The 57671-nt window shown below is 40.2% G+C and carries 52 protein-coding genes; 37 read left to right on the forward strand and 15 right to left on the reverse strand.

Features of this window, described 5'->3' with window-relative positions; all coding sequences use genetic code 11:
• Positions 1–128: pentapeptide repeat-containing protein (locus tag N483_RS27680; protein ID WP_196764402.1), on the reverse strand; the 128-nt coding region annotated here is incomplete at its 3' end.
• A 974-nt stretch (positions 129–1102) separates the two neighbouring features.
• Here N483_RS27680 and N483_RS26920 point away from each other — a divergent pair.
• On the forward strand, positions 1103–5425 hold the full coding sequence (locus N483_RS26920) for a calcium-binding protein (RefSeq protein WP_367379369.1): 4323 nt from the start codon (positions 1103–1105) through the stop codon (positions 5423–5425).
• A 130-nt stretch (positions 5426–5555) separates the two neighbouring features.
• On the opposite strand, the gene N483_RS09120 is transcribed toward N483_RS26920, so the two are convergent.
• Positions 5556–7697, reverse strand: a complete 2142-nt coding sequence (locus N483_RS09120) for a winged helix-turn-helix domain-containing protein (protein WP_023399968.1) — start codon at positions 7695–7697, stop codon at positions 5556–5558.
• Positions 7698–8195: 498 nt separating this feature from the next.
• Between N483_RS09120 and N483_RS09125 the strand changes: the two genes are divergently transcribed.
• A complete protein-coding gene (locus N483_RS09125; protein WP_023399969.1) occupies positions 8196–8633 on the forward strand; it encodes a hypothetical protein in 438 nt (145 codons plus the stop codon).
• A gap of 70 nt (positions 8634–8703) precedes the next feature.
• Complete coding sequence (locus N483_RS09130) at positions 8704–9411, forward strand: hypothetical protein (RefSeq protein ID WP_023399970.1); 708 nt, start codon at positions 8704–8706, stop codon at positions 9409–9411.
• Positions 9412–9635: 224 nt separating this feature from the next.
• Here the strand turns inward: N483_RS09130 and N483_RS09135 are convergent, their stop codons facing one another.
• Positions 9636–9836 (reverse strand): hypothetical protein, encoded by a 201-nt coding sequence (locus tag N483_RS09135; RefSeq protein ID WP_023399971.1) that lies wholly within the window; start codon positions 9834–9836, stop codon positions 9636–9638.
• A 426-nt stretch (positions 9837–10262) separates the two neighbouring features.
• On the opposite strand from N483_RS09135, the gene N483_RS09140 reads away from it, so the two are divergent.
• The gene (locus N483_RS09140) at positions 10263–11552 is read left to right on the forward strand and encodes a hypothetical protein (protein ID WP_023399972.1); all 1290 of its coding nucleotides are present in this window, start codon (positions 10263–10265) and stop codon (positions 11550–11552) included.
• Between the two features lie 138 nt (positions 11553–11690).
• Here the strand turns inward: N483_RS09140 and N483_RS09145 are convergent, their stop codons facing one another.
• The gene (locus N483_RS09145) at positions 11691–12881 is read right to left on the reverse strand and encodes a lactonase family protein (RefSeq protein WP_023399973.1); all 1191 of its coding nucleotides are present in this window, start codon (positions 12879–12881) and stop codon (positions 11691–11693) included.
• 230 nt (positions 12882–13111) lie between these two features.
• On the opposite strand from N483_RS09145, the gene N483_RS09150 reads away from it, so the two are divergent.
• The 5 genes from N483_RS09150 (at position 13112) to N483_RS09170 (ending at position 16440) form a co-directional block, all read left to right on the forward strand.
• Complete coding sequence (locus N483_RS09150) at positions 13112–13738, forward strand: LysE family translocator (protein WP_023399974.1); 627 nt, start codon at positions 13112–13114, stop codon at positions 13736–13738.
• Positions 13739–13818: 80 nt separating this feature from the next.
• Positions 13819–14403: a DUF4377 domain-containing protein gene (locus tag N483_RS09155; RefSeq protein WP_023399975.1), complete on the forward strand. Its 585-nt coding sequence runs from the start codon at positions 13819–13821 to the stop codon at positions 14401–14403.
• Positions 14404–14428: 25 nt separating this feature from the next.
• Positions 14429–14779, forward strand: a complete 351-nt coding sequence (locus N483_RS09160) for a hypothetical protein (protein WP_023399976.1) — start codon at positions 14429–14431, stop codon at positions 14777–14779.
• Between the two features lie 657 nt (positions 14780–15436).
• Entirely contained in the window at positions 15437–15760 is a 324-nt protein-coding gene (locus tag N483_RS09165; RefSeq protein ID WP_023399977.1) for a hypothetical protein, read from the forward strand.
• A gap of 269 nt (positions 15761–16029) precedes the next feature.
• A complete protein-coding gene (locus N483_RS09170) occupies positions 16030–16440 on the forward strand; it encodes a GNAT family N-acetyltransferase (RefSeq protein WP_023399978.1) in 411 nt (136 codons plus the stop codon).
• A 42-nt stretch (positions 16441–16482) separates the two neighbouring features.
• On the opposite strand, the gene N483_RS09175 is transcribed toward N483_RS09170, so the two are convergent.
• Positions 16483–17379 (reverse strand): LysR family transcriptional regulator, encoded by an 897-nt coding sequence (locus N483_RS09175; protein ID WP_023399979.1) that lies wholly within the window; start codon positions 17377–17379, stop codon positions 16483–16485.
• A 220-nt stretch (positions 17380–17599) separates the two neighbouring features.
• Here N483_RS09175 and hutH point away from each other — a divergent pair, with 220 nt between their 5' ends.
• From hutH to N483_RS09195, 5 genes are all read left to right on the forward strand, one after another.
• Positions 17600–19099 (forward strand): histidine ammonia-lyase, encoded by a 1500-nt coding sequence (hutH, locus tag N483_RS09180; protein WP_023399980.1) that lies wholly within the window; start codon positions 17600–17602, stop codon positions 19097–19099.
• An 11-nt stretch (positions 19100–19110) separates the two neighbouring features.
• A complete protein-coding gene (locus N483_RS09185; protein ID WP_023399981.1) occupies positions 19111–21111 on the forward strand; it encodes a urocanate hydratase in 2001 nt (666 codons plus the stop codon).
• A gap of 452 nt (positions 21112–21563) precedes the next feature.
• Complete coding sequence (locus N483_RS26925) at positions 21564–21737, forward strand: hypothetical protein (protein WP_155250771.1); 174 nt, start codon at positions 21564–21566, stop codon at positions 21735–21737.
• A 289-nt stretch (positions 21738–22026) separates the two neighbouring features.
• Entirely contained in the window at positions 22027–22644 is a 618-nt protein-coding gene (locus tag N483_RS09190) for an HAD family hydrolase (RefSeq protein ID WP_023399983.1), read from the forward strand.
• A gap of 764 nt (positions 22645–23408) precedes the next feature.
• On the forward strand, positions 23409–24866 hold the full coding sequence (locus N483_RS09195) for a PGAP1-like protein (protein WP_023399984.1): 1458 nt from the start codon (positions 23409–23411) through the stop codon (positions 24864–24866).
• A 607-nt stretch (positions 24867–25473) separates the two neighbouring features.
• Here N483_RS09195 and N483_RS09200 read toward each other — a convergent pair.
• Positions 25474–27444: a hypothetical protein gene (locus N483_RS09200; RefSeq protein WP_023399985.1), complete on the reverse strand. Its 1971-nt coding sequence runs from the start codon at positions 27442–27444 to the stop codon at positions 25474–25476.
• 667 nt (positions 27445–28111) lie between these two features.
• Here N483_RS09200 and N483_RS09205 point away from each other — a divergent pair.
• On the forward strand, positions 28112–28708 hold the full coding sequence (locus tag N483_RS09205; RefSeq protein WP_023399986.1) for a deoxycytidylate deaminase: 597 nt from the start codon (positions 28112–28114) through the stop codon (positions 28706–28708).
• Between the two features lie 459 nt (positions 28709–29167).
• The gene (locus tag N483_RS09210) at positions 29168–30274 is read left to right on the forward strand and encodes an ABC transporter substrate-binding protein (protein WP_023399987.1); all 1107 of its coding nucleotides are present in this window, start codon (positions 29168–29170) and stop codon (positions 30272–30274) included.
• A gap of 155 nt (positions 30275–30429) precedes the next feature.
• Here the strand turns inward: N483_RS09210 and N483_RS27685 are convergent, their stop codons facing one another.
• Both N483_RS27685 and N483_RS27250 read right to left on the reverse strand, forming a co-directional pair.
• Positions 30430–30561, reverse strand: a complete 132-nt coding sequence (locus N483_RS27685) for a DUF4291 family protein (RefSeq protein ID WP_196764403.1) — start codon at positions 30559–30561, stop codon at positions 30430–30432.
• Entirely contained in the window at positions 30558–30929 is a 372-nt protein-coding gene (locus N483_RS27250; RefSeq protein ID WP_023399988.1) for a DUF4291 family protein, read from the reverse strand. Before N483_RS27250 ends, N483_RS27685 begins: the two co-directional genes overlap by 4 nt.
• 193 nt (positions 30930–31122) lie before the next feature.
• Between N483_RS27250 and N483_RS09220 the strand changes: the two genes are divergently transcribed.
• From N483_RS09220 to N483_RS09230, 4 genes are all read left to right on the forward strand, one after another.
• Positions 31123–31626: a GrpB family protein gene (locus tag N483_RS09220; RefSeq protein ID WP_023399989.1), complete on the forward strand. Its 504-nt coding sequence runs from the start codon at positions 31123–31125 to the stop codon at positions 31624–31626.
• A gap of 105 nt (positions 31627–31731) precedes the next feature.
• The gene (locus tag N483_RS09225; RefSeq protein WP_023399990.1) at positions 31732–32229 is read left to right on the forward strand and encodes a DUF7000 family protein; all 498 of its coding nucleotides are present in this window, start codon (positions 31732–31734) and stop codon (positions 32227–32229) included.
• A gap of 378 nt (positions 32230–32607) precedes the next feature.
• Positions 32608–32772 (forward strand): hypothetical protein, encoded by a 165-nt coding sequence (locus tag N483_RS26930; protein WP_023399991.1) that lies wholly within the window; start codon positions 32608–32610, stop codon positions 32770–32772.
• A gap of 461 nt (positions 32773–33233) precedes the next feature.
• The gene (locus N483_RS09230; RefSeq protein WP_023399992.1) at positions 33234–34865 is read left to right on the forward strand and encodes a methyl-accepting chemotaxis protein; all 1632 of its coding nucleotides are present in this window, start codon (positions 33234–33236) and stop codon (positions 34863–34865) included.
• Between the two features lie 358 nt (positions 34866–35223).
• Here N483_RS09230 and N483_RS09235 read toward each other — a convergent pair whose 3' ends face one another.
• Positions 35224–35586: a hypothetical protein gene (locus N483_RS09235; protein ID WP_023399993.1), complete on the reverse strand. Its 363-nt coding sequence runs from the start codon at positions 35584–35586 to the stop codon at positions 35224–35226.
• Between the two features lie 258 nt (positions 35587–35844).
• On the opposite strand from N483_RS09235, the gene N483_RS09240 reads away from it, so the two are divergent.
• The 8 genes from N483_RS09240 (at position 35845) to N483_RS09275 (ending at position 40378) form a co-directional block, all read left to right on the forward strand.
• Positions 35845–36219: a MazG nucleotide pyrophosphohydrolase domain-containing protein gene (locus N483_RS09240; RefSeq protein WP_036976544.1), complete on the forward strand. Its 375-nt coding sequence runs from the start codon at positions 35845–35847 to the stop codon at positions 36217–36219.
• Between the two features lie 48 nt (positions 36220–36267).
• Positions 36268–36714: a GNAT family N-acetyltransferase gene (locus tag N483_RS09245; protein ID WP_023399995.1), complete on the forward strand. Its 447-nt coding sequence runs from the start codon at positions 36268–36270 to the stop codon at positions 36712–36714.
• 66 nt (positions 36715–36780) lie between these two features.
• Positions 36781–37125, forward strand: coding sequence for a VOC family protein (locus N483_RS09250; RefSeq protein ID WP_023399996.1), 345 nt, complete (start codon positions 36781–36783; stop codon positions 37123–37125).
• 46 nt (positions 37126–37171) lie between these two features.
• Complete coding sequence (locus N483_RS09255; protein WP_023399997.1) at positions 37172–37525, forward strand: EMAP domain protein; 354 nt, start codon at positions 37172–37174, stop codon at positions 37523–37525.
• A gap of 243 nt (positions 37526–37768) precedes the next feature.
• Positions 37769–38218, forward strand: a complete 450-nt coding sequence (locus N483_RS09260; RefSeq protein WP_023399998.1) for a pyridoxamine 5'-phosphate oxidase family protein — start codon at positions 37769–37771, stop codon at positions 38216–38218.
• A gap of 81 nt (positions 38219–38299) precedes the next feature.
• Positions 38300–39172 (forward strand): PhzF family phenazine biosynthesis protein, encoded by an 873-nt coding sequence (locus N483_RS09265; RefSeq protein WP_023399999.1) that lies wholly within the window; start codon positions 38300–38302, stop codon positions 39170–39172.
• 97 nt (positions 39173–39269) lie between these two features.
• A complete protein-coding gene (locus N483_RS09270) occupies positions 39270–39635 on the forward strand; it encodes a hypothetical protein (RefSeq protein WP_023400000.1) in 366 nt (121 codons plus the stop codon).
• 272 nt (positions 39636–39907) lie between these two features.
• Positions 39908–40378 (forward strand): DUF6265 family protein, encoded by a 471-nt coding sequence (locus N483_RS09275; RefSeq protein WP_023400001.1) that lies wholly within the window; start codon positions 39908–39910, stop codon positions 40376–40378.
• Positions 40379–40454: 76 nt separating this feature from the next.
• Here the strand turns inward: N483_RS09275 and N483_RS09280 are convergent, their stop codons facing one another.
• From N483_RS09280 to N483_RS09295, 3 genes are all read right to left on the reverse strand, one after another.
• Positions 40455–40811 carry a ribosome recycling factor family protein gene (locus tag N483_RS09280; protein ID WP_023400002.1) on the reverse strand — a complete coding sequence of 119 codons (357 nt, stop codon included), beginning with the start codon at positions 40809–40811 and terminating at the stop codon, positions 40455–40457.
• 209 nt (positions 40812–41020) lie between these two features.
• A complete protein-coding gene (locus N483_RS09285) occupies positions 41021–42022 on the reverse strand; it encodes a sensor domain-containing diguanylate cyclase (protein WP_023400003.1) in 1002 nt (333 codons plus the stop codon).
• 775 nt (positions 42023–42797) lie between these two features.
• Positions 42798–45962, reverse strand: a complete 3165-nt coding sequence (locus N483_RS09295; RefSeq protein WP_023400004.1) for a M43 family zinc metalloprotease — start codon at positions 45960–45962, stop codon at positions 42798–42800.
• Between the two features lie 677 nt (positions 45963–46639).
• Here N483_RS09295 and N483_RS09300 point away from each other — a divergent pair.
• The gene (locus N483_RS09300; protein ID WP_023400005.1) at positions 46640–47566 is read left to right on the forward strand and encodes a S41 family peptidase; all 927 of its coding nucleotides are present in this window, start codon (positions 46640–46642) and stop codon (positions 47564–47566) included.
• Between the two features lie 229 nt (positions 47567–47795).
• Here N483_RS09300 and N483_RS09305 read toward each other — a convergent pair whose 3' ends face one another.
• Complete coding sequence (locus tag N483_RS09305; protein ID WP_023400006.1) at positions 47796–48677, reverse strand: alpha/beta hydrolase; 882 nt, start codon at positions 48675–48677, stop codon at positions 47796–47798.
• Positions 48678–49137: 460 nt separating this feature from the next.
• Between N483_RS09305 and N483_RS09310 the strand changes: the two genes are divergently transcribed.
• From N483_RS09310 to N483_RS09335, 7 genes are all read left to right on the forward strand, one after another.
• Complete coding sequence (locus N483_RS09310) at positions 49138–49722, forward strand: hypothetical protein (protein WP_023400007.1); 585 nt, start codon at positions 49138–49140, stop codon at positions 49720–49722.
• Between the two features lie 225 nt (positions 49723–49947).
• Positions 49948–50691 (forward strand): hypothetical protein, encoded by a 744-nt coding sequence (locus tag N483_RS09315; protein WP_023400008.1) that lies wholly within the window; start codon positions 49948–49950, stop codon positions 50689–50691.
• A 168-nt stretch (positions 50692–50859) separates the two neighbouring features.
• Positions 50860–51243 carry a GFA family protein gene (locus tag N483_RS09320; RefSeq protein WP_023400009.1) on the forward strand — a complete coding sequence of 128 codons (384 nt, stop codon included), beginning with the start codon at positions 50860–50862 and terminating at the stop codon, positions 51241–51243.
• Positions 51244–51365: 122 nt separating this feature from the next.
• Positions 51366–51722: a VOC family protein gene (locus N483_RS09325; RefSeq protein ID WP_036976553.1), complete on the forward strand. Its 357-nt coding sequence runs from the start codon at positions 51366–51368 to the stop codon at positions 51720–51722.
• A gap of 94 nt (positions 51723–51816) precedes the next feature.
• On the forward strand, positions 51817–51984 hold the full coding sequence (locus N483_RS26935; protein ID WP_023400011.1) for a DUF6435 family protein: 168 nt from the start codon (positions 51817–51819) through the stop codon (positions 51982–51984).
• A gap of 363 nt (positions 51985–52347) precedes the next feature.
• Positions 52348–53451 carry a serine hydrolase domain-containing protein gene (locus N483_RS09330; protein ID WP_023400012.1) on the forward strand — a complete coding sequence of 368 codons (1104 nt, stop codon included), beginning with the start codon at positions 52348–52350 and terminating at the stop codon, positions 53449–53451.
• 319 nt (positions 53452–53770) lie between these two features.
• The gene (locus tag N483_RS09335) at positions 53771–54202 is read left to right on the forward strand and encodes a hypothetical protein (protein WP_023400013.1); all 432 of its coding nucleotides are present in this window, start codon (positions 53771–53773) and stop codon (positions 54200–54202) included.
• Between the two features lie 45 nt (positions 54203–54247).
• Here the strand turns inward: N483_RS09335 and N483_RS09340 are convergent, their stop codons facing one another.
• A complete protein-coding gene (locus N483_RS09340) occupies positions 54248–55075 on the reverse strand; it encodes a S1 RNA-binding domain-containing protein (RefSeq protein WP_023400014.1) in 828 nt (275 codons plus the stop codon).
• A 3-nt stretch (positions 55076–55078) separates the two neighbouring features.
• Entirely contained in the window at positions 55079–56407 is a 1329-nt protein-coding gene (locus N483_RS09345) for a DEAD/DEAH box helicase (RefSeq protein ID WP_023400015.1), read from the reverse strand.
• Between the two features lie 265 nt (positions 56408–56672).
• Here N483_RS09345 and N483_RS09350 point away from each other — a divergent pair, with 265 nt between their 5' ends.
• Positions 56673–57659, forward strand: coding sequence for a rhodanese-related sulfurtransferase (locus N483_RS09350; RefSeq protein ID WP_023400016.1), 987 nt, complete (start codon positions 56673–56675; stop codon positions 57657–57659).
• Positions 57660–57671: the final 12 nt, after the last annotated feature.

Below are 57671 nucleotides of genomic sequence, written 5' to 3' on the forward strand. Positions count from 1 at the left end.
CTCGGGTGACAATGGCTCAGGAGACAATGGCTCAGGAGACACTGGTTCAGGTGACAATGGCTCAGGTGACAATGGCTCAGGTGACACCGGCTCAGGAGATACTGGCTCAGGTGAGGAGCCAAATCCAACGATTACCACAGAAGTATTTTCTGGTGGCATAGATAAGAATAATGGCGGTGATGGAGACGGTATTGACGACAACTTGATAGCGAGCGACGATGCCGTATTTAATGAATTTACAGGCTTAATGACTTTTACCAGTAATGGGGTAGGAAAGCTGGTGATTGACACGCAAAAAAGCGATGTTTCTTATACTTCCCAAAATGGGTATATCGACTACATTAAGATTACGGATCAAAATAGAAATACAACCGAGTTTACATTCAACACGGTAACAGGAGAAGTAACGCGATTAACAACTGTTTTTGACAATTCATCTAAAGAAGATTTATTGGCTCCTATTTCGATTCAAACCCCAGCACCTAACCCAGCTAGCCCTATTATTCTCGATTTAGATGGTGATGGCGTAGAAACCGTTGGTTTGATGGCAAATATACACTTTGACCATAATGGAGATGGCTTCAAAGAGTTAACTGGTTTTGTGGCGGCGGATGATGGGCTATTGGTCCGTGACCTAAATGGTGACGGCGTTATTAATTCTGGTAAAGAACTATTTGGTGATCAGACTTTATTAGCCAGTGGCTTAAAGGCGAGCAATGGCTTTGAGGCGCTTGCAGAGTTAGATTCAAATGGTGATGGTGTTATTGATGTAAATGATGAATCTTTTGGTGAGCTAAGAATCTTTCAGGATCTTGATCAAGATGGCGAAACCGACGAAGGCGAGCTGTTGTCCCTTACGGAAGCGGGTGTCGAGTCATTGAGCATTTCATATACCAATCAAACATTCATTGATGAGTTTGGTAATGAACATCGCCAAGTAGGTAGTTATACCAATAACGCCGGCATAAAGATTACAATGACAGATGTTTGGTTCAACCAGAACCCAGCCGAATCCGAGTATAGTACTATTGAAACCTCCTATACTATTGCCAGCCTGCCCGACGCCTTAGGCTCAGGAAAAGCTCGCTCCCTTCATCAAGCGATGGCGCAAGATGAGACTGGTGAGTTACAAAGCTTAGTAACCCAATTTGTAACAGCCTCTTCACGAGCTGAACGTGAGCCATTATTAGAGAAAATTATATTTGCTTGGACAGGGCAGACTGGTGAGCAACGACCATATTACCCTTCCCATATTGATGCTAGAAAAATTGGCGCGCTAGAGACCTTTTATGGCTTTGATCTTCCTCGACCAGGAGGGACAGGTCATAATTATGGTTTGGCTTATGAAGAGGTTTTTAGAAATTGGTCAGATACAGTCTTTTATCAGCTTGCAGCCCAAAGCCATTTAAAACCGTTTTTTAAAGAAATAGATTGGAGTAAGAATGCTGTAACGGGTGTATGGGAGGGCGATTTTAACCGAGTGGTTAATAATTTATTCGACTATGTGGAAGCAAATCATGCTACAAACTTGTCAACAGTAAACACTCTATTGGACTTTGTTCAGGCTACTCGTGGAGTAAACCCATACAATAAGGTCAGCATAGAACAACTTCACGATGCAGTTGAGCAATTTATACGAACAGAAGACATATCGGGTTATTCCCCAGAGACCCTTGGTATTGTCTACGACTTGACGTCTGGAAGGGCTATTCCCACTGAAGGAAACGACAAAATACAGGGTAATGAAAATAACAATTACTTGTTTGGTTTAGGTGGTGACGACTGGATTTTTGCCGGGGCCGGCAATGACTTTCTTGGTGGCGGTTTAGGTAATGATGAACTAAATGCTGGCTCTGGGAATGATATTTTAGACGGCGGGTCTGGAAATGATCGCTTAGAAGGTGGCCTAGGTAGTGACACATACATCTGGGGTTATGGTTCTGGAAATGATCAAATTTGGAACTTTGGCTATAGTTTGTCCGAAGATAATAGCGATATAGACAAGCTTGTATTTAAACAAGGAGTTACTGCGAGTGACTTAACTTGGGTACGTGACGGCGATGACTTAAAAATAACGCTTAACTCAAGTGGTGAAACGCTGAGAATCAAATTTCATTTTAATGAAGAGTACATTGATTATAAGTTAAAAGTTGTTGAGTTAGCAGATGGCACAGTGCTAGACCTTGATTCTATAGAGAAAGAAATTCATACAATAACGGGCACTGAAGGGAATGAGTGGCTACATGGAGGAGAGTTCAGTGAGTTTTTATTCGGTTTAGGTGGTGGCGATAATTTATATGCGAAAGAAGGCGACGACGTTCTTGATGGAGGGGCCGGTAGTGATCGCTTATACGGAGGAGAAGGCGACGACTTACTTGATGGCGGAACCGGGAGTGATTACCTGCAAGGAGATGAGGGCAATGATAGCTACTTTTGGGGAATAGGTTCGGGGAATGACACCATTAATGACTATAGCAGTGCTGATCAAAGTAACTCTCGCCATATCGACAAGCTAATTTTTAAAGCTGGTATTACCGCGAATGACTTAATTTGGACACGCGGAATAGACGATCTACTAGTGACAATTAAGTCGACAGGTGAAACCTTGTCGATAAAAAACCACGTGACATATGACGGATATCAGATTGAATCAGTAGAACTGGCGGATGGTACAGTGCTAGATCTAGCATCCATTGAAAAAGGACTAAATACTCCTAAAGGTACAGAAGGTGCAGACTATCTTCATGGCCATCGAAATGATGATGTGTTAAAGGGCTTGGGAGGTGATGACCATCTGATAGGTTACGGTGGTGACGACATACTTGATGGCGGGGCTGGCGATGATGAGTTAGAAGGAAGAGGTGGCAGCGATACCTACCTTTGGGGCGCTGGTTCGGGTAATGATACTATTACAAATTTCAGTATCGATTCACACAGCTCCACTGATGATTTTGATAAGCTCTTGTTTACAGAAGGGATCTCACATAATGATTTAACTTGGTCACGAGATGGTGATGACTTAAAAGTGATGCTGAACTCAAGTGGTGAAACACTCAGAGTTGTGTTTTATTTTGCTCGTGGCGCTTGGGAGTTAGACGCGTTCGTGCTCGCAGATGGCACGATACTAGATCGGGCGGCGATAGAGGAAGCCGCGGTAGAGAATATCAATCTCGTGAAGGGTACTGGGGACGATGACTCTATTTACACTACAGAATCCGACGAAGTTATATTAGGCCTACACGGCAATGACAGGTTATACGGCAGAGCTGGTGACGATATACTCGATGGTGGTGCTGGTAATGATAGGCTAAAAGGACAAATTGGTAATGACAAACTAGATGGTGGCGTGGGTAACGATGACTTATATGGCGGCGCTGGCAATGACATTTATTACTGGGGGCTAGGCTCAGGTAATGACCGAATTTATAACCATGATAAGTGGAGTCCAGGTGACGCGAGTGATATCGACAAATTGGTATTTAAAGCGGGCATTTCAGCGAGCGATTTAGTTTGGTCACAAGATGGAAATGATTTGAGAGTGACGCTGGTCTCAAGTGGGGAAACATTGAGCATCAAAAATCACTTTGACCCCGAATTTAGTGACTCCAAGATAAAAGTGGTTGAGCTTGCAGATGGGACTGTGCTTGACCTTGCGTCGATAGAAGGGTCAGTCACAGACGCATCGAACGTTGTGATGGGCACTGAGGCCGGTGAATCTATTTATACGTCTGATCCTGATGAAGTTTTATTGGGTTTAGATGGCAATGATAGGCTATACGGTAGAGCCGGAGACGACAGACTTCATGGCGGTGCTGGTGATGATAGACTCAAAGGGCAAATAGGCAACGACATACTAGATGGCGGAGCTGGCAACGATGCATTGTATGGTGGTGCGGGCAACGACATTTATTACTGGGGACTTGGTTCAGGTAATGACCTTATATACAACCATGACAAATGGAGCCCTGGCGATGCAAACGATATTGATAAGTTAGTATTTAAAGCGGGGATCTCTGCTAGCGACCTAACTTGGGCACGCGACGGGGTTGATTTAAAAGCGACTCTGATCACCAGTAGGGAAACTCTGAGTATCAAAAACTATTTTGATATCGAATATAGTGACTCTAAGTTAAAAGTCGTTGAATTGTCTGACGGAACCGAGCTCGATTTATCAGCTATAGACGGATCTATACCAGAAGGCATAAATGTTGTTTTAGGTACACAAAGCAACGAATCGCTTTATAGTTCTGAATTAGGTGAGATACAGTTGGGCTTGGATGGCAACGATAGCTTATATGGTAGAGCTGGTGACGACACACTCCAAGGCGGCGCTGGAGATGACATACTGAAAGGGCAAGTTGGTAACGACATACTCGATGGCGGCGCAGGTGACGACATACTCGATGGTGGTGCAGGCAACGATACGTATTATTGGGGCGTGGGGTCAGGTAATGACCAAATTTACAATGTTGATCCTTGGGGAGCGCTTCCATTTGACAAAGGTGATCATGACAGCTGGAGCCAAAGAAACGCAAATGACGTTGACAAGCTGGTATTTAAAAAAGGTGTTTCGGCAGGCGGTTTAGTTTGGTCGCGTGATGGCGATGATTTAAAAGTGACGCTCAGTTCTAGTGGTGAAACGCTCAGTATCAAACATCATTTCGACTACTACACTGACGACAATTTAAAGTTAAAAGTAGCTGAACTGTCTGATGGCAGCGTGCTCGACCTGGCGATAATATCAGATTCAATCGCAGAAGGCGGAAATATAGTTATAGGCACCCAAGGTGATGAGTCACTTTATACTTCTGATCTAGATGAGACGCTATTGGGCTTAGATGGCAATGACAGGTTATATGGTAGGGCCGGTAACGACATACTCCATGGTGGCACAGGAGATGACAGGCTTAAGGGTCAAACAGGCGATGACAAACTCGATGGTGGCGAAGGTGATGATGCCTTGTATGGTGGTTCGGGCAATGATATTTATTACTGGGGCGAAGGTTCTGGCAATGACAGCATTTACAATCATGATAAGTATAACCCTGGTCAAGACGGAGATATCGATAGGTTAGTGTTCAAAGCTGGTATTTCTTTTGAAGACTTAAGCTGGTCGCGTAATGATGATGATTTACAAGTCCAATTGAAATCAACACGAGAAATATTGACTATCAAAAATTACTATCAAAGTGGCTACGACAAAGTTGATAGAGCAGAACTCGCTAATGGAGCAGTAATTAACTTAGATGATGTCATCAACAACCAGCTGCCTCATGCTCAAGATAAATTCAATGCCTTAAATGATAGCTTTGAACTTCTTGTGCAGTCTATTTCAGGCTTTTCAGATAACTCTGATGACAGCGCGAGTGACAAAACACAATATGTAGGGAGCTACTTAGAAAAAATGACTTCTTATGTAGATTAAAACAAGATGGCTGGGATGAATTAATTGTCCCAGCTGTTTTATAGGTCATACCGTAAAATAGAGTTGCCCAATATACGAACCTCTGAATGGCGAATTCAAAGTTTATTTGGGCATCTAAACTCGCTATTTTTTATAAGTTTAATAGTAGTTCGACAACTTCTTTTTTCGACGAAATTCGAGCGGTGGCAAAAAGCCCTCTGGCATTTATCTCAGAAATGTTTGCGATATTGCTAGGTAGTTTGCCTACAACGTTAAATTGTTCGTTGCTGAGATCGTAAGACCAAAGCTCAAGTTCGTTGCTCACTCCATAAATTGTACTGCCATTGACTAAAAAGTGTTTTCTATCGCCACCGTGCCCATCTAGTGCCGGGATGTGCTCAGCCTCCACGGCTCCGGAGCGCCAAAATCTATCCAAATGGTCCGAGTAAATCAGATCTCCACTTTCAGTTCTACTTGCCCAATTAACCCGTCTGTCAGTTAAAATACGAACTTCATCGGTTATTAGGTTGAATTCTGTCAACTTACTAACACCTTGGAAGCTAGCCAGAGTTAGCGCGGTGTTTTTTACGCTGTCCCAGTGCAACAGCTCGAGTATTATGTACTCATCTGAATAGCTGGTTTGACGTGCATCTAGTTGTAATTGGACCAGTTTATTATTCACATTAACTAGAAGGCTAGCGCCATCGACAGACCACTTTATGCCAGATATATAGCTGTCTAAGGGAAATTGACTTAGTTGCTTCACACCTTGCTTATTACTTAGCCAAACCTGATCTTCTCCAGAGCGTGCAGAGACAAACGCGACGGTTTCACCATTTGGTTGTAAAACTGCACTGTCATCTGCAACCGTTGATCGATTAAGCGTTATCGAACTTTGGTCATCATCAATGCTGTTCTGAGTAAGGTCCGCCAATGGAATAGACAGTATATCGCTGTCGTACTGGCCTTTTATAATTAACGCCCGATCGCCGTCAGGGTGAAAGCTTGGCGAGAATGCCGGTTGATCGAGTGGAATACTGACATTGTTTATTTGTCCATCAAAAGACAAGGTAAACATTTGTCGTCCGGTACTAAACACAAGGTGGTTTTCAATTGGAGAGAAGTTTGCGACAAAAAGTCGCTGACGACCGGTGTCTGGTGGAAATACGATTTTATTGCTTGAAATAAGTTCGCCGCTGGGGGTTAGTAGTTCAATATAATGCTGGTTATCTTTATGAATACTAATAACTGCCAAAAGATCGTCTTTGGTAGAGTAATCATAATAGACGATATTGCCATCATTCACTTTATGTATAACTTGGCTTTCATTATCGCTGATCGAATAACTGATCAGTTGCCACTGGGATTCATCTTTTTGTAGCAAAGCAATGTTGTTATTATTTAACCAGTGCGGTCTAGTAATTTCTGAGTTTTTACATTCAAGTAAGAGCTGCATAGGCTGGGGGGCCTTGAGAGCCTTGGCAAAATCAATACTCATGAGCTGAAAGCATTTTTTTTGTGTGATAGGTTCGTCACAGTCGACCGTACGTATAAAAACCAGTTGTTTTCCATCTTTTGAAAAACTATGACGGCCATAGCTGTCTATGTTGTCTGTAAGTTTATATTCCTGCTTAGTCGCGAGATCTTTTGCCCAAATATTGTTGACACATGCTTCTTCAGAGTAACGATGAAAGATAATGTACTTACCATCTGGAGAATAGATGCTGGCAAACTCCCGCCCATCCGATGAGGTTAACGCGCGTAATTCGCCAACAGAAAACATCGGGGTGTCACTAGAGGCTGAAAAGTGCGCCCCAATAAAACCACTTACAAAAATAAAGGAGAACAGCAAAAGGAGTTTTGAGCGCCATTGAGTGAGCTTTTCAGTAATGGTTGGTGCTTTTTGAGTTGTTGGCTGCGGGCCAGAATTTACAGTTGCCGATGCACAAGAGTCCGTGTTTTTAGTTTTTACGTTTGCTTGCCAATTAACTTCACATTCTAAACTGTAACCTTGTTTAGAGTGTGTTTTGATATAAACTTGGCCTTTTCCATCATCACCGAGGGCTTTGCGAAGTTGTGCAATGCTGCGTTGTAAGCTGTTAGGTGAAACAATCGTATCGGGCCAAACTGTTGAAAGCAGTGTTTCTTGGCTAACTACTTCACCTTGATTTTTGGCCAGCAGTGTTAAAACGGCTAATGCTTTTGGTGCGACTACTTGCGGCTGTTTGTTTTGCGTGATTTGGTTTCTGGATAAATCGATAAAGAAATCACCGATCCAATATTGCTTTACCATAGAGCGTCCGTCCCGTTTATCGGGGTAACTAGTTATTATTCTTTTATTAACTGACTTTAGCACACCTTCAGTGAGTAAAAAAACAAACTTGTAACCGGCTGATTATTTTATTTTTTATTTCATAAGAATGATATTTTTAGTACATGATTTGGAAAGTGCAGAGGCCGCATGAGGTTGAGCCTGAATGTGAAGTGAAGGCCTAAACACTAATTTAGTTGTTATATTCAGGTGAGCCTTTCCAAAGAATTGGATTGATGAAAATGCCTAGACTAAGTCAAATCCCCAGCTGCTATGTCAACCAGTAGGATTAATGAACTCGTGAATGGTTCACAGTAAGCCAAACAGTGGTACATATGCAGTGTTGAACGAGTAAAACAGGTTTTTTACTTATATAACAGCTTGTATTTTTGTTTATTTTTCAGGTTTAATAAATAAAGGTTGTTTATCGGCCTGAACTCGTTTAGTAAACCTTATAATAACAATGAAAACGGACTAAATATGTATAAAATAGGCGTGTGCCTCACTTTTCTATTTTCGACTCATTTTACAGCAGCAAATGAAAATAATGGTATGGCAGCTTGCCTATCTTTGTATCAAATTGCGGCGTCTGCGATTGACTATAAAGCAAAGGGAAAAAGTAAGCAGGAAATGTTGGCGCCGTTGCCTGATAAACAAAAAATAGAAAATGATGATCAAACTGTTCCGAGTGCCATTATTGCATTGAACATGTACGATATTATTGATGAAATCTATGACTACGACACGTTACCTATAGCTGTTTACGCACCATACGCATCAGAAAAGTGTCTTCGGCGTGTGGATGGAAAACCAATTAAACCATATCGCAAAGCACACCCTCAATTGCAGCAATGCGCAAAGTTAACTCGCAGCAAAGCTATGTTAGAGTGCGCCTTTGCAGTCGTAAATCAAGTATAGCCGTCATCGCAGTAGAGATAATGTGAAAGACAGTTATTGTATATTGTAAATTTAAGTTGTTGGAATATTTATGAAGTATATTGTTATTCTATTCATCGTACTATTATCTGGTTGTACTAGTGGGCCTAAATATCTGTATAACGATCCTGATTTGTCAGCGGATCAGCGTGTATTGTTGACAAATCAATGCGATGCTGAATGCGAAAATAAAATTAAAAGCGCGCTCGAGCTTGACAATAAATATGTTGCAGCAGAATCAAGGTTATTAGAGGTTAACGGTATAAAAGGCGGCTATAACAGAAATATATCAGTCGGGAAAATGTTTAATTCAACGCTTGATGGTAGTCTTGAAATATACACAGTTCAAGGTTTGCACGAATTACTTGCTCATCATGCACTAAGAACAAGTCATAGTTTTCCTGAGCGATTTAAGGTTAATCTATTAGCTGGTCATACATATCATATTGGCGGTTTTGTCGTTAAGCAAGGCGAAGAAAACACATTATATCGTTGGTTTCCTGTGGTATATGATCTCACAGACAATAAAGTAGTTTATGCGGGCGATTCAGCATTTCAAGTTCATATGAACTTGCTTTGCCGCAGCGGTCATCCTCAATATGGTCCGTTTTGTAAGTGTATGGTTGGAGAGATAAATAGCAAGATGTCGTTTAAGGAAAAAGAAGACTACATCTTAGGCCTAAAAGCAGGTGAAAACCAAATCAACGAAAAGCTTTTAAAACGACTTACAGCAGGTATTGCTCAATGTTTACCTAAGTAAGCTAATTAGTGTATGAAAGTTGTCAGCGTCGGCTTTAATCTACACCTATCAAAGCAATGTATTTGACACTGTGGATGGGGGGTGACCACCATTTATTATGAATTTAAAAGGCTGTATAAAACTTGTTGGTGTTTTAACAGCCTTTAATATTTACGCAATACCGCAAAAACCACAATTTAAAATGCGTTTAAGATGCATCTTTAAGGTGTATATCAGTAAATATGTTATGCGCAGTGAATTGGGTGTGTATCTGGGCACGCACAGCCTGTCTCGTAAGGCATATGAGAAGGGCAGGTACCAAGGTGATATGTGTTAGGTCCACACCCAAACGAACGAATAAAGCCACCGGCAATATTTGGTGTTTGCTGTTGCACTAACTCTTTTTGTTGGCTTAGGTTTTTTAGTTTCTTTTTATTAAGTCTCATCTTTCTTCCTTAATGTTTATTTTATTGATTTTTGTTGTGTTTTAAAGTGATACAAGTACTAACATCGCCAAGTATCATTTAGGGCTTTTTGTCGCCATAAAAATATTGAGTATCCTGTCTCATTAAGAATCTTTACTAATCACAGTGGGTAAATGCCGACGTTGAGATAAAGATACGTTATTTACAGTATGTTAACTTTTGTGTCGTTTTTTATCAAGCCTAAATACTTAGTGAGCTTTTACAGTATTAATAAAAAGGTGAGAGTGCTTAATAATTTATGCGTCTATAAACGATAGTTATAACGGTTTTGATAAACGACATAAATAGAATAGGATAGTCAAATAAGTGGTTAAATTTCAGCAATAAGTATTAAAGATACCGTTATTCTTGCCGATATGTTGTTGTACTTAATATAAGGAGATTAAGATGCAAATTAAGTCAGGGCAAAGTGTTGATTCGTTGGCTATGCGTCAACTTGCGTCAAACGCTAAAGTTTCTAAATCTGAAAGGGAAGAACTTGACGAGGTGCTGCGCAGTAGAGAGGTTGCCACAATTGAGCAAGAGCCAGATCTGATGTCATTCCCATTTCGCGCAAAGCGTTACCAAGTTATTAATTTGTCATCTCCAAACGAACCACCCCAATACCAATATGGCGAATTGACCAACCCTCACGATATTGAAGCATTTCTGACCCATCAGGATAGGTTAAGCAAGGAACAAAGTGATATTCTTAGAACCTATATTCCCTCAAAAGATTTACTGGCTGTAATGGATAAAATGGATGACGAGACACTGACGGCGTTTGTTGATGTGTTATCCGCTTCATTTGGGTTAGACAGTCTTTTTGGTCATAACAAAGAGAAATCACAACAGTTGATTTCATTAATGAGCGACATGTCTGAAGAACAAATTAAGGATACTGTCGATACGTTAGCACATTTGTCAGATAAAGAAATAAACGATAAACCAGACTCACCAATTCTCGCGTTTGGGTATCGTGGACCCGCTGAAATCCAGTTGCATAGCTTTTCGCAGACTGCGGATCATCGTTCTCACTTACAGCAAAGTATTCATTTTAGTAAATTGACTCACCAATACGTTGATCTACTAGCGGAAAATCGTTATTCAGAAGGAGATCTGATGTCTATTAATCAACATTTACAGGAAAGTTCGTTTGAGCAAAGCCGAGGTATAATTGATATGGCGATAAACGTCAAAAATAATGACAGGGTTTCGTTTTTGAACATGCTTGATGAAGTAGACAAAGACAGTGAAAACAACATCTTTGAATACGTAGGCAAGCAGGTAGATGTCAGTCAGTATACCGGTGCATACGAGAGCTCGTACGGAGGATATGTCTTATTTACTGAAAAAATGGCCAGTGAATCACAGCGTACGGAGCTATATAGTAATTTAATTGATTCTTATGAAAATCAAGGTGTTGGTTTGATGGAAGATGTGGTGGGACACTTGAAAGATACACCTCCCCAGATCCAATCAAACATTTGGGAAGCGTTGAACGAGACTATCGAAAACAATCCTGCCCTATTTGATAAGTCTGATTCCATTGAAAGCTGGATGAAGTTGCGACTCGGTTCTTTTCAGCGAGATTTTGAAAATAAACAGGTTGACCAAATCTATGATATCGCAGAAGAATTAGACGTTCCAAGAGATGTAGGGCAGCTTGAGTGGGTAAAATTAAGCACTTTATATTAAAGGGGCTAAAAAGGCTGGCAAAAAATTACTGGTCCGGTTTGGCAACTAATTAACCAATTTACATATATGCATTTATAACAAATGGGTATGATTAAATCGGAAGACATACCGGACAAAGCAATCAGGTTAGCTCAATGACTAGTCGAGGCTCAGAATAAAGATTTCATTATTTTTCCCTGTCGTAACAACCAATTGTTTTTCGTCTTCCGATAGCCTCAATGATGAAACGCCCATAAGCTGGTGGCGATTAAATTCAGTTATATGCTGCCTAAACTTAAGCTTCCCCGTGCTCGGTGTGAAATCAAAAATGAGTATGCCTTTATCCGTTTCACCAGCAACAAAAAGGGCATTCTGATTGTCAGAAAACGCCATACAACATGCGCCTGATAACCCCTGAGTTTGTTCATTTGTAATAACTTGATGAAGGTTAAGGTGCCCTGATGTATCTTTTTTGAATACGTTTATGGCGTTACTTTTAGATGCAGCGACAAACAAATAGTGATTGTCAGGTGTCACGATAAGTTGCTGTGGGTTGAGCATGGATTTAACCCCGTTCTTATCATGCTGTATTGTCTGTGTGACAGCGAATTTTCCTTCTGATGTTTTAGATAGAACAGAAATTTTGCTCTGTTCAAAACCGTTGATATACAACCAATCAGTATTTTTGGATTGGGTTATAGATGTTGGTCGGCCCCAATCGTATTTTGGAAGCAATCTACCCAACGCGCTTAATTGGCCTGTCTCACGTACTTTAAACTCGCTCACAGAGTTACTTTGGTAGCTTGCAACATATAAGTGCTGATTATCTCGATTGAGATGCGTACCCCATGCTCCAACAAGGCCGAACACATCCCGGTCTTTCAAGTCTTGATATGCAGTGAAAGCTTGCTTTATATCTAGGTGATCACTGACTGTTTCAATGTGATTAAATTGGCCTTTATCATCCAGCTTGAATGTTGACAGTGAACCACTGTAAAAAGCCGATACAATAGCAATGTCAGCATCTTTTAAAAAAGAAATACTAGAAGCACCTTCTAGCGATGCTGATTTATCATGTTGTTTAGAAAAGCTCTGTGAATAAGTGAAAGCGTGATGTTTACTCGAATTAAAGATTGAGAGTGAATTACTGTCTCCGCTCACTATTAGTAGAGCATTTTCATCGGTTAACCATGCATCTCTTGGGTTGGCGACTTCAAAGTCTTGATTGTCTGCATGACGTATAACCTGTTTTAATTTTATAGAGGTTGAGTTTGCAGGAAGTTGTGTACTAGCATAAGGCTGACTAGCAAAGCTGGCAAAGCAAAAAGCCGTCAAAAACTGTAAATTCATATAGTTGTATTTTCTAGAGATTGAAACAGAGATGGGTTTAATATGAACATGTACGCGGAAGTAAATCAACTCATTATCGAGAACGGTTAATCCTAGCAATTATTTTAGTAGTCAATCAAGAATACTAAGGGAAAAGAGGCACACCATTAATCGTGCATTTTACCTTTATATAGATGAGTATTCATTTCACGACAGTTTTAAAGGTAAATATAGAGTGAGAGGTGCAATAAATGGAGTTTAGTTCTATATATGTGTTTGTTTTGGCCTGTTTGGCGATTAACTTGATCCCAGGACCAGATGTTATTTATATCGTAACAAATACCATGAGAGGAAAAGTCACAAGTGGCGTAAAGGCTGCATCGGGGCTTGGTGCCGGTTATGTTTGTCATACTATTGCGGCATGTTTGGGGTTGTCTGCTGTTATTTTAAGTTCGGCTCTGTTATTTAACATAGTAAAAATACTGGGTGCACTATATCTTGGCTACCTAGGAGTAAAATGTCTGATTTCAGTGTATAAAGGGACATCACAACTAGACTTAACACATAAAGGAACGCAAGCAAACAATATCTTTATGCAAGGTGTCATCGTCAGTGTTTTAAATCCAAAAGTTGCGTTATTTTTCCTATCTTTTTTACCTCAGTTTATCGACCCCCATAGCGAAAACGCCGCATTGCATCTATTAATTTATGGCTTGATTTTTAGCTCATTAGCAACAATTTGCAATTTAGTGTATGCAATCGCCGGGAGTTGGATGTTTAGCAGTGATAAAGCCAAGCAGTACACACAGGTGCTTGAAGGTCTTTCGGGTTTATTGCTTATCGGGCTTGCAAGCAAAATAGTGCTTGATGATAAGTAGTGGCGTTTACAAATAGAAACAGAATAATGCAAGATAATATGCAATTCTTCTTTATATGTTTCAATATAAGGAAGAATAATATGAAACGCATTTTATTATGTGTTCTATCAATCGGTTTAGCAGGTTGCGGGTCATCTAGTGAAAACACAAATATAGACTCAAGCATAAAAGAGTCGGCTCAAAATAATATCAACAAAGGATATACCGAAACAATAAAGCTATCGCCTTACCGCTCGCCCTGCACAAGTGTTACGCAGCAACTGTGCTTGAGAGTGGAGGGAGATGAAGAACAGGAGTTTGAACTATTTTATGGGGACATTGAAAATTTTGACTATCGTTGGGGCACACGCTACGAACTCATAGTCGAGGTTAAGGACATTGAAAACCCCCCAGCGGATAGTAGCAGTAAGCGATATCAATTAAGCGAAATATCTTCACAACAAGAAGATTCAATCAATACTGTTTACGAATACCAAAATGTTGATTTGCTGGACAGCACCTTTGTATCGAACAATGGATCTTTTGAATTTTTGGGCCAAGTATTTGAATGCGCAAATCAGGTTGATTGTGATAAGTTGGTTGAAATCAATAATACTGCTGGGGCGGTTAATCTGACTTTTGTTTATATTGGAAATGGCCGAATAAAGCTATCGCACTGGAATTAAATACGCTGAATATCAAGGAAAGATAATGAAATATAAGAGCTTTATTCTAAGATTTTACTATTGGTTGTTAGTCGTCTTTTCTTTTCTTCTCTATGCTCCTAGCTTCGTACCTGGTGCGATGTCTGTAATTGCATACTATATGTCTATGCTTGTGCTGCTATTGTCTGTGAATACCATTAAACATGGTGGGTTTTGGTGCTTTAGATTAATAGCAGTGATTGTTGGCTTAGGCATATTTATTGTAAATGACTATTTAAGGTTGTTTTACTCTCTGCCTTCATCTACATGGATTGGAAAAATAGTTATGTATGGTGTGTTTACTTTGATAACTGCAATTGGCATTAGAAAGTGCAATCAATTCGTGAAACAAGATTAAGGGCTAGGTAAATGAAACCGCTAGATGGCTAGTTGTGGCATATCCAAATGTTTGATTTAACGCGTATCTAAGAATTGCAATGTCCGCTTTAAAACGACTAATTCAGATGCTTTTATTTGGGTTGCATTGGTTGTTGTCTCATAAATACTCGATATTATTAACATCGGACGCGTTTACAATCTTAGGGGGAGAGCAGGTGGCTGCAAACCGCCGAAAAGTATCTTATAACTACTGCGGCATAACTCAGCACTTTCTGTTAGTAATACCTCTCTTTAACAGAGACTTTGTTTTTAGAGTATGTTTACTTAATTTTAAAAACATGGTCTCACCAACCGCATTTAACGGCTAATTGCACTTTAGCTGACTATCATTGGTTTTACTATTACCTGACAGTAATTGAACATGCTGATCTTTGAATTAAATGCTCATTTATTTTTGGCTAGGGTGTTAGGGTTAGATCAAAATTGTGTTTTTAAGTGATGTGAGATTAAGCTAGTTAGACATTTATTTTATCAAGTTTTTGTAATTTATTTTCTATGTTACTTTATGTAATAATTCATATATTTTATAACATTCTACTCTATTTTTAATGTGTATGTTGAAATTGTTAAAATCTTTGCTTATTATTTTTTTTGATATTAACTAAAGGAAATAATAATGAAAAAGATAATCGCTTTTGCCCTTTTATGTGCTCCATTTATATCTAGTGCTAATACAGGTGCATTCTTAATAAAACATATCCAAGTAGAGCATGGGCATGTGTACATGTGGGGAGATGGAATGCAAAACCCTAAAAATTGCGATATCTCAGGAGTTGTGAAGCTTGATAAAACAAAAGAGGGCTTTGACCAGATGTACAGTTTAGCTTTGACAGCAATGGCCAGTGGTAAAAAAATAGGATTTTGGGCAAGTCATTGTGGCGCGACACCTTGGGGTGGAAAAAATACAAATACAGCGTATGCGGCTTATATTAAACAATAATTATTGATAATAGGGGCTAGCAATAGCCCTTCATTATTTTTAATACCAATAAATTAAGCTTTTACAGTGCGTTTTCGCTTACCTATTTGCAAAGCCTAGCTTTCCATGAACTTTTATTCTTAGCTACTTATTCTTCTCTTCTACGACTAGCCAACTCAAGAATCAAATTTTATCTTTCTAATATTAGAAGCTAGGAGGGGAAATTAACAAAGCACTGTATAAATAAACAGTTCTGTGTATAATCGTCCCAATATTACCGAGGAAAGATTATGAATTATACAGTTGAAGAACAAACTCCTACACCACAAGAATATTGTGATTTGCGGGTGACAGCAGGGCTTTCTGCTAAGTCTTTGCAGGCCGCTGAAATTGGCTTACCTAATTCATTATACGGCGTATCAATTCGTGAAGAAGGGCTGTTAATAGGAATGGGGCGAGTTGTTGGTGATGGTGCTTGTAACTTTGAAATCGTTGACGTTGCAGTCGACCCAAAGTATCAGGGGCGGGGGCTTGGCCGTGAAGTGATGACGTTTATTGACAGATATTTAGCATCAGTGGCTTTAGAAGGATCATACGTATCGATGATAGCCGATGAACCAGCGTTTTATGAAAAGCTAGGGTATCGTTTGGTTTCACCTAAAAGTCAAGGTATGACCAAAAAGTTTTATCAAAAACAATAAATTTGCGTAAGGGAAACGGGAAGGTTTCCCTCGAGTATTGCTTTAATAGGTATGGCTGCGCTTTAGCTCTTCAATAATGGCATTTGCAAGCGGGGAAGCTGAGTAGTTTTTTGCTGTTATCAATGAGACAGGAATAGTATAAGCGTATTTTTGTGGAGATATTGCTTTAAAGAGCCCTTTATCAACCCAATAGCTCGCGTAATGTTCCGGTAAGTAGCCAATAAAAGCACCGGAAAGGATTAAGTGAGCAATGCCCTCATCATGGTAAGCGATAGCGCTGTTCATGTAGTTAAGTCCATCATTTCTAACTTCTTTATCTCTCATATAGTTACTAGAAACAACCTCTGCACTATTAAGTTGCTTGCTTACCTGAGAAGCCTTGCAGTCAAACAATGGATGACCCTTTGCACAGTACAAGTAGTTTTTTTCGTCATAAAGTGGAATGTACTCTAAGCCGCGTAAGTGGTGGCGACTAACTCCAAGTCCAACTAATGAGCGACCATTTATCACTGAGGTTTCAACCTCTTTTGCTTCACATACATTAATATCAAATTGAATGTTGTCACTTTGTGCTTTAAGAGAAGCGATGGCATTCGCAATACCGCATCGAGGATCACTGGCCATGGTATCAATAACTGCGATAGTGACACGCCCAGAGAGCTCGTTTTTAGAGCTGGCGACGGTAGTTGCAAAAGCTTCACATTGCTGCAAAAGTTCAAGAGATGCTTGATAAGTTACTCTGCCCGGTTCGGTTAACTCAAACCCGCCACGTCCTCGTTTACACAGTTTGATTCCGAGTCGTACTTCAAGATCTGATAGGTGGGAGCTGATGGTTGATCGCCCTATGTTGAGGCGAGACTCTGCGGCAGACAGCCCGCCAGACTCAACAATAGCAACAAAAATTCTCAGTAGACGTAAGTCAACGTCATGAACTTGCACAGGTTTATCTCCAAAAAGCCGCGCATATTTACGCTTAGAAAAGGCCTTAAAACATCATTACGGCTATTGTAGAGGAATGTTCAGCAAAGTGAAAACTTAAAGTTTGATAAAATCGGAATGAAATACGATTATCTACAATTTATAAAACATCAATTGAGGAGTAATATTGCGTCATCAAGCACACAGTTGCTTAGGAAAAGCATATATTTAGGAGAATAAGATGACGTTTAGATATGGTGTAGATCGTCTGAACCTTGATATTGTGAACGGCATAGCCGATGGCAGTATTGAAGCAGAGCTTTGTCAGGAAGCATTAGATAAAATTAACAATAGCCGTCAACGTGTAGACAAGATGGCAGCATCTGACAAAGCCGTTTATGGTATTAATACTGGTTTTGGCCCGCTGTGCGACACCCAAGTTTCCCCTGAAGAGACAAAGTTACTTCAAAAAAATCTTCTTATTACCCACGCAGTAGGTGTAGGTAACCCGATCGCAAAGTCTATTTCTAAGCTGATGCTTATCACCAAAGTTCACGCGTTGAGCCAAGGTTTCTCGGGCATTCGTCTGGAAGTTGTTGAGCGCATGCTTAAGTTTATCGAACTCGATATTATCCCAGTTGTACCGGAGCAGGGTTCTGTTGGTGCGTCAGGTGATTTAGCACCACTTTCACATTTATTTTTACCACTTTTAGGTGAAGGTGAGTTTTGGGTAGGTGATGAGATCCAGCCTGCGGCGAAAGTACTTGCTGACAATAATTTAGAAGCAATGGACCTTGACTCAAAAGAAGGTTTGGCACTTATCAATGGTACACAGTTTATCTTATCTCACGCCATCACTGGTTTGACAAAGATGCGTTACCTCTTGGATCTTGCAGATGTTGCTGGTGCGATGAGCATTGAAGGTATGCAGGGCAGTGAGCAGCCGTTCCGCGAAGAGTTACATGCAATTCGTGCATTTGAAGGTAACATCGCTGTTGCAAAGCGTATGCGCCGTCTATTTAAAGACTCACAGAATATGGCAGACCACGAAGAGTGCGATCGCGTACAAGACCCATACTCACTGAGATGTATCCCACAGGTTCATGGTGCATCTCGCAATGCATTTAACCACTTAAAAGAACTTGCTGAAACTGAAATGAACTCAGTGACAGACAACCCAATTGTGATCAGTGAAGAAGAAGCCATTTCAGGTGGTAGTTTCCATGGTCAGCCTTTGGCAATGGTACTTGATTACGCGTCGATTGCCGCAGCTGAACTTGGTAATATTTCTGACCGCCGTTGTTATTTGCTACTAGAAGGCTTACACGGTCTACCTCGTTTGTTGACTACTTCTGGTGGTTTGAATTCAGGCATGATGATCCCGCAATATACTACAGCGGCTTTGGTTACAGAGAATAAATCACTGTGTTTCCCACCGTCTGCGGATAGTGTACCAACCTCTATGGGCCAAGAAGACCATGTGTCTATGGGTAGTATTTCAGGTCGTAAATTTAATCAAATCTTAGGCAACTTAGAAAAAATCTTCGCGATTGAATTGATGTATGCTGCGCAAGCTGTTGATTTTAGACGTCCAAATACGTGTTCAGATATTATTGAACAAAATCATGCATTGATCCGTACAAAGGTCGCGAAGCTTGAAGAAGACAGACTACTTAAACCAGACATTGATGCTATGGTTGAGTTTGTTAAGTCACAAGCATTTACGGTTACAGTGAACTAAGGAAATCCGAGATGAACTTTCAAGAACAAATTAAGCAGGGTATCCCTAGCGTATTGCCAGAAGCAAAGCCGTATCCTGCTGGAGCAAACCGTGCGCCAAAGCGTAAGGACATATTAAGCCCTGAAGAAAAGCAGCTGGCAGTAAGAAATGCACTGCGTTATTTTCCTAAAGAGTGGCACCAAGAGCTTGCTGCAGAATTTGCACAAGAGCTTAAAGACTTTGGCCGCATCTATATGTACCGTTTTAAGCCTAATTATGAGCTAAAAGCGCGTTCAATTTCAGATTATCCAGCTAAATGCGAGCAAGCTGCTGCAATCATGCTGATGATTGACAACAATCTGGATCCTGCTGTAGCACAGCACCCAGAAGAGCTGATCACTTACGGTGGTAATGGTGCAGTATTCCAAAACTGGGCACAATATCTACTTGCAATGAAGTATTTAAGTGAAATGGAAGAAGACCAAACACTTCACATGTACTCAGGCCACCCAATGGGTTTATTCCCATCATCAAAAGATGCGCCTCGCGTTGTCGTAACCAACGGTATGATGATCCCTAACTATTCTCAGCCAGATGACTGGGAAAAGTTCAACGCACTTGGCGTAACACAATACGGCCAGATGACTGCGGGCTCATTTATGTACATCGGTCCTCAGGGTATCGTACACGGTACTACTATCACGGTCATGAACGCATTCCGTAAAGTACTAGAAAAAGGTGACAGCCCGAAAGGTAAGATCTTCTTAACGGCAGGCCTTGGCGGCATGAGTGGTGCACAACCGAAAGCGGGTAACATTGCTAACTGTATTACAGTGTGCGCAGAGGTAAATCCAAAAGCAGCAATTAAGCGTCATGAACAAGGTTGGGTTGATGAGCTAGTTGATAACATGCCAGATCTTGTCGCTCGTGTTAAAAAAGCGCAAGCGGGTGAAGAGGTAGTTTCAATCGCATTTATTGGTAACATCGTTGATGTGTGGGAATCATTCCTTGCAGAAGATATTTTTGTTCACCTAGGTTCTGACCAAACATCACTTCACAATCCTTGGTCAGGTGGTTACTACCCGGTTGATATTAGCTACGAAGAGTCAAACCGCTTAATTCGTGAAGAACCAGAAGTATTCAAAGAAAAAGTACAAGCTACGCTTAAACGCCACGCTGATGCAGTGAATAAGCACACAGCGAAAGGCACTTACTTCTTCGATTATGGTAATGCGTTCTTACTTGAAGCGTCACGAGCTGGTGGCGATGTGATGGCGGAAAATGGCATTGATTTTAAATACCCGTCATACGTTCAAGACATCTTGGGTCCAATGTGCTTTGACTATGGTTTTGGTCCGTTCCGTTGGGTATGTACATCTGGTAAGCCTGAAGACTTGGATAAAACAGACGCGATTGCCGCGAAAGTGCTTGAAGAGATCATGGCTGAGTCACCTGAAGAAATTCAGCAACAGATGCAAGATAACATCACTTGGATTAATGACGCGAAGCAAAACAAACTGGTTGTGGGTTCTCAGGCGCGCATTTTGTATGCAGATGCAGAAGGCCGTATGAAAATTGCAAAAGCGTTCAACGATGCGATTGAGCGTGGTGAAATTGGCCCTGTTGTACTAGGTCGTGACCACCATGACGTAAGTGGTACAGACTCACCTTTCCGCGAAACATCAAATATTTATGATGGTAGTCGCTTTACAGCAGATATGGCTATTCACAACGTTATTGGCGATAGCTTCCGTGGTGCGACTTGGGTGTCTATCCACAACGGTGGCGGTGTAGGCTGGGGTGAAGTGATTAACGGTGGTTTTGGTATGTTGCTAGATGGATCGAGCGATGCTGAGCGCCGCTTGAAGTCAATGCTATTGTTTGATGTGAACAATGGTATAGCGCGTCGTAGCTGGGCACGTAACGAAGAGGCAAATTTTGCAATCAAACGTGAAATGGCCAGAACGCCAAAACTGAAAGTCACGCTTTCAAACAATGTGGATGACGATATTTTAAATAGCTTGTCATTGTAACCATATCTAATGTAGAGCTTAAGTTGTACTTGAGCTCTACATTGTTCTAACTTAGACCATCTACTTTTTATAGACTTTTCTTGCTTACCTACCATTAAATCAAACTACCTCGTTTGACAGTCTGACAATACTACATATCTCAAGCGGATTTTTTAGCCATACTTTCTCGCAATTACGAATTTTTTAAAAAATATCCTTATGACGTTTATCTAATAATATCGAATGAGTTATGTAACTAAATGGGAATTAAACTACCCATTTGATGATGAAGTGTTAAATACGTTCAAAATTAAAACAAAAAACGATTGGGGTATTTTAAAAATATCAATATTGGTAAATTAAATAACCATAATTAAGATCAAAAAAGGATAATTAATTTTTCATATAGGTGTTGTTTGAATATAAAAACCTGTTATTGTGTGCGTGTTGAATGTAACTAACCAAAGGAAATTATGATGTTACTTAAACTAAGTAAAAAGAAAGTCAAAAACCTAAGCACGTCTCACAAATCGCTTAATCAACAGCAGACTCCTCAGATTGGCGGTGCAAATGGCTTAGATACCCTAGGCTGTTTACCAACAGTCAAATGTCAGGTTTCTTGGCAGTGTTACTCAGATAACTGCTAATGAAAAAAGCAAGCTATGCTTGTGTTTGTAAATATCCTTAACCCTTGTCGTAGGTCTTAATTGACCTACTTTCGATATACGATTGTTCGTCTTTTCACTTTCCCTACATAGCAAACTCGTGCTCTATTGGTAAAAGTGATTACCCCTGCCTTACTTATTAATACAAATGGCGATAGTCTTGATTTTGTTATTTCGCAGTATGAACTTAATTCAACTTTTAATATCAAAATAGCATCGACATACTCGTGTACACTCTGTGAAAGACAAAACGCAAAACAAAGGAATAAAAATGGCACAAAATCGGATAAAAAATGTAGTTTTTGACATAGGTAACGTTGTTGTACGTTGGTCTCCGATAGACATTGTTAGACTGACATTTCCTGATGCAAAAGAGGTTGAAGCCCTTGCAAAATTGGTTTTTCACTCTGATATTTGGTTGGATATCAATAAAGGCATAACCACAGAACAAGAAGCAAAACGAAGATACCAAGAAGAGCTGGGATTCTCTGCGCAAGATACTGAGCGGCTTTTTCACTACACCAAACAATCTCTTATTTTACTTTATCAGTCAGTAGAGCTTATACAGCGAGTGAAACAGGCAGGCTACGGCGTATATACCTTAACCGATAATGTGCATGAAATTGTCGCATACCTCAAACGTACTTATGATTTTTGGAACTTGTTCGACGGCGAAATTGTGTCTGCTGATCTAGGAGTTTTAAAGCCTCAGCCTGAGATTTATCATGCGCTGCTAGAGCAATTCAACCTGGCTGCCAATGAAACGGTCTTTCTTGATGATATGCCCCACAATGTAGCGGGCGCAATGGCGGTGGGCATGGAAGCAATACAGTTTGAGAGTGCAGAGCAGGGCGAAAAAGAGCTTAAACGGCTAGGGCTGATTTTTTAATATCATTAATTACTTTATTGGCCGCCAATTGGCCCTTAAATTGGCGGCAGTCATACACATTGGGTGAATTTAGGCGTTCACTCATTCACTCATTTTACCCACTTGAATGTATGCTTTAATAAACCCCTTAGCCTTTGATTATTTACAGAGCTAAATATTTCGTGTCTGGACACTATATTAATACAAGAACAAGCCGGTGCCGTTTTTTATTTTTGCTAACAGGTTTTTGTTTGTGTAGTGTTTTTATGCGGTTTGCCATTATTGAATAGCGTCGTCACTGACCCAAATATTAATATTGCCACTCTATACCAATACTCGGTTATAGGCAGACCAATTCTTAATTTTCTTTGTCAGGGTGGTTTGAGTTAAGTTACGTTTTTTTATCTAAGTAAGTAAAAGGGCAGAAGATCAATTATTTAGAGAGCAAGCCCCTGCGAAAAAGAAAGTGTCTATTTCTATTTGTTTATCAATTTCTATTTTTATCTTTTTTCTACGAACAATGATTCTTATTGAGTCGTCATTTTAACCAAAAATAGCCCTTTAACTGTTTGATAGTTAAGCTTAATAAATATTTTTTTCACTTTTTATCATAGATGAATGTTCTCAATGTGGGCAGTAGTAATATCGAATGACAAGTTCACGCCATACACTTTTTTATGGCTAAAAATAAAGAACTTGTATTTTTAATTCTTTCAGTTGTTGTAGCTCAATTAATGTGTGCTTCTTCACGAAATGAAATTTAAATATAAATAAAAGGATATGAAATGTTTACTAATATAAAAAAGCTATTGCTCCCACTTTCTGCAACTTTATTTTCGCTTAATGCACATGCGAGTGGACCGTTTGTTATCAACTCTTCGGCGAGTTATATGATTGACGGGCCACTAAGAGGAGCAATTATCACCGGGGCAAGAATTAAGGTAGATCAGCGAACGGGTCGGACTAGTGTTTTAGAAGCAGAGAAAATGTATGAAATCATTAATAATAGTCAGGTGAGGTTGATAAGTGAGCGCGAGGAGCAGGGCAGGAGAACTGGCTACTGTATGCAATATTACCGTCATGACCCATCTCAATTAGAGTTTTGCAAAGGCACACACTCAAATAGATATAACAATTTTAAGTTGTATACTAATACTGAGCTAGGTCAAGATAATATATTTGACAAGCCCGTGTATATTATTGATGGCTTGGATCCGAACTCTACGCGAACGATGAAAACATTTTTTGATATGTTTTTCCCATCAGGTTCTAGCAATTATGGTAAGCCACAATTTCAAAGAGAGTTAAATAACTCCACTAGAGATATTGTTTTTATTAATACGGATTCTAGGTCAGACATCTCTAACAGCAGCGAAGTGTTCAAACGCCTTTTATTAGTTGATAAATTTAGACATGCTGGAATGAAGAAATCTGCGGTAATTGGCTATAGTATGGGAGGTCTCATAGCGAGAAAAGCGCTAGCCGATTTGGAAAGCAAACGTATAGACCACAATGTTTCTTTTTATGGCACATTAGATACACCGCATCGTGGCGCAAACACACCATATCAAGTGGTAGAAATGCTTAGAAGTATGAAAAACAAGCTAAATGATTGTCGATTTATTCCGGACTGTAGTAGAAGTAGAGAGAAGATCGCGGCATCATTAGATAGTTTAGTTGCAGGCACAGCTGGTACTATGTCAGTAATAGGAAATGATGTTTATCGCACTTATGAAGACCTTGCTCGCTATGGCCAGCCATTGAAACATGCTTCAGCTGCATTTTCCAACGGTAATGGTTACGGTCGCAATTACGATGGTAGTTATGGTGAGCCAGGTGAGAATAAAGATATTATGACGGCTCAATTTGACCTTGGTTTTGACAAAAGAACATTCAGAATTAAATCAACTAAAATTGACAATCATGCATATAAAGGATACTACCCATACAACAGTAAGCACTTTGATTACGCACCAGGTAGTTACCTAGCTGGATATGGCGCTCTGAGACAAGAGTTATCGAGTTCAGGTGTAGCAATTCTATCGTATAATAATGTTGATAAACACAGCTTTATTCCTACAGTCAGTGCACTAGACATTAACTCGTCTAGCTTAAATACGTTGCCGTACTACAATTCCTCAAGCTTTAAACATGTGTTTCATGGTGGCGCTAATAATTACCCTCATGACCGCATGGAACATCATACATATGAATTACAAAATATGTTGAATTTATACCATTAATAAGACGATTTAACAGGCAATCATACCTGATTTTTTATAAGCCCTAACAGGTTAGGGCTTTTTGAGCTACGTTAATCTGCTAAGGATAATAAAACCTTCAATTACTACCTTGTTGTCTGAGCGCTTCCTCTAACAGCCATACTTCGTTGACTAACCATGTGTACTAACACGTTGCCCTGATTTTATATCCAGCCTAGCTGTTATTCCTTGTCCCCCCAATTAGAAAAGTTAATCGGTGTTATAAAGCGTCTTTGTTGGGCTTTGGTTTGACTTACAGGAGCTTTATTCTTCCACTATTCACGCAAATCGTGTATTTAACTCAGGGTGCCTAACAAGCTCGGGAAAAGGCGCTGCATCATATGGTTTTTAAATTTTACCTGTCCAGTTTTGGGATTTTTTACGCTCATTGTCAAGTGGACTTATTGTAAATAAGTAACTTTCGTGCCATCCAAATTAGATTGGAGTGGATATAGGATAGGGCATAGGTCTACAAGTTAGTAAGGCTGTCAATGTGTGCCGCTCTTATCTTTGCCTTTACTAAGCGCAAGGCCAAAGAGAAAAACCTAGCCTTACGCATAGTGATTAAACGAGCATTGAAGCCACAATGTTACTGAGTTCGAGCGACTGCCAGCGCAATATTTCCCAATATATTGGGTGTACTGTAACCACCAGGTAATGATTGCGAGTGATCAATAAATATTTCAGGTGCTGATCTTGGGGTGACATTTATATTTTGGGTAGACAGCCAGTATAAGTAAATGTCGAGTAAGGTTTTGTCGAACTGTGCCAATTTTGCCCATTGGCTTTGATAAGCGCCAATATTACGGTAGTAGGGATCTGAGCCTCTGTTTTTACTACAGGCATCAATTGAACAAACATTGGATCTGAACCGTTGATCCAAGTCGGAGATAATTAATTGCGTCACTGTATTAGATAATCGCATCATGTCTTGATGGTCAAAGACGCCAAAGCCTCCAGCTAGGTACGCTTCTACAATAAATGCGACTGTATCACCGGCATGACTTACGTCAATGGTTCCCCCAACAGGCAGGCTGTTTGACGCACAATCTTGAGCGACCCCGCCAGCAGGCGCATAGCAGCGAATATTATAGGCATTGGCTCCGTTGGTTGTGATGTGCTCCAAAGAGTCTTTCAATACTTGCCCGCGATTCTTTATAAAGCTTTGGTATTGATTTTTAAGGGTAGGATCAGAGCTATGTTTATTAAGAAACAGCGCAATTGTACCAACTCGACCAATAAAATGTGTTACTTTCAAATTACTGAATTGGCCATATTTAGCGTACCACTTGCGCCAAATATGCTGCTCAGCAAAAACTTGAAGGCTTTTTGCTCTTGAATGTAAAGAGGAAAGTTGAGGGTCATCCAATATAACGGCGATAGTACGTGCAACTCCTGCACCTGCTCGCCACTCATAGTGATCATGGTCATACATGTTACCATTGTGATAGAACAAAGGTGTGCTGAACCAATCTAGATAGCCATCAGCGTTCTTGTCTTGACCTGTGCTTCTATACTTTTCACTGATCTGTAATGCTAATTCAGCCAATGAACTATCGCCAGATGCAAGATAAAGGTCAAGTAACCCATCGATACCAAGCCATGTATTGTACATATTCTTGACATCGCAAACGTTGTGTACTCGACCATCTATGGTTACTGGTGTATTACAATGAATATTATTCACCCAATTGTGAAGCGCTCTTGCTTTAAATGCGTGTCTTAGGAACGTGACTGTCGGGTTTTCCGACACGCTGTAGTTAGTGACGCTTTGTGTGGTACCGCCTTTTCCTTCACAGAAGACTTTGAGTTCGTAATTGTCCACGAGATTTGTACGCCGCTCAGACGTCCAGCTGTAATTACCACTTTTTTGCGCTCCTTCATAATAGACAATTTCATCACCTTCACTATTATAGGCGTAACATTTACTTGCATGGCTATACGAGAATTTCAATGTTTGGCGCTGGCCCAAATAGGCAGTGTTTGGAGTGTATTTTAAGTTACTGATTATTGGTTTAGAGACTGGGGTAAGGGTATATGATGTTGTTGTTTTTGTATTACCGCCCGGACCAGTGCAAGTAAATTGATAACTGACAGTACCTGGTCTGTTGCTTGTGAAAGTATAACGTCCTGATGTACCAACTTCAGTTCCCCATGGGTTTTTACATGACGTTGCATGTTCGGTAGACCATTTCAGGGTGATTGGTGTCCCAATTTCGGCGGTACGGGGGTGGTAGGCGAAGCTTGCCTTAGGCAAGGGGCGAGGTTTTACAACTCGTCGCGCTTTGAATGCTGCGCGCCCGCCAGATCCCGTACACGTAAATTGGTACTCGGTAGTACCGACTGAGGGGGTGGTAGTATATGAACCACTGGTTCCAATTTCCGTTCCCCATTGGTTTTTACAACTTGTGGCATTAACGACATGCCACCTTAGTGTGCTGGATTCTCCCACAGTAATTGTACTGGGCTGAAAAGAGAATTTCCCTGTTGGTTTTGAGATTGCGTGTGCACCTTGCATCGCTGCAATCGCTAAAACAGAGATCCCAAATATATATTTCATGCTTTACTTTCCTTAAGTGTATGAATTTTTAGCGGCGATATTATATACAACAAATCAGCGAAGATGTAATCGCGAAGACAAACGCGGATGTATCGTAGACCCACAACCAAATTTATAAAAGTGTTTAAAATCTCGGTGGAAAATACAAATGCGAAACAAAATATTGTGAACACCTAAAATTAAAACGAAGAGCCAATTTGACACGGTGCGGTGAACTAGTCGCCTAGCCTGTAGTACATATTAAAAACATCCAACTAAATCGTAACTAATTAAACATTTTCGGTGTCCTTATGTTCCAAATCTCTCCAAAAGGACAAATTTAAGCAAAGCATCTGTTTAAGAAAAGCGAACCGTGCATAACGGTGTGATTTGTTTCTGTTTTGAAACTATTTGTGCCTAAGTACTCTGGAAATTTAGATCACACTGAGCAAGTTTATTTACTCAGCCATAAATCTACGCCATCTTGGTTAAATCAGTTACTAGAAGAACTTAATATATAAGCTTGAGAGTGAATTAATTTGGAAAGGCATAAGTAAAACGTTCATCTATGCCATGTTTAATTCTTCCTATTAAAGTTTTATTGCCTGTATATAACATAGATTTTGCAGAGCCTCTTTCTTTTGTGAACGTTACTGTTTAGTTTTTGTAGAGCTAATTTAGGAAATGTATGTGTTCACCATTGAGAGAGCTAGGTAAGAGAGAGCGAGAGCCAAGTCTCACACTCCGCGCTAATTTTGTGGGAGCCCTTGGCTTAAGCTGGCGATTTATCTTCGAAGAAGCCAAAAATAAATGGAAGTATAACAATCAGATTGTAGGTCAAGGAGAAGGCGATTGCGTTGCTGAAATAGCTATGACGGACGGCAGTGTTGTTACTGGTAGATATGATGAAGATAAAAAAGGTACTCATGCTGAAATTATGGCCCTTTCTAAAATCGACCAATATGATGAAATAGCGTCTATTACTATATCTTCAGTCCCTTGCCCTCGCTGCGCTGTTATTCTTGAAAGGTACAATTTATCTAATAAAGTAATAGCTAGACCCAGTGATTCTACCTTTGGCCCTAGTTGGCATTGGCCTGGTACAGAGACAGAGTTGGCTTTTTTACTCGCGGGTCATGTCAGCGACACTATCATGAAATGGAGTTCACTTAAAACCGATGTATTTGGTAAATTTAAAGGGGATAGTGAATGGACTAAATACCCTCTAAAATCAACCGAGTTTATTTTAGATGAAGTAAACAAATATGATAATCAAATCAAGTAGAAGAAAATTTACACAAAAAATATAGAAGACACATATGGACACTCCATTTATGTCAAGTTAAGCAAATCTATCGGGGCAGTTTTTACTGCCACGTTATCGTTATTTTATTCCGTACTAGCCGCATTTTGATGATTAACCACATGTAATAAAGTGCGTTGGTCTTACATATATCCGAAATTATACAAAAGAATTATAAAAGGCACCCAACCTAATTTGTGCGTAAAATAAGAACAAGAATTCAATATCCAAGTGCACCACATATAAAAACAAGATAGAAATAAGGCTCTTTTCAGCTTCTGCTAGTGAAATGTGCGACCAATGACATTTTAGGCGCCAAGAAATGCCTTATGAACACCTGCCAATTTCCATGCCGATCTTCCCCTAACTGATAGTAACAATCTCTAAGTTGGTGTATTGAATCTGCTAAACTAATAGGGAGCCATTTCAAGAGGTGTTCTAATGGATACAATGAGCTTTGTCCGCTGTTTCAGTTGTGTATTGGTATTCGTTACTTTTTCATCGCAAGCCAGTTACTTTGTCTTTGTTAATCCATCAAATCGAGAAGACCAATTTTGGAATCATGTTACTAATTTAGTTATAGAAACAGCCAAGGACTTAAATGTAAGATTGGATGTTGAATATGCAGGCGCAAATCGAATTCATCAATCCGATCTAATAAAAGAAATTTCAGCTCGGAAGTCCAAACCAGTTGGCGTCATTTTCATGCCTTACGACGGCAGTATTTTGAAAAGTTTTCAAGCGTTAGAATCAGCTAAAATTCCCTTTGTAACGTTGGAGCAAGTATTCAATCGGAGTTTGTTTCCAGACCTTGGGTATCCAATGGAGAAATATACATATTGGTTGGGAGAATATACATATGACAACTATGGGGCAGCCACTAAGTTGACTCAGTACCTTATTGACCGAGCAAACTCTACGTTGAAAACCCCAGAAAATCTTTATGCTGTGGGGTTTGGAGGTGACTTCTACCAGTCGTCAATAAATCGGCTAAACGGCTTTACAACAACCACACAGCTAAATGAAAACGTGACATTAAATCACGTTTTACCTGCGAACTGGCAGCGGGGCAAAGCAACACAATTGTTTAAAGACGTTCACTCCAAATATGGAGAAACTCACATTGTATTTTGTGCATCAGACTTAATGGCTTTGGGCGTAATCGAAGGCGCAAAAGAGTTAGGTTTAACATCCAATAAACAAATTTTTATAGGTGGATTTGACTGGATGCCAGAAGCCTTAAAAGCGATAGAAAATAAGACTCTGACGGCGAGTATGGGAGGGCACTTTATTCAAGCAAGTATGGCGCTGATTGATTTCTATGACCACTTACACGGTGTGGAAATATATTCTAAGGGTGACAAAAGCGCGAGAGTCCCCATGTACATTGTTCATGAGAATAACATTGACATATATTTGCCTCTTTTTGACCCAAAAGCTGCCGGCATAGCTGATTTTTCAAAATTTTCTCGGCACTGGGCGCATACGCATGGGTTAAAACATGTACCGTTCACCGTAGATAACTATGCAATAGCTGTATCTTATTAAGCAATACGCAGAACATGTCGCCATTACCTAATAGCAGGGTATTGACTTAAAATGCCTTGAGAGGAAACATGTTTATTCGCTGTCTCTTGACTCAAAAGATAAGGTAATTCAATCGGTAGTAGTGATGTGGCTGGTGAATGTTGATTGTTATCAACTCAGCTTTTTATCTCGATTGTGAGCTCAGTGACATTTGATATCTGCTTTAGCCAATGGTTAACATATAAATCAACAGCTTCGTTGGTTATTCCTATCTGAATTGCTCTATGCTTTAAGAGGTTTAAGTTCAAGTCCCGTTCAGGGTGCCATTGAATACGAACAGGTGTGGCCTTTTAATTTTTAGCCATGCTTCTTTATGTTTAAACTCTGTAGCTTGGTGGCTTAACAGGCTGCTGTTTAGCGCCCATTCAAAGCCTTCTCTGGAAATATTTAAAGCTAAGATCCTGTTTTGACCGTTATCTTTTTGACCCCAACCAGAGCGACACATCATCCATAAAAAAGACGGCTTAATCCAAGTCATACGCTCCATCTTAAAAGGAGGAGAAACAAAAGTGCCGTTTATTAAAGCAGAGTCTGCAACTGCATTGTTATAGTTTTGATAAACTCGAATAGTATTATCATCATAGAGCGCTCTGATCTGCCTAGTGGGAATTGTCATGCTAATTTTTTCATAAAATTACTGGGCAACACCACAAAACCTTTTAAAGCAAAGCACCTAAGAATACGACTGAAATGGCAGTATCGTTCTATTCGGTTCTACTTTCGGGAACAATCAAAGTATAGTTGTGGCAAAAATAAAACCAGATACCTTGTTCTTTTTTCTGTTGTTAGCTGTAAGGAAAAATAAAACCATGACCAAACTGACAAGTAATATTGCCGAGTATAACCCGAGGTGGAGTGAGATGTATGAATTTGAAAAGACACGTCTAACTGGTATTTTAGCTAATGATATCAAGGAAATTCATCATATAGGGAGCACTTCGATTGTTGGTCTGGCAGCTAAACCTGAGATTGATATCTTAATCGTAATATCTGCGACAAATACAAATAAAGATTTTACCTCTAAGCTCGTTCAACTAGGCTACAGAAGAGGTAATGACTTGTCTAAGGGCCACCAATTTTATAAAAAAGATGTCAACGATGTAAGAACACACAAAATACATATCTGTATTGATGGGCACTCAAAGGTAAAAAAGTTAATTGGCTTTCGTAACTACCTTCGCGCTAACAAAAAGGTGCGTGAAGAGTATCAAGCGCTAAAGTACAAGTTAGAAATGGAGAATCAACACGGTATTTCCGAGTACCTTAGTAAAAAAGGCCCTTTTATTCAGCATGTGATACAAAGTGCACTTTGAGTAAAGTGATTGGGCGTTAGGGGATGTTGCTTTGATTTCAAAGAGTGTCATACATTAAGGTATGTACTTTAAATTAATACAGACGCTATGTACAAGAGGATATCAATGGTGGTTACTAAAAGCTTAAATACCCGGATTTCACTCTATAAGCAAGCTCTTGAAAGTGGTGAATTACAGGAAACGTATCAAAGTTTGGTGAGTATCGTTCAAAACCTACGAACTGAATTTTCAAAAAGATATGACGGCGAGTATGCGGTCGCGGGCGTTTTGCATGGCTACTTAGATTTTACCTATTTTTATATCCAAAACAGCTACCTAAAATCTCATAAATTGAAACTTGCTGTTGTACTCAATCATCAACAAGTCCGATTTGAATTGTGGCTTCTTGGTCAAACAAAAGACGTGCAGAAATGCTATTGGTATAAACTAAAGGGTACTGAATGGGTCGACACACAGTGTATGCCAGAGTATTCGGTATTTGAAGTTCCTTTTTTGGAAGATCCTGATTTTGATAACTTAAATGAACTATCAAAATCAGTGCACAGCGAATTTGAGTCACTATCGATACAGATTTTTAAAGCGTTAAAGTCGCATGAGGAATAAAGAGCTAAACGTCTTAATAGGACATCTAAGAGTGTGCGCTACTTTATTGGGCCGACCTAATTCTACATATTGATTGAGAGCAAGTTGCACTGATAAACAGCGGAAATCCCAAAACTACTTTGTATCAGGTTGAGCTAGGTAGCTAAAAGGTAAGTGGATATCAGTTTACGCAAACAAGGTGATCGTTAGGTGGGGTATGTGGTTTCCAACGTTTAGTTAAGTATGCGTGAGAGCAACCTCATCGAAGTACTTATGGTTGAGCATATATAAAATCCCGATTGTAATTAAAAGATGACTATTAATTTTTCTAAATTGACAGTACCTAATTTATCGGTAGTTTTGAATGTGAGTGAATAAAAAACAATCAAAGGAGATACTGTGAAATTAAAACTAGCACTCAATAAAAAATCAATGAAACAACTCAACCAGAAGCAGTTAAATCAGAAAGTTACGGATAAGGTTGCTGGTGGAACATTCATTTCTCAAGTGGGCTGGTGTGGTTCAGGTATGATCCAATGTTGGACAAATGGACCATGTCTATAGGCATAACTGTTATTGCGAAGTAGCCTTGCTTAAGAGAGCCTATTGATTACTGGGCTCTCAATTTAAATCAAGTATATAAAAATCAACTGACATTCACTAAAACCAGAAAATTTTTCCATAACTTATTGAGTATCGACAACATACCTTTGCACCGGTTTTATCTCATCCATTTCTGCTTAGTGCTGAGTGTTTAATCGTGTATTTATCTTAGCTCGCGCTCTTTAAGCTTCAATTACTGGTTGTGTTAGAAGATCACTTCTTGAGAACTGTTCATCCTTCCCTTTCTTGTAGCTAACTGTTTGCAAAAGAGCCAGATACAAACTACCACTTAATAAGTAGCCTAAAACCTTGGTGGCCAACACAATTGGTGAATGACCATGGCAGTTAAGTCTTATTTTAAAACTGATAGGTAATTCTCATTGCTCATAGTGCAAATAGTAAAACTTGATAAGTGACCTGTTATGAATTTTCAAAGTATTCGCGTTAAATACACGTTTTTGTTTATTGCGATTTCAGTTTTTTTTATCGCAGTGGTATCAATAAACCTGTTTCTGATATCTAAAACAGAGAATAGCCTCACAGAAGTAGGGACGAAGTTTAACCCGGCTATTTCTGCTGTTATCAATGCTGATAGAGACCTTTATCAAGCGTTGTCGGCAGAACAGCATATCTTGTACAGTACGAATTTAAACAGTAGCTACAACAATCTATACGCAGACTACAAAGAAAATGCACAGCAGGCATTGGATCGTATGAACAAATATCGTGAGTTGATGGGAGACTACCCCAGTGCGTTGGCGCCGTTGAGGGGGTTTGATACCCAATATCGCATTTGGCTCGCGGACTCTCAAAAGGTATTTGATTTAATGCAACAAGGTGATAAAAGTGCTGCCATTGTCCAAAGTGAAGGCAAAGCGACGCAGAGTTTTAATGAATTAAGAGAGTATTTTAACTTGGCTGGTGAAGCGGCTGATAACATCAGTGGTGAGGTTAGCAGCCAGTCAATAAGTGAAGTAAATAGTACCTTGACGGTGATTTGGGTTGTAAGCGCAATCATAGTTGCAGCCATCGTTGCAATTGGCGTGATCGCACCAAAAAAAATGGCTAATGCGTTAAATGACCTGACAAACCAATTAAAAGATATGAGTCAGGGAGATGGAGACCTCACAAGACGGATTAACTCCGAACGAGATGATGAACTTGGCGATGTTGCTAAGGAGTTTGATAGGTTTGTTGCAGGCCTATCTGATTTGATACGGACGATAGTCGATGAGTCAATGGCGGTTGTTAAGGGTGTAGAAACGCTTGAGTCTGGATCTAAAAATATTCACGATACTTGCTCTAGTCAGCTGCAAGCCATCGAGGTTATTGTTACAGCGGTGGATGAAATGTCTTACGCAATTAAAGAAGTGGCAAAAAATGCCAACCTTACAGCGGAAGACCTTGCTAGAGTCAACGACTTGACTAATGAAGGGGCGACGGTCACAAACCAAACGGTTGAGCAAATCAATCAACTTTCAGAGGTCATTGCGCATGCTTCTGACACCATCTCAAAGGTTTCTGAAGACTCCACTAATATTACTTCAGTGTTAGATGTGATCCGAGGAATTGCCGAACAGACAAATTTACTGGCGTTGAATGCGGCAATAGAAGCCGCCAGAGCGGGTGAGCAAGGCAGGGGGTTTGCGGTTGTTGCAGATGAAGTAAGGACACTTGCCAGTAAAACGCAGCAGTCCACTGAAAACATACAGGAAATGATTTCAAACTTACAAAAAGGGGTCGAGCAAGCAGTCGCGTCAATAGAAAAGGGCAATGAGTCGACTAGCTCAACAGTTGATTGTTCATCACAAACTCTCGAGTCGCTCGGCAAGATAGCATCGGCCTCACAGCGGGTGTCTGATGTCGCCGTGCAAACAGCGACTGCAACGGAGCAACAAAGCAAAGTCACCGATGATATAAGTGGTAATTTGACCCAAATGTTTCAAGGGACACGCCTCAATTTCGATACCGCGGTAGAAAATGAAGAAGTTGCAGATAAAACAATGGCAAGCGCAAAAAGACTTAGTCAGGCAGTTGGCGGGTTCAAACTATGAATCTATTTACGACTATAGGACTCTCATCCAAGTGTTGATGAATCGCCAACTTAATGTTGAATGCTGCACTAATAAGAGTGAATACAGTACAAAGCATGTCTGTTAATTCGACAATATGTAACTCGAAAATAACGACCAGCGGGTTACTTGCAGCCATAACGAGTAAAAGTACAACAGGCCCTGATAACAATAGGATGGTTACCAAGCTATAGGCAATAAGACGCGTAAAAAAGTATGCTCTGCATAGAAAGTAAGCGATTGTCTTGAAATTGATTATTCATATGTAGGTCAATGACCTGCCGGTTCAATGACTATGCACCTAGGTGTAAAAGGCACATAGTCTAGTTTTTAACTCCGTTTATTTGTCAACGGTCAGCACACCATCGATGTTAGAAACACTGACATTGTCCAAGCCACTGATCACCAACGTTGACTCTTGATATGTTTGATCGCGCTTTTGGCACTCGGCAGACAAAACAACAACAATGTCATCAGATGTTTTTTGATAGCTGCCGCTAGGCACATAGCCGCTAGCGCTACCTGAGTGTGTTTGATTGACTAAAAAACCATCCATGTTTGCTACATCAGCAGAAGATAAGTTCGTCAAATCAAGTGAGGCCGGAATGTACTTGCCATCTCGTTTTTGAGATTTTGTGTACAGCGTTGAGCGAATATTTTTAGACGTTAAAGTAAAGCTACCTTCTGGAATATATTGACTCATTTTAGTTTCCTTTAAGTTGTAAAATAAATTGATATGAGTGAAGTCCATTATGTGACACTTTGGTTTCACCACACTTAAGTTGGCAGATAGATTTGGCTTTTAACATTACAAATTATTACACTGTAACAATATTTGGAACGAGACTGATTTTCTATATTGCTAACAAAATGGAGGCAGGTATGAATATCGGTAATAGTGGGTTAGCCAGTATCGGCATTGATACTGGTTGTTGTAGGAAAAGAGATGATAAGGGGCCCTATGCAAGATTTTGAAAAGGTGCTGGAAGTAGCAAAGCGCAAAAGTGTATTTGATCAAACAAATAGTTGGTATTCTGGCTCGAGCACATACCTGTCATCCTTAAAAGATGAAATAACCGAAGTCACAGAAGAAATACCAAAAAACAGGACCTGCTACCTTGAAGATGAGTTGGGAGATGTCCTTTGGAATTACCTTAATATCTTGTTGTCACTTGAAAAAGAGTCGGGTATTGATGTTAACTCTGTACTCAAACGCGCTTACGTTAAATACGAGCAAAGGGTGTCAGCCATCGAAGCTGGTGGTAGTTGGGCAGAAGTAAAAGAAGCACAAAAGCAAATTTTGGCACGTGAGCAGGCGTTAGTCGAACGTACTTAATTTGTTTTGAACTTTGGTCCCTAAAAATACAGGAAGGTACAGGTAAAAATGGAATATTTGGAAGTTAATAGTCATGCAATTCCGATTGAACTCTTGCTTGAAGCAGATCCATCAAAAGAGAGTATTTTAAACTACCTATCAGGATCTTGGTGTTTTGTGGCAACAACACGCGGCAAAATTCTCGCGGCATGTATCGTCAAAGCGCAAGGTGTAGAACTGGCGGAAATTTACAACATTTCGGTTTATCCAGCCTATCAAGGACAAGGAATTGGGTCTAAATTGCTTCAGTTTACCCTCTCTGAATTATCAAATAGAGGCGTGAAGAGAGTTGAACTTGGCACCGGTACGTTTGGTTATCAGCTCACTTACTATCAGCGTATCGGATTTCGGGTGGCATCGGTATCAAAGGATTATTTTTTAAAACAATATGATATGCCAATTTTCGAAAATGGCATTCAGCACAAGGATATGCTAAGGCTATATATTCAAATTTAAATCGTTGATCATCTATTCACGATAAAAGTGAAGTAGTCATTAATGAATAGGAACAGGGAGTTTGAAATGAAAGTTCATTACCTAGAAATTGTTTCAGTTGATGTAGAGTCTGTCATCAGTGCTTATGAAGACACATACAAGGTGAAGTTTGGTGAAGCAGAAGAGTTACTTGGTGGCGCTCAAACTTGCATATTATCTGATGGTTCTATTGTGGGGGTACGTGGCCCATTGCGAGATACGGAAACGCCGACTGTTCGCCCATATTGGTTGGTGGATGATATTGAGCAAGCTGTGCAAAGTGCACAATCGAATGGCGCAGAAATAGCGCTACCACCATTGGAGATCCCTGGTAAAGGGAAGTTCGCAATTTATATTTTGGGGTCTATTGAGCATGGATTGTGGCAGATATAACCATGGTTTCTTAGTAAGCGAATTGAAATAACATGAGGCTCCAAAAATGAAAACAGCCCCCATAAAAGAACAAATCACATTCGAGGATTTTACCAAAATTGATATTCGTGTTGGTCAAATCATCTCAGTGAGTGACGTAGAAAAATCAGATAAACTTATGAAGCTTATCGTTGATTTTGGCGACCATACACGTTCAATTTTGGCTGGAATAAAACAAGAACGTGAAGATCCAAAAGAAATTGAAGGAAAACAAGCGCTGTTCGTAGTGAATTTGCCAGAAAGAAAAATGGCTGGTGAAGTATCACAAGGTATGCTTTTTGATATCGGTTATGAAGATAAAGTACAGCCATGTCTTGCTTGTCCAGAAAGGCAAATTCCAAATGGTACAAGAGCTGGTTAGCAAGTCTGGGCAGTTCAATAATAGGGTGTAGAACTGGTATAATATGAGGGACAATTGTTACTTGCTACAGTGGGCTTTGTTCTAGAAAGCTGGGTGCTAACTAGTCATAGCTACCTTGTAAATGATACAACCAATTGCCTAAACAGTTTGTCCTTTAATAGAATCAATGAGCGCTATAAGAAAGAAAAGGACTCAGCGCTAACCTAGAGCATTACGAATAAAAGCAAATAACAAGGAACCGCAATGCTTACTGAAAAAATAAAATCGTCAATAAAAGAGAGTGTTTTATGTTGGTTGGCTACTGTCGACGAAGATGGTTGTCCGAGTGTTTCGCCAAAAGAAGTCTTTGTTTGCAATAGGGATACAGAAATACTGATCGCAAACATCGCATCAGCAAATAGTGTGAAGAATATTAAAAACAATGACAAGGTGTGTGTGAGCTTTGTCGATGTCTTTAAGCAAAAGGGTTTTCAGTTGTATGGCAAAGCAACGTATATAGCCAAAAATTCAGATGGTTTTGAGTCCGTATTTAGTCCAATTAAACCACTAACTGGTGACAAGTACCCTGTTGCAGGCGTTATTCGTATTACAGTATTAAAAGCGAAACCCATTGTTGCGCCAAGTTATAAGCTGTTTCCTAACATCACAGAAGAACAACAAATTGAAAGTGCCAAAAAGACCTATGGCGTCTAATTCGCTGGGTATGTGAGCGCGCTCAATTTTTGCAGCCTTGCTGCATTTATTTCAAAAAAGTACAAACTGGAGTCTTAGAGATTGAAGCAAGTCGAAGTTTATTTGGTCGATGCATTCACGGCAAATGGTGCGGGTGGGAATCCTGCAGGTGTAGTGTTAAATGCCGAGTGTTTGTCTGAACAAGACAAGCAATATATCGCAAAAGTTGTTGGTTACTCAGAAACAGCATTTGTTTCTCGAGATGACGAAGTCGATTTTCAATTGTCGTTTTTTACACCGACGGAAGAAGTCGATTTTTGTGGTCATGCTACTTTGTCTGCCTTTACTGTAATGTGTCAAAGGGGTGTGCTCAGTGCAGGCCAGTATACACAAAGAACAAAAGCCGGGTTGTTGGGTGTCATGATTGACGCTGACGGGTACGTTGTAATGGAGCAAAAGCTGCCATCATATCTAGGGCAGGTAAGCTATGAAGACGTGTCTGAATTTATGGGAATAGGAGCGTCTATATTGGCATCTACTCAGTTGCCTGCCGAAATGGTTTCTACTGGCTTGGCCGATATATTGGTGGCTGTACCTCATGGCTATCTTGATAAGATTAAAATAAATGAAATGCGACTCAGTGAGTTTTGTAAAAAACATAAGTTGATTGGCGCGCATGTATTTGAATTGTGTGGACCTAACTCTGAGTACACTGCAAGCTGTCGAAACTTTGCCCCTTTAGTTGGTATACCTGAAGAGTCTGCAACAGGCAGCTCTAATGGTGCGCTTGCATGTTATTTGAGTAAACATCTCAAAAACATTGATACGAGCGAGTTTACATTTGAGCAGGGTCGAGCCATGGGATGTACATCTAGAGTCACAGCGTCTGTGACTCTTTGCAACGAACAGGTCACTCAAGTAAAGGTAGGCGGCCTTGCTCATGAATTTGACGTGAAAAAGGTCATTGTGGCATAGGTGTACCGAATTTTAATGTATTGCTATTTGGTGTAATTTGCGCTGTAGTTAAGCGGTATTTGTGGTAGATAAACAAGTGAGCAGTCAAGGAGCTAATTTGAAACTTCTCAAATTTATTTGTGTGACGTTAGCCACTTTCAGCGGACTGGCTGAAAGTCTAGAGTTTAACTTAGAGCCTTCATTGCCTGCTGTAAAAGAGATCTTGGTTGATCAAACTAGCCGCGAACAATTTACACAGCAAATCAATAAAAGATATAAGGCCAAGGTGTACAGATGCGGCGTGATCTATCCGCCGCTCACGCCAGATGAAGTTTTAAAACAGCAATATGATAACCAGACACTGAGGGATATCGTAACGTTCTCACAGGTTTTTAAAGTGAACACCTATACGCCAATGAGGCAGTTGGCGAAAAAACCGGTAGCGCCCGCTATATTTAATGGTCATTATTTTGTGTCACAATAACTTTGTCCTTAAGTTGCTCAACAATGAATATTGCAGCTAAAAAAACATTAATAAGATGGTTTGCAATATGAACAAGGCCAGGGGCTTCAAGCCATTGTTCTAAGCGCATGCAAAGCGATACGGTAAAAAAAGTATAGTTTAAAGCAGTCTTAATTACGTCGTTAACTTATATTTGCTTTGCATAATGGAGCAAATAACTGGACGTTTCGCTTTGATTTAACAGTCCTTTTTATAGGGACGACAATTTTGTCAGTCAAATGGAGGTGTGTTCAATGTCAAAAGCAATAGGTTTTGTATTCGTGTGTTTAGCCTTTCACTCAACGGTGCAAGCGAAATCTTGTGATTCTGTTAAATCACTGTCATGGCTTGTCGGGAATTGGTATTCCCAAAGCAGTAAACTGAAAATTCGCGAATCTTGGAAACAGATAAGCGGTAAAACCTTTGAAGGCACAGGCTCCACTTATTCTATCGAAAAAGGTAAAACGGTTAGCTCTGAAACATTAAGGTTAGTCGAAATGTCAGGAGAGGTGTTTTATGTTGCCAAAGTTGCTAGTAACGACCTGCCTGTCGCTTTTAAACTAACAAGCTGCTCAGAAAAAACCGCGGTTTTTGAGAACCCGCAACATGACTTCCCTAAAAAGCTAAGTTATCAATTAACAAAAGACAACTACATCACTGTTTTGGTCTCTGGAGAGCAAGGTAAGGGGTTCTCAATTAATTTTGTTGGAGAAAACGATAGCTAACGAGAAATCAATGGGGTCAGAGTCGATGATAGGCTCATATGAGTAACTACAAGCAATGGCGTTGCGTTGGCACAAGTTAATCCCACGCAACTTCGTCAAAAGCTTTTCTGGCCTCTACCAATGTGCAATCAGTTTGCGCTATCAGTTGCTGTAACGTGATGGTGGGGTTGTGTTTTACTATCGAAACTAAACCTTCGAGGCTTGATTTAGGCTTATGGCAGCGCAGTTTTTCAACTATCCATTGCCAGCTTGGTTCATCATATTGTTGAATTTGCTGAATAATTAACTCCAATTGTGACCAGTCTCCTTGTATCCTCCAGTGTCTTGAGCGACCTTTCCGGTTTAGTTGAGCACCGCTGGACTTTATAAGCGCTTTTAGTTTGTCGGCGCGCTCAACACGACGAACAAAACTATTTAATTGGATATCTAACATACGTACATGGCTAGGGAATCGAACGAGCAGTGTATCAAAATTATCTGTCGTTTGCCTTGGTTTAAAGGGCGATGGTGATGAGGAGTTGAATAGCTTGTCGTACACTTTAAAAATTTGCTGTACTAAAACTGGGGCAGTTACAAAAAGTCATTAATTTTGGTATATCGGATTGTGAGCGTATTTGAATGAAAAATTTCTAGATGCGGCTGTTAGTTTATAGTTGTGCGATCCCGCCCATTCTTTTTAGATAAATAAAGGGCCTGATCTGCTCGATTGTAAATAGATTCAAGGTTGTCATCCTTGAGTTGTGCGGTAGTTACACCGCAGCTAATGGTGATATGAAGGCTGTGAATATCGTATTGAACAGTCATGCCCGCTACTTCAAGTCGGATGCGCTCCGCAAGCTTCCCTGCGACATCAACGTTTCCGCTTACCAAAATTACAAACTCGTCTCCCCCAACACGGAAAAAGTGGTCATATGTACGTATAACTTGATTAATAACCTTACTGAATGTGACCAAAACCAAGTCGCCCACATTGTGCCCATATCGATCGTTGAATTGTTTGAAGTTATCGATATCCATCATAATCATAGCAAATGGCTGTTTGTCGCTTTGCCACTTGCTGAGCAGCTCATTGCCTACGATAGTCAGACAGCGCCTGTTACTCGCTTTAGTTAGGGGATCGGTTTCTGCGCGTTTCTTTTGCTCTGTAATTTCCATTTGTGCGTGCAGGTAATTGGCCAACCAATTTGCAATGCATTCGAGTAGAACAGCATGTTGTGTTTGATATGCATTCTCTCTTAAGCTGCCTAAATTTAATGTACCAAAACATGCCCCAGATTTTTGTAGCGGTACATCCATACACGAGTTTAAACCGCCTCCATGTAAAATTTTGCAATCGAAATCTTGGGATTCTTTGAGGTTATTGTTTATTTCTAATGTTTTGCTTTGAAATACCCGTCCAACCATGGTGTTGTTTATTTGCAGGATCGTATTGGCCTCAATGGCTTTGTTTCCGTATAAAGCATACACCTCTAATGTGTCTTCTTGTCCGTTGTGCAAACAAACACTTGCCCGATCTGCGTCGATAATTTGCGGTAACCAATGAGAAATCAAATCCAATGTCTCTGGCAAATCTTTTGATTTAGACAACTCATTGACAAATGTTATTGGCAAGCATATTGACTCATGGTTGATCGAAGAAGACATATTTATCTACAAATGCATAACGGCAACTAAGTTTGATTATAGCTTAATATTGCTTATTCTATAGGTGCTGCACTGGTGGATTTGTAGGTATTTTCAATGCACACAAAGTATGTTTGAATAGAGTTCTCCTACAGGTGTTCACACCGCAATGCTAAAACTTATAAACGGTATGTTTTAAGTTCAAACCTACAACAGTCAGACTCTCATGCTTAGCACAATGTACAAGTTGCTTTTAAAGTTTAAAATGGGTAGAAAACTAGCTTATAATCAGTGGTCTAGGGTGGTAGTTGTGAAGGGTGTTATAAAATGCGTTGCTATTTGGTAGACATGCTTTCTATCATTTTTATCAGTGTGTGTAGTTTTTCTGCCTATTCGTAAGTCTGGCTGCAAATTGAATCAAATGTAAAGTGTCCGGACTTATTGAAATTACAGGGAGAAAGTTATTCAATTTACAATGATTGTTATGGCGTTGATCCCCGAAATCCAATAATAGAAACAGGCAGCATCACACTGGACGAAAGTCACATTATTTTTCACGCTCGCAAAATTAAACAAGCGTCTTTTTTGCAAGGTGGTGCGAGCAGTCAAACGCTCATCGTGTTACTAAAATCAGATACTAAGTTACACCTACGGTATGGGAAATCGATTTTTAAGTTTAAAAAAGTCGACAGTGGAAGAGCGTTGTAACCCTATGAATAATCTCTAGATTGTAGCTTTATTACAGGTTCAATACAGCACCGAGCTTTCGCTGCGGTGCTGAGGGGGATGAATGAATTTAGTTTTGACGTCTACATTCAAGGCTATTAAAGTCAACGATAATGCTTGTATTTGTTGCATCTCCAGAGACTTTTAGATATGACCAGTAGCTATTACCTGCTGGAATCGTAATACACTCAGTATTGGTACCTGAGTTCGACTCAGCATCTTTATCGTTATCACTTGGCCAGCCACCATTTTTGTACAAAATGTGTAAGTTACTTTGGCCATGCGCCGTTGTAATCGCAATATTCTGTGCAGAGTCCACTTCTGGTAGGCTTAACCAAACTGTGCCATTACCTCCAAGACATGCAGCTTTGCCAGCCTCCAACCTGCCACCTGCAATAGGGGCTTGCGTGGAGCATGCGTTAGGAACTGTCTTATTCACCGAGCTGGGCTTAATAGTGACTGTATAGTCTTCAACTTCACCATCACCTATGCTGCCACAAGCTGATGTTGGGGCGCTATTGTACTTCATGGCAATACGCATACGCGTCGTTTTTCCTACCGAGCCAGATGGGATAGACACTGTGCCGTTCACAGCTCCTTTGCCAGAAACATCGCTCATTACTTGCTCAGACTCTTCAAATTGACCATTTTCATTTAAGTCAATCCACGCAGCCCAATGTTCTGTATAGTTGCCACCTGGCGTCAGTGTAAACTGATTATCGCCTTCTTTAAGGTCGATTGTTTGCGCAGTAAAGTCACTGTAACCATTGGCATTAGAAGGGTTGCTAAACGCACCTGATTGTACATTGGCAATCCACTCATACTTTGTATTACCGCTCGCTTCACAATAATTCATTGCCGTGACTGTAACACTAGCCTGAGCAGAGTGAGATAGGCCTTCGTTATCTGTAACGGTTAGAGTTGCAGTATAATCACCGGCTTGGGCGTAGCTATGTTTAGGGTTTGCAGCTGTGCTGGATTGACCATCGCCAAACTCCCATTTATAACTTGCAATACTGCCATCAGGATCTGATGAATTTGCACTGCTAAACTCAATATCTTTCCCAGCAGAGCCAGTGTATGGGCCGTTGGCATTTGCAATAGGTGCGATATTCTCAGCCTTAATGAGTGCTGTGGCTGTATCGCTAGCGGTGTTACCGTCATTGTCGGTTACTGTCAGCTTAACTGTATATGTGTTGGCTTGCTGATATGCATGTGTTGGGTTTGCAGCCGTTGAGGTATTACCATCGCCAAACTCCCACAAGTAGCTGCTAATGCTGCCATTTGAATCGAATGAACCCGCACTACTAAAAGCAATGGTGTTACCGAGCAAGCCATTATATGGACCGTTTGCTTGCGCGATTGGCAGTTCTGAATCTGTAGATCTTTCGTAATAAACGACCAACGATGCGTCGCTATATTCTAGGAATGGATCTATTAAAAGGTTGAGCGTACCGCCACCTGCTGGGAACTCACAGTATTCACTTAACCTTGGCGCGCTGAATGGGCCGCAGTCAAATTTATCTTTGGTTGGCACCGAGTTTATGCTGGCGTATAAGTCTGGATCGCCTTGATACCCGCCTGGCATTACCGCAACTGTACGCACTGCATCAGCCGGTATATCGAATTGATAAGATTTAGGGTCAGCACCTTTTGCTGATTTTAAATCTTTGACTTCAGTTAAAAAAACGCGTTCACAAGTGGCACATAAGGTATCATCTGTACCTGCAATGACGCTGAGTGTCGCGTTGGAATAGGCACTATATGCATCAATTGCAGCATGATAGCTTTCGGTACTTGAAGGCGCTGATAGAGTCACCAGTTCAGGAGATCCTGCGCTTCTAAAAGAAATGAAGTCTGCATCCCAGTTGTCGCCATTTTTGGTTGGTGCTTTACCTTTGGAGACATACATATCTGGATCTTCGTCATACCCGTCGAGATAAAATGCGACTGCTTGGGTACCACTAGGTACGTTAATTTCGAAGTTATCAACTTCGCCCTTTTGTGCAGATAGGTTCGTAAACGACTGCACAACATCACCTTTGGGAGGAACGACTGCGCCTGAAGTGCCATCCCAAGGGTGATCTGCATTACTGGTATATTCGCCTAAGCCAGTCGCAATCAAGTTGGCGTTTGACCAGATAGTCGCACGGGCTGGGCCGTGAAGGGCTGCAGTCATGCGATCTACTTGATCCTTGGTAAACATGGCATAGTTGTCAGAGTAATGCATGAAGTTTTCAGTGTTAGTAGCCTGACCTAAGCAATTTTTAGCGTTGTCTTGCAAAATACTACTACTCATTTGAGGTGTGTCACATGAGCCATCGCCAGTCGCGTTACAGAATGCTTCTGAATGCACGGTACAAGCACCATCAAAAGTATGCGGTAGGTTCAACCAGTGACCAAACTCGTGAGTTAAGACAGAACGAAAGTTCTCATTGGTATTCGCGCCGATATAGTCACCATTGTAGACAACACGAGAGAGGCCTTGCTGTGACATACTAAGCTGCGGGTACCAAGCGACACCTGAGTTATTAGTTTGACCATCATCATATAAGTCGCGCTGAATATATATGTTCATGTATTTGAAGTTGTCCCAAGCATCCGCAGCAATTTGGTCATCTTTACCGCTGCCTTTGCCATAACCTGCTTTATCTGGATAGCGGACAATACCATTAGTAGGCTGGCCATTAGGGTCTTTTTTGGCAAGCACAAATTCGACGCTAAGGTTTCGCCTGATTGCTTGGAATTCCGGTGCTATCGGGCCATCATCTGTAATTAGTCCCAAAAAGTCTTCATTTGACTTGTTTAAGCCATCGATTATTTTCTGTTCAGTTAAACAATAGGTTCCTGTTTCACAGTTATATCTGTCACCGTAAACGTGCACAACAACAGGAATATAGTACCTCCCAGGCACACCGTTACCGTTCTCGGCGGCAAGGTTTTCTTGAGTGGCAAGTGAATTCATAATTTGCGAGGAAAAGCTTGAGCTGATGTTGGCTTGCCGGGCATTTTCTTTTTGAATGGCAGACCAATTTTGGTCATTGTGGTCGGTACCACATATTTGACCTGAGTGTTTATGGTTCGCTTGCACATCCAAACTTGCAATGTTGTTCACGTGTGTATGTGGCTCAGGGCTTTCTCCTGCATACGACGTTGCAGTTGTCATAGCAGAGAGTAGTGCAATTGTTACGCAATTGAGTTTGGGCAACGTTAGCACCGGCTTGGATAAAAACATGTTGTTCTCCTGTAATTTATTTTTATTGTTAACAGTTGATATGTTTCAGGTACTGCTTAAACCTAAGTTAACAAATGGCATTTCTGCCTATACCTCTTGATTGTGAATTATATTGTTCTTTAATATCAATGGTTTATTATTATTAATTTAGTACTAAAACGACACTTAATTTGTAATAAACGTTTTTTAACTTACATCAATGAAAATAAATTGTATACAATATATTTAATATTTTGGTTTGTTTTTTAGTCATTATTTAGGTTTAGTGAGCTGTGAAATTATAAATAATGCAAAAAATACAAGAGGTTATATTGTCATCGTACTTGACGGTAAAAGTTATCTAAATCGTAACCTTTTTACCTGTCTTGAAAACAGGTAAAAAGGGCGACAATTGCTAATAAAGACAAGCTAAATACAAATTTCACTAAATTGAGCGCGCTCAATACCTGATGCGTTACAGGCTTTTTAGTCTGATTGATTGTCAATATTCCGGCAGGCAATGCTTAGCTTTGTTGGTGAAATTACGGATCTGGTCTTGAAATTACCCATATAGCAACAAGATATAAAGCAGCTATCTTTTAGCTTTTTCAGTGCCACCATATGTGTAGTTGTTTGGTCAAAGGCAATGACGCGAAGTTTTGCTATTGCAAATACACCGTAGATGAAGGAAAGAAACAATGAAATCACAGCACTTTATTTGGTTCATTTTTTACTTGATGATGTCGAGCAATTTGTCGGCAAGTCAGGCTCAGAATATGTCTGCAGAGCAAGTATCAACGGCAATAGCAAATATTTCTAATTCATTAATTGACGTTTACGTTGATCCCAATAAAGGGGCGCTTGCCGTAGATTCACTGAAAACAAAAATGAATAGGGGGCGTTTTCGCGGTGGGGCTGATTTTCATTGGTTTAAGAGTGAGGTTTACAACGCATTACGTATGGCAACAGGTGATAATAGCTTTGAGTTAATACACAATAATTTTGCTATTGAGCTTATCTCTGAGCGTTATGATGAAGCGACTGTTGAATCCCAAATATCTGGTGACGGCGTGGGTTACCTTGAACTTAAGGGGAGTTTTGCGTCTGGTGTTCATAGCGAGTTGATAGAAACCCATATTTCCGGCTTATCTAAGGCGAGAGCTTTGATAATTGATCTGCGCGCTGTAGATGAGGGGAGTATTGAATTGAGTCAGACACTGTTGGGGTATTTCATAGGTTTAGACCAAGCAATCGGATTGTTGCAAACAAACAAGGGGGTTGAATCAGTCTATGCTATTCAAACGCCAGAATTTGAACGTTTTGGCGACCATATACCTTTATATATACTGACGTCGTCATTTGTAAGCGGTCCGTGGGAATTATTTAGTTACGCATTGCAAGAATCGGAGCGCGCAGTGGTAATTGGTGAAGAAACCATGGGGCTTGCAAGCATTGAAACATTAGTCCAGATCAGTGAACACATTACCTTGTCATTAACCAGTGGTATGTTAATGGGTGTGAATGAGCGTATATCGTGGCACGAAGAGGGAGTTGTGCCCAATCACTTTTCAAGTAGCAAAAAAGCACTGGATGTCGCATTGAATTTAATTGGTGAAAGACAATAGCGCCAGTTTTATGGTGGTTGGTTTACCTCGATAGATTCAATGAAAGTGGGGCATTTATCCGAAAAGTTTTGGCAAATTGGTAAAGCTCTCAAGAGGCTTAACAGGATGCACACTTTAAGCCAGACACAAAGAGAAAACACAGAACCATAGAAGCCAAGTCGAAACTAGCTTAGCTTCTATGATAGGCGTCAATTTTATTGGCAATTAATTGAATGCCAGTGATTTGTCACTAATTACTTGTCTTAACTGACTTATCACAAGTCGTAGGGTAGCACTTAAAGGCCGCTCTAAGCCCTTTATAAAGCCCTTGGTGTAACACAGACATATGGGTTTCATCTTGGAAAACGTCATAAGTTCCAGTTGTCTTATTGGATGCATATAACAAATGCCCAGCTCTGGCAATGGCTTGAATATGCTCTAGATAGTCACCTGTATCATTCGCTGCATCTTTATCGTTGTGGGCGGCCGCAATATAAATATTAAATGCTTTGCTATTTAATAGCCCTAATGACTGCTCTAATTGATTTACTGTGCCAGCATTGTCCCACCACATAGACGGATCCAGTGCGATATATGATTTAAAGGTGTCTTGGATTTGTGGGTTAAGTACCGAAGTAATAGTGAATAAGCCGCCTAAAGAGTGGCCAGCAAGGACCCGAAAATCATTAGTACGGTAGTTTTGATCGATAAAAGAAACAACCTCTTGTTTAATAAAATCCTGAAAAATAGCACTTTTTCCAGCGGTTAAATCCGTGCTATGGCCGTCGTTTGGTACAGTGGGAGTTAAGTCTCGCGTTCTGTGTTCTGTTGTATCAATTGCCACCAAAATTGCTTGAGGAATATGGCCAACCATGTTCGCAAACCACATGCTTTCCGCGGTAATAAATTGATATACAACCCCATCAGTAATATATACGACGGGATAACGTTTTTGTGCATTTTCAGGGGCGTGATACCCCGTTGGCAGCGCTACCCAAACGTTTTTGCTCTCAGCCAGTATGTTGGGGCTGAATGTATGTGCTATTGGTTCGTGTTTATATGTGAATGGTTCATAGTTGGCGAATGCAGAAAAACAGAATATTGAAAGTAATATACCAATGAGTGCATGCATAAAATTATCCTTTAATTTAATTAACAAATTAGGTGGTATTACGTTTAACTCGTTCCTTTTTTATCACTCTTGAGCCATGATTTCTGTAAAGATGTGTCTAAATATTAAGACAATACACTCACAGAACTTAGGTTGGTTTAGTGATATGACGGAGTTTGAAAGCTGTACGCTTTGCTTGTGGCGCTAAAATTAATCCGACTGTTAAAGCAAGCGTTGAGTAGTTATTCTTGTTTCTGAAAAGGGGGTAGATGAGGGCGAACACTAAAAGTAGGAAAGTTTGGTGCGCACTAACTATTTTGCGTCAGTTTATCGCCCAGAAATGGTTTAACGATTGTTAGGTGGCACTTTATGTCAAGAAATTGATCTTTATGTTGGTTTTTTGTTTGTGTAATTAAATCTAAATATTAACCGCGTGCCTTATAGGGTTACAATCTGATTCAATCAATTAAGGGCGCTACCTATGAACTTAGTTAAACCTATGATATGCCTAATGGCTGCTGTCAGCCTGTCGTCGATGGTAGACTCCCAGTCTACTAAAAACCCGTCTAGCCTATATAATACTGCACAAAATCTAATACCTCATGGCGATTTTGAAACTGAAAATCGGTTTAAATTTCCGTCAAATAGTGAAGGGGTTGCCAACCTAAATGACCAGTCTGCTATCTCAGGGCGTCAAAGTGTGCAAGTAAACTTTACCAACTTCAGTGTATATAGCCCGTTTAATTACTCGTATAAATTTCCGGAAAATACACGACTGGAAAGTTTGAGTTTTAATGGACTTGTTCAAATGGTTTCTGGTTATGAAACGGAGTCACTTATTGCCGAGGCACATGTGACTTATCATAGTAATGGTCATTATCCGTTCACCCATGAACGCGTCGTTATTTCAGGCAATGACAATGATGTTTCTACTTTCAATGTATACGTACCACTTGATGAATCTCGAACAGTAAAACATGTAGATTTGAAGTTTTTATATGTTCAAAATCAGCAAGATTTAACCGTGTCACTCGATAACCTTGCACTTTATGTGGTGCCAGCATAGAAAGAAAATTTAATACCTCATGGTGACTTTGAAACTGAGAATAGGTTTAGATTTCCAAGGACGAGCGAAGGTACATCGCAAATAACAAGAGAAAACCCGATTGTAGGACAACAAAGCCTAGAAGTTAACTTTACCAACTTCAGTGTATATAGCCCGTTTTATTACAGCTATCAATTTGCCGAAAATACGCAGTTAGAAAGTCTGCAGTTTAATGGTTTATTAAAGATGATTGAAGGCTTCGAGACAGAGTCACTTATTGCCGAAGCTCATGTAACTTACCATCGAAATGGCCAATATCCGCTGACTCATCGTCGAGTGACGATTTCTGGAAATGGGGATGCTGTAAATCAGTTTACCGTCAAGGTGCCGCTCGATAAAAATAGAAAAATAAAGCATGTAGACTTAAAGTTTTTATACACACAGAATCAACAAGACCTAACGGTGTTACTTGATAATCTCGCACTTTATGTTGTGCCTAAAGAGCATAGCAACTTGATAGAGCACGGTAACTTTGAAAATGAAAACTTGTTTAGATTTCCTACCAACAGTAGTAGTACAGCATATCTAACGACGGATACGCCGATTAGCGGTGAGCAAAGTGCTTTGATTAACTTTACGGATTTTGATGTTTACAGCCCTTTTAATCATGCTTATCAATTTGCAGAAAATACTTATCTAAATAGCTTACGCTTTAACGGTAAACTTCAAATGATTACTGGGTATGACACCGAGTCAGTGATTGCAGAAGCGCATGTAACATACCATGAAAGCGAGCAATATCCATTTGCGCACGAGCGTGTGACATTGAGCAATGTAGGCAATTCAGTAACGTCATTTGAAGTAGACTTACCATTGGATAGCAGCAGAGCAATAAAGCATGTAGATCTTAAGTTTTTGCATTTTAAAAACCAAAGCAATCTATCTATTCTATTAGACGACCTCGTATTAACGGTTGATTCTGCGAACTAACATTCTTCGATATTTATTAGAGCAAGTATAAAGTGTGCTTGCTCTTCACAGAGCTTATTTCCACCTTCGAAAAAACTTGTTATTTTACTTAACCAATTGAAACTATGATACTTGTGTGATTTTATATGAGCTCAAAAGTATAAATTAAAAAGCACAAGGAATAGTTATATGGCAAAAGAGTTTAAAGGAGGGTGCTTGTGTGGTCACATCCGATTTACGGCGGCAGGAAAGCCTCTCAACCCGCATACGTGCTCATGTACCATGTGTCAGCGTCACAGTGGTTCTCTTAGTCAGGTGTGGGTCGAATTTGACAGCCAACACGTCACCTGGGATGGACCGGGAGGAGAGCCAAAGTTATGGCGCTCTTCAGAGTATTCTTCACGCAGCTTCTGCAATGAATGCGGTAGTACGTTGGGGGCCATTGACGATGAGCCAATCGTTGCGTTGGTGCTTGGTACTTTTGACGCGCCAAATCGAAAAGAGCTTAGACCAAGTTCCCACTCCTATGTTTCTAAAAAGCCTAAATGGTGGAAAGTGCAGATTGACCACTAACTTAAGAAAATGGAAGAGATAGTTGGGTTTGCACATCACAGGGTATCGTTGATAGCATACTTAAAATACCCAAAATATAAGGGTGGATAACAATGAATAATAAACCTAGAAAGGGGGGGGTTATGAACCAACATGAAAAACTCAATTATGTTGAATTTGCTGCGAAGGACTTGCAATCGACAAAGCTATTTTTCAGCCAGGTATTTGGCTGGGAATTTGTCGATTATGGGCCTGAATATACGGCTTTTTCAAATCAAGGTTTGGATGGCGGTTTTTATCAAGCTGATATGTCATGCCAAGTGAGCAATGGTGGGGCTCTCCTAGTATTCTATAGCAAAGATATTCAAAACACGCTTAGCAAGGTCACCGAAAATGGGGGAGAAATTGTGCTTCCCATCTTTGAGTTTCCAGGCGGGTGCCGTTTCCATTTCACCGAACCAAGTGGCAATGAATTTGCTGTCTGGTCAGAAACCGCATAATCGCGAAAACGCTCGTAAATTTTTTAAAATAGGGTTGATCTAAAATATCACACAGCTCGTTTACTGTTTAAAATGCTTGAATAAAGGTGAACGTATGTTTGGAATTTTTAAGGCCAACCCAGTCAAAAAGCTCAGAAAAGCACATGATGCAAAACTCGAGCAAGCTATGTATGCCCAAAGAAATGGAGATATCAGAGGATACGCTATGTTGACTGCCGAAGCTGAGTCTATTTGGAAGGAAATAGAAGGTTTAGAAAAGTAACAGTGGCTTTGCTTAGGTCACTTTTAAGACAGGTTCATGTTGACAGTGTTTGTGCTCGCTTATGAACACAGCAGAAGCTATATAGCGTGCACAAAGCACTCTGTTGATATTGAAAAAGACACCAATTAGGTGCGGTTATGTTAATGGCAGTGGGTAACCTCTGTCCAATGGTTTAATAGCTAATCTCACACGACTAATGTCACACCAGTGCTCTCCTCTTTCTTGTGTATTGTTCTAAATCTTACAATTTAATATTATCGCTCGTTTTTCTTTTGCTTTAATATATAGGTGTTTAACTGATTAAGGGTATGCCTTTTAAATCAGTAAATAGCATTAATAACAACAAACTATAAAAAGAAAATTATGAATACAAGTTTAGGACAACGGCGGTATATCGCATGCTCTTTGGCTGCGGCAATGTGTATGTTTACTTCATTTCTTTCGATTGCAGACGAAGTGGACAAACTTATAACAACCACTATGCAAAAGCGCTTTATTCCTGGTTTGCAATTGGCAGTCGTTAAGGATAAAAAAATAGTTAAAGCCAAAGGTTATGGTATAGCGAACCAGCAAGATGACATTGCAGTAAAAAATCATACTGTTTTTTCAATCAACTCTATGACGAAAGCGTTTACTGGCGTAGCTTTAATGCAGTTGGTAGAAAAGGGCGTACTAACGCTTGATGATGGGATAGGCAAACACCTGCCTGAGCTTCCAAAAGCTTGGCATAACATAAAAATCAAACACCTTATGGCGCATACTTCAGGGCTGCCAAAAATTTTAAGTGGTTACTATATTGATTTGATTGTAAGAGGAAACCCCAAAGCAGCTTGGGAAAAGGTTCAAACGCTTCCTATGGTATCGAAAACAAATACCCGCTTTGATTACAACCAGACTGGTTATGTTATTGTGGGTAAAATTATCGATAAATACGTAGATGGTAATTTCATTAAATTTATAACCGATAATCAATTAAAACCGGTTGGCATGCAGCTTACAGCCAGTGCAGGTTTTGAATACATGACATCCGTTATAAAAAATCAAGCCAGACAGTATTTGTATGACAAAGAAGAAAAGCGTTTTATCAATATTTACGGTAGGTTTTCATATATGTTGAGAACATCTGCAGGGATGAATTCAACAGCGACCGAGCTAGCCCAGTACATGATAGCTTTACAATCAAAAACGCTGATAAATGACTTGGATGCATTGTGGTCTCCAGTTACGCTCAACAATGGTAAAACACAAGGCTTTAGCAACTTGGAAAATGGCTATGCAATTGGTTGGCAGGTAATAGACAGAGAAAGCCATCCAGCGGTGAGTGCAAGCGGTGGTAATGCCGTCACCATGATCCACTACCCAAATGATGGCGTTTCAATCGTTGTACTTACCAACCTAGTCGGTGCGTTGCCAATTCAATTTGTTGATGAAATAGCAGCACATTATATCGAAGATTTTGCTCTGTAGTTAAAGCATCAGAACTCGAAACTTATCTAGCATAGTAAAGGCCGTTTAAGCGAATTAGCTTAAACGGCCTTTGTTAGGTACAGTTTGTTCATTTCTTATTAAATGTTGTTCAAAACTTTCACTTTATTTTTTGTCTCTGACTAGATATTAATCGACGATTCTTCCTCAGTATTTATTCGCTTTATTGCTCTGATTATTATCGACTTGCCTCTTCAGTACTGAGAAATAGAACTGTTACAAAAAGCAAATAATTACTCCATTCAAGGCAGTTAATATATTTTGTATCTACAAGGAGAGTGCGGAACAAAAGGAGTTGAAAGTGAAAGTACCCATAATATTACTAGTTGTTTTTTTGGATTCTTGTACCTCGCCAAGTGTATATGACTTGAACGAGACAATGGACTTGATCGCAGATACAGAAGCCAGTGCACCCAATTCAGTACGTGGCGTTTTTCAATTTGAAATCAAGGCAGGCGCAAAAAGAGGCGATGTCGTGTATTTAAATACCCAACCGGATTATCGAGACAGGCGTAATGTGACGCTTGTGCTTAGCTGGTATGCCGTTGCCAAAATGACTAAAAAATATGGTCAAAGACCAGAAGTGTTTTTTATCAACAAAAAAGTTGAAGTGGTGGGAGAGGCCAGCAGAAAGAAAATACCGCTTTATCGTCAAGATGGGACTGCATCTGAAGCATATTATTACCAAACACATATAAACGTGTACAGTGACGTACTTGTGACACTTCTTTAATTGAAAAGGTGATTTGGTCACGTAGGCCAAATCACCTAACAGGATTTATTTTCGAAGTGAAATAGAATTCGCTTCGATATCTATTTTGCCTTGCTTGAACAAGCCACCGATGGCTTTTTTAAAGTTGGCTTTGCTGGTTGAGAAAGCTTGTTTGATAAGTTGAGGGTCTGACTTATCACCTAGCGGTAGAAAACCGTTATTTTCTTCGAGTTTGGCAAGAATTTGTTCACCAAGACCTGAGATTTTCTCAATCCCCGGTTTTTCTAGTAAAACATCAATTTTGTCGCCCTCACGTACTTGCTTGATAAAGCCCTTCATACGTTGGCCGATATACATGCGCTTAAATACAGTATCAAAAAACACCATGCCAAAGTGGGTTTCGTTTATTACTACTTTGTAGCCCAGATCTGTTTTAGCAGCGACGATTAAGTCAACTTCCTGAAACTTATCGTACTGAGCAGGTGTTTTGTTGACGAACTTATTTAGGTTACTAGAAGCACATAAACGTTTGCTCGCATTGTCTAGGTACAACTTTACGAGATAGCTGTAGCCTTCGCGCATTTTAGGCTTTTGCTCGTTATATGGTGCAAGCACATCTTTGGCGATACCCAAGTCCATAAATGCACCCACTTTATTGATTTGCTTCACGCGAAGTAGCGCAAATTCACCAACCTGTGCAATAGGGTCTTTGGTTGTAGCACACGCGTGCCCTTGGTTATCTGAATAGATAAAAACTTCTACGTTGTCGCCTTCTTCTAGGTATTCTGGCTTTTCATCCAGTGGTAAAAATACATCGCCAAGTTCTTTACCGTCGAGGTATGCGCCTTCTGCACAGATCTCTTCAATCATTAAAAATTGTTTAGTACCAAGCATGGCTTATTCCTCGGTTGGCTTTGGTTTTCTGCGAAGTGGTGCGTGACCATCCACATCAATTGGTGCTGCAATTGGCTTTTTCGGCGCTTTAGGCTTTTTCGTAAACTTGCGCTTTTGTTCTGCTTTTGCAGTTTTTTGTGGTTTTTTACCTTTATAAGTAGGCTTCTTAGGCTTTTCTTTAAAGCCCTTAAACTTACCTTCTAAGCCCTCAATTGTGTGGAAGGTGAGCTTTTCTTTCAGGTATTGTGCAATTGCCTGATAGCTCTTCCAATCTTTTGGACCAACTAGAGATGCCGCTGTGCCTTTGAAGCCCGCTCGGCCTGTACGCCCGATGCGGTGAACATATTCTTCAGCTTGCTTAGGTAGGTCAAAGTTGATCACGTGAGTGACGTTTAACAAGTCAAGACCACGTGACGCGACATCTGTAGTGACCAGCACTTTATAAATACCGCGGCTAAAGGCATCCATGATATCTAAACGTTTGTTTTGTGCTAAATCACCTGCAAGACCAATGGCCTTGATCCCCATTTCGTTTAACAATTCACTTAAACGCGTTGTATCTTGGCGGGTAGCTGTGAAGATAATACATTGACCCACTTCGTCTTGTTGAACAAAGTGTTTTAGCAGCGCTTCTTTGTGATCTAGGTGATCAGCAAAGTACAATGCTTGTTGAATATCGCCGTGCTTTTCGTTACTGCCGCTTAGTAAAATCTTTTTCGGTGATTTTAAAAGGGCTTTGGCTGTTATTTCTACTTGAGCGTGCTCTAAAGTAGCAGAGAATAGCATGGTTTGACGAAGACGGTGGTCAGCTTGGCTATTGATAGCATTAAGCTGCTTATCAAAGCCCAAATCAAGCATACGGTCGGCTTCATCAAAAATTAATAGTTCAAGGCCTGCTAAGTGCAGTGATTGCTGTTCCAAGTGATCAGTAATACGACCTGGTGTGCCAATCACAAAGTGCGGGTTTTTTCGCAGCGCTTTTACTTGGTCGTTAAAGTTCTCACCACCTAATACCTTTGTTGCAGTCATCGCAGTACCTGCGATTAACAAACGGCACTGTGAAAATACTTGGTTAGCAAGCTCTCGGGTAGGGGCAACAATGAGTACGCGAGGGTCGCGTTTACTCAGCGCTTTTTGTTTCATTACGCGCTGAACAGCAGGTAATAAAAACGCCAAGGTTTTTCCTGAACCGGTTTTTGACTGGGCAAAAACATCGTGGCCTGCAAGTGCGGTAGGGATAGCATGCGCTTGGATCTCTGTTGGCTCATTAATTCCTTGATGTTGTAATTGCTTCTCAAAGCGTAGGTCAAGGCCGAGTTCGGAAAATCTCAAAGTTACTTTCTCCAATCATTATTCTAAAAAACGCGCCATTATAGCAAAGTGCCAGACAAAGGCACTACATAAATATAGGGTTAAAAATGTTTTTGCTTTCGTTTTAGTCACTTGGAACAAAAACTCAGCACTTGATTGTGTGTGTTTTGCATTTGTTTCATAAATCCGTAAAATACACGCCTCAGCGCCGGATTTACGATTCGGTTTGTGCCTACGCGTCGTGTTTAAGTGTAGGTTGTTTTAAAGCTTATAAAAGAGAATTATTATGACTAAACCTTATGTTGTTTGTGCAATGTATAAGTTCGTTTCATTGCCTAATTTTGAGCAGATCCGTCAACCTTTATTGCAAGTAATGGAAGAAAATGAAGTGCGTGGTACGCTTCTTCTTGCAGAAGAAGGCATCAACGGTACCGTTGCTGCACAGCGTGAAGGCATCGATGCATTACTAGCATGGCTAGACAAACAACCGGGTTTAGACAACATTGTTTACAAAGAATCTTTCGACGAAACATGTCCATTCTACCGCACTAAAGTTAAGTTGAAAAAAGAGATCGTGACCATGGGTGTACAAGGTATCGACCCGAAAAAAGTGGTCGGCACATATGTTAAGCCTGAAGATTGGAATGCATTGATCTCTGATCCAGAAGTCGTTCTGGTTGATACACGTAACGATTACGAAATTGAAATCGGTACGTTTAAAAACGCGGTAGACCCAAAGACAAAAACTTTCCGCGAGTTCCCTGAATGGGCTGAAAAAAACCTAGATCCAGCAAAGAATAAAAAAGTAGCGATGTTCTGTACAGGTGGTATCCGCTGCGAAAAATCAACTGCTTACATGAAAGAGCAGGGTTTTGAAGAGGTTTATCACTTAGAAGGCGGTATTCTTAAGTATTTGGAAGACGTACCAAAAGAAGAAACCATGTGGGAAGGTGAGTGTTTTGTATTTGATAACCGTGTAGCGGTTGATCACGACCTAAACAAAGGTTCATACGAACAGTGCCACGCGTGTCGCATGCCTATTACTGAAGAAGAAATGCAATTAGAGCAGTATATGGAAGGTGTTTCTTGCCATCACTGCTATGACAACGTAACTGAAGAGCAAAAAGCACGATTTGCAGAGCGTCAAAAGCAAATGGAACTAGCGAAAGAGCGCGGTGAAGGCCATATCGGTCACGAAGCGCAAGAAGCACTTCGTCAGCGCAAAGAGCAAAAGCAAGCGCAAAAAGAAGCGCAGCGTAAGCAATCTGCTTAATTTTAAAAAAAT

The organism is Pseudoalteromonas luteoviolacea NCIMB 1944 (genome assembly GCF_001625565.1).
In the GTDB taxonomy this organism is placed as follows: Bacteria; Pseudomonadota; Gammaproteobacteria; order Enterobacterales; family Alteromonadaceae; genus Pseudoalteromonas; species Pseudoalteromonas luteoviolacea_F.

Bases quoted from the DNA above. Each gene is read 5' to 3' on its own strand.
- N483_RS09140 (WP_023399972.1), top strand. From the start codon at position 10,263: ATGCAAATTAAGTCAGGGCAAAGTGTTGATTCGTTGGCTATGCGTCAA.
- N483_RS09280 (WP_023400002.1), bottom strand. From the start codon at position 40,811: ATGTTAGATATCCAATTAAATAGTTTTGTTCGTCGTGTTGAGCGCGCC.
- N483_RS09340 (WP_023400014.1), bottom strand. From the start codon at position 55,075: ATGCTTGGTACTAAACAATTTTTAATGATTGAAGAGATCTGTGCAGAA.
- N483_RS09200 (WP_023399985.1), bottom strand. From the start codon at position 27,444: ATGAAATATATATTTGGGATCTCTGTTTTAGCGATTGCAGCGATGCAA.
- N483_RS09145 (WP_023399973.1), bottom strand. From the start codon at position 12,881: ATGAATTTACAGTTTTTGACGGCTTTTTGCTTTGCCAGCTTTGCTAGT.
- N483_RS09160 (WP_023399976.1), top strand. From the start codon at position 14,429: ATGAAATATAAGAGCTTTATTCTAAGATTTTACTATTGGTTGTTAGTC.
- N483_RS09250 (WP_023399996.1), top strand. From the start codon at position 36,781: ATGAAAGTTCATTACCTAGAAATTGTTTCAGTTGATGTAGAGTCTGTC.
- N483_RS09325 (WP_036976553.1), top strand. From the start codon at position 51,366: ATGAACCAACATGAAAAACTCAATTATGTTGAATTTGCTGCGAAGGAC.
- N483_RS09320 (WP_023400009.1), top strand. From the start codon at position 50,860: ATGGCAAAAGAGTTTAAAGGAGGGTGCTTGTGTGGTCACATCCGATTT.
- N483_RS26935 (WP_023400011.1), top strand. From the start codon at position 51,817: ATGTTTGGAATTTTTAAGGCCAACCCAGTCAAAAAGCTCAGAAAAGCA.
- N483_RS09125 (WP_023399969.1), top strand. From the start codon at position 8,196: ATGTATAAAATAGGCGTGTGCCTCACTTTTCTATTTTCGACTCATTTT.
- N483_RS09120 (WP_023399968.1), bottom strand. From the start codon at position 7,697: ATGGTAAAGCAATATTGGATCGGTGATTTCTTTATCGATTTATCCAGA.
- N483_RS09205 (WP_023399986.1), top strand. From the start codon at position 28,112: ATGTGTTCACCATTGAGAGAGCTAGGTAAGAGAGAGCGAGAGCCAAGT.
- N483_RS09220 (WP_023399989.1), top strand. From the start codon at position 31,123: ATGACCAAACTGACAAGTAATATTGCCGAGTATAACCCGAGGTGGAGT.
- N483_RS09260 (WP_023399998.1), top strand. From the start codon at position 37,769: ATGCTTACTGAAAAAATAAAATCGTCAATAAAAGAGAGTGTTTTATGT.
- N483_RS09350 (WP_023400016.1), top strand. From the start codon at position 56,673: ATGACTAAACCTTATGTTGTTTGTGCAATGTATAAGTTCGTTTCATTG.
- N483_RS09245 (WP_023399995.1), top strand. From the start codon at position 36,268: ATGGAATATTTGGAAGTTAATAGTCATGCAATTCCGATTGAACTCTTG.
- N483_RS09275 (WP_023400001.1), top strand. From the start codon at position 39,908: ATGTCAAAAGCAATAGGTTTTGTATTCGTGTGTTTAGCCTTTCACTCA.
- N483_RS09165 (WP_023399977.1), top strand. From the start codon at position 15,437: ATGAAAAAGATAATCGCTTTTGCCCTTTTATGTGCTCCATTTATATCT.
- N483_RS09170 (WP_023399978.1), top strand. From the start codon at position 16,030: ATGAATTATACAGTTGAAGAACAAACTCCTACACCACAAGAATATTGT.
- N483_RS09300 (WP_023400005.1), top strand. From the start codon at position 46,640: ATGAAATCACAGCACTTTATTTGGTTCATTTTTTACTTGATGATGTCG.
- N483_RS27250 (WP_023399988.1), bottom strand. From the start codon at position 30,929: ATGACAATTCCCACTAGGCAGATCAGAGCGCTCTATGATGATAATACT.
- N483_RS09240 (WP_036976544.1), top strand. From the start codon at position 35,845: ATGCAAGATTTTGAAAAGGTGCTGGAAGTAGCAAAGCGCAAAAGTGTA.
- N483_RS09310 (WP_023400007.1), top strand. From the start codon at position 49,138: ATGAACTTAGTTAAACCTATGATATGCCTAATGGCTGCTGTCAGCCTG.
- N483_RS09285 (WP_023400003.1), bottom strand. From the start codon at position 42,022: ATGTCTTCTTCGATCAACCATGAGTCAATATGCTTGCCAATAACATTT.
- N483_RS09255 (WP_023399997.1), top strand. From the start codon at position 37,172: ATGAAAACAGCCCCCATAAAAGAACAAATCACATTCGAGGATTTTACC.
- N483_RS26925 (WP_155250771.1), top strand. From the start codon at position 21,564: ATGATGTTACTTAAACTAAGTAAAAAGAAAGTCAAAAACCTAAGCACG.
- N483_RS09295 (WP_023400004.1), bottom strand. From the start codon at position 45,962: ATGTTTTTATCCAAGCCGGTGCTAACGTTGCCCAAACTCAATTGCGTA.
- N483_RS09230 (WP_023399992.1), top strand. From the start codon at position 33,234: ATGAATTTTCAAAGTATTCGCGTTAAATACACGTTTTTGTTTATTGCG.
- N483_RS09185 (WP_023399981.1), top strand. From the start codon at position 19,111: ATGAACTTTCAAGAACAAATTAAGCAGGGTATCCCTAGCGTATTGCCA.
- N483_RS09135 (WP_023399971.1), bottom strand. From the start codon at position 9,836: ATGAGACTTAATAAAAAGAAACTAAAAAACCTAAGCCAACAAAAAGAG.
- N483_RS09305 (WP_023400006.1), bottom strand. From the start codon at position 48,677: ATGCATGCACTCATTGGTATATTACTTTCAATATTCTGTTTTTCTGCA.
- N483_RS09130 (WP_023399970.1), top strand. From the start codon at position 8,704: ATGAAGTATATTGTTATTCTATTCATCGTACTATTATCTGGTTGTACT.
- N483_RS09195 (WP_023399984.1), top strand. From the start codon at position 23,409: ATGTTTACTAATATAAAAAAGCTATTGCTCCCACTTTCTGCAACTTTA.
- N483_RS09210 (WP_023399987.1), top strand. From the start codon at position 29,168: ATGGATACAATGAGCTTTGTCCGCTGTTTCAGTTGTGTATTGGTATTC.
- N483_RS09225 (WP_023399990.1), top strand. From the start codon at position 31,732: ATGGTGGTTACTAAAAGCTTAAATACCCGGATTTCACTCTATAAGCAA.
- N483_RS09190 (WP_023399983.1), top strand. From the start codon at position 22,027: ATGGCACAAAATCGGATAAAAAATGTAGTTTTTGACATAGGTAACGTT.
- N483_RS09315 (WP_023400008.1), top strand. From the start codon at position 49,948: ATGATTGAAGGCTTCGAGACAGAGTCACTTATTGCCGAAGCTCATGTA.
- N483_RS09235 (WP_023399993.1), bottom strand. From the start codon at position 35,586: ATGAGTCAATATATTCCAGAAGGTAGCTTTACTTTAACGTCTAAAAAT.
- N483_RS26920 (WP_367379369.1), top strand. From the start codon at position 1,103: ATGGCGCAAGATGAGACTGGTGAGTTACAAAGCTTAGTAACCCAATTT.
- N483_RS09330 (WP_023400012.1), top strand. From the start codon at position 52,348: ATGAATACAAGTTTAGGACAACGGCGGTATATCGCATGCTCTTTGGCT.
- N483_RS09155 (WP_023399975.1), top strand. From the start codon at position 13,819: ATGAAACGCATTTTATTATGTGTTCTATCAATCGGTTTAGCAGGTTGC.
- N483_RS09150 (WP_023399974.1), top strand. From the start codon at position 13,112: ATGGAGTTTAGTTCTATATATGTGTTTGTTTTGGCCTGTTTGGCGATT.
- hutH (WP_023399980.1), top strand. From the start codon at position 17,600: ATGACGTTTAGATATGGTGTAGATCGTCTGAACCTTGATATTGTGAAC.